The sequence below is a fragment of the Actinoplanes sp. NPDC051537 genome, from assembly GCF_055586105.1.
Genome location: NZ_JBVJIU010000001.1, coordinates 701,355 through 754,223, shown reverse-complemented (window position 1 = coordinate 754,223; position 52,869 = coordinate 701,355). Strand labels below are relative to the sequence as shown.

62 protein-coding genes (2 of these 62 running past the window's edge) are annotated in these 52,869 nt (G+C 72.6%); 34 read left to right on the top strand and 28 right to left on the bottom strand.

Going from position 1 to position 52,869, the window contains the following annotated elements; genetic code table 11:
• Together ACZ6TB_RS03620 and ACZ6TB_RS03615 are read right to left on the bottom strand one after the other, a co-directional pair.
• Positions 1 to 126: the start of a hypothetical protein gene (locus ACZ6TB_RS03620; protein ID WP_465550142.1), read on the bottom strand. 363 nt of this gene lie to the left of the window's left edge; 126 of the gene's 489 nt are visible here — the first part of the coding sequence; it begins with the start codon at positions 124 to 126; the stop codon falls past the left edge of the window.
• A 22-nt stretch (positions 127 to 148) separates the two neighbouring features.
• Positions 149 to 898 carry a methyltransferase domain-containing protein gene (locus ACZ6TB_RS03615; protein WP_465550140.1) on the bottom strand — a complete coding sequence of 250 codons (750 nt, stop codon included), beginning with the start codon at positions 896 to 898 and terminating at the stop codon, positions 149 to 151.
• A gap of 57 nt (positions 899 to 955) precedes the next feature.
• On the opposite strand from ACZ6TB_RS03615, the gene ACZ6TB_RS03610 reads away from it, so the two are divergent.
• The 7 genes from ACZ6TB_RS03610 (at position 956) to ACZ6TB_RS03580 (ending at position 5,390) form a co-directional block, all read left to right on the top strand.
• On the top strand, positions 956 to 1,372 hold the full coding sequence (locus tag ACZ6TB_RS03610) for a MerR family transcriptional regulator (RefSeq protein WP_465550138.1): 417 nt from the start codon (positions 956 to 958) through the stop codon (positions 1,370 to 1,372).
• Between the two features lie 9 nt (positions 1,373 to 1,381).
• Complete coding sequence (locus tag ACZ6TB_RS03605) at positions 1,382 to 1,729, top strand: hypothetical protein (RefSeq protein WP_465550136.1); 348 nt, start codon at positions 1,382 to 1,384, stop codon at positions 1,727 to 1,729.
• Between the two features lie 46 nt (positions 1,730 to 1,775).
• Positions 1,776 to 2,408 (top strand): hypothetical protein, encoded by a 633-nt coding sequence (locus tag ACZ6TB_RS03600; protein ID WP_465550134.1) that lies wholly within the window; start codon positions 1,776 to 1,778, stop codon positions 2,406 to 2,408.
• A 36-nt stretch (positions 2,409 to 2,444) separates the two neighbouring features.
• On the top strand, positions 2,445 to 3,290 hold the full coding sequence (locus ACZ6TB_RS03595; protein ID WP_465550298.1) for an alpha/beta fold hydrolase: 846 nt from the start codon (positions 2,445 to 2,447) through the stop codon (positions 3,288 to 3,290).
• Positions 3,291 to 3,367: 77 nt separating this feature from the next.
• Positions 3,368 to 4,558: a cytochrome P450 gene (locus ACZ6TB_RS03590; RefSeq protein WP_465550132.1), complete on the top strand. Its 1,191-nt coding sequence runs from the start codon at positions 3,368 to 3,370 to the stop codon at positions 4,556 to 4,558.
• Positions 4,552 to 5,193, top strand: coding sequence for a TetR/AcrR family transcriptional regulator (locus ACZ6TB_RS03585; protein ID WP_465550130.1), 642 nt, complete (start codon positions 4,552 to 4,554; stop codon positions 5,191 to 5,193). Before ACZ6TB_RS03590 ends, ACZ6TB_RS03585 begins: the two co-directional genes overlap by 7 nt.
• Before the next feature lie 2 nt (positions 5,194 to 5,195).
• Complete coding sequence (locus ACZ6TB_RS03580) at positions 5,196 to 5,390, top strand: ferredoxin (RefSeq protein ID WP_465550296.1); 195 nt, start codon at positions 5,196 to 5,198, stop codon at positions 5,388 to 5,390.
• On the opposite strand, the gene ACZ6TB_RS03575 is transcribed toward ACZ6TB_RS03580, so the two are convergent.
• The 4 genes from ACZ6TB_RS03575 to ACZ6TB_RS03560 form a co-directional block, all read right to left on the bottom strand.
• Positions 5,373 to 5,513 (bottom strand): EGFR-like transmembrane domain-containing protein, encoded by a 141-nt coding sequence (locus ACZ6TB_RS03575; RefSeq protein ID WP_465550128.1) that lies wholly within the window; start codon positions 5,511 to 5,513, stop codon positions 5,373 to 5,375. The two genes, ACZ6TB_RS03580 and ACZ6TB_RS03575, sit on opposite strands and share 18 nt — an antisense overlap.
• A gap of 130 nt (positions 5,514 to 5,643) precedes the next feature.
• Positions 5,644 to 6,387 carry an IclR family transcriptional regulator gene (locus ACZ6TB_RS03570; protein ID WP_465550127.1) on the bottom strand — a complete coding sequence of 248 codons (744 nt, stop codon included), beginning with the start codon at positions 6,385 to 6,387 and terminating at the stop codon, positions 5,644 to 5,646.
• A gap of 9 nt (positions 6,388 to 6,396) precedes the next feature.
• Complete coding sequence (locus ACZ6TB_RS03565) at positions 6,397 to 7,155, bottom strand: SAM-dependent methyltransferase (RefSeq protein ID WP_465550125.1); 759 nt, start codon at positions 7,153 to 7,155, stop codon at positions 6,397 to 6,399.
• A 33-nt stretch (positions 7,156 to 7,188) separates the two neighbouring features.
• Positions 7,189 to 7,551, bottom strand: coding sequence for a hypothetical protein (locus tag ACZ6TB_RS03560; protein ID WP_465550123.1), 363 nt, complete (start codon positions 7,549 to 7,551; stop codon positions 7,189 to 7,191).
• Between the two features lie 64 nt (positions 7,552 to 7,615).
• Here ACZ6TB_RS03560 and ACZ6TB_RS03555 point away from each other — a divergent pair, with 64 nt between their 5' ends.
• Positions 7,616 to 8,485, top strand: coding sequence for an intradiol ring-cleavage dioxygenase (locus tag ACZ6TB_RS03555; protein ID WP_465550121.1), 870 nt, complete (start codon positions 7,616 to 7,618; stop codon positions 8,483 to 8,485).
• On the top strand, positions 8,482 to 9,528 hold the full coding sequence (locus tag ACZ6TB_RS03550; RefSeq protein WP_465550119.1) for a maleylacetate reductase: 1,047 nt from the start codon (positions 8,482 to 8,484) through the stop codon (positions 9,526 to 9,528). Before ACZ6TB_RS03555 ends, ACZ6TB_RS03550 begins: the two co-directional genes overlap by 4 nt.
• A gap of 65 nt (positions 9,529 to 9,593) precedes the next feature.
• Here ACZ6TB_RS03550 and ACZ6TB_RS03545 read toward each other — a convergent pair whose 3' ends face one another.
• The 4 genes from ACZ6TB_RS03545 to ACZ6TB_RS03530 form a co-directional block, all read right to left on the bottom strand.
• A complete protein-coding gene (locus ACZ6TB_RS03545) occupies positions 9,594 to 10,229 on the bottom strand; it encodes a TetR/AcrR family transcriptional regulator (RefSeq protein ID WP_465550117.1) in 636 nt (211 codons plus the stop codon).
• Positions 10,230 to 10,321: 92 nt separating this feature from the next.
• Positions 10,322 to 11,983: a glycoside hydrolase family 43 protein gene (locus ACZ6TB_RS03540; protein ID WP_465550115.1), complete on the bottom strand. Its 1,662-nt coding sequence runs from the start codon at positions 11,981 to 11,983 to the stop codon at positions 10,322 to 10,324.
• Between the two features lie 41 nt (positions 11,984 to 12,024).
• Positions 12,025 to 12,816 (bottom strand): SGNH/GDSL hydrolase family protein, encoded by a 792-nt coding sequence (locus tag ACZ6TB_RS03535; RefSeq protein ID WP_465550113.1) that lies wholly within the window; start codon positions 12,814 to 12,816, stop codon positions 12,025 to 12,027.
• A 72-nt stretch (positions 12,817 to 12,888) separates the two neighbouring features.
• Positions 12,889 to 14,517 carry a sugar transferase gene (locus ACZ6TB_RS03530; RefSeq protein WP_465550111.1) on the bottom strand — a complete coding sequence of 543 codons (1,629 nt, stop codon included), beginning with the start codon at positions 14,515 to 14,517 and terminating at the stop codon, positions 12,889 to 12,891.
• Between the two features lie 291 nt (positions 14,518 to 14,808).
• Between ACZ6TB_RS03530 and ACZ6TB_RS03525 the strand changes: the two genes are divergently transcribed.
• Positions 14,809 to 15,900: an LCP family protein gene (locus ACZ6TB_RS03525; protein WP_465550110.1), complete on the top strand. Its 1,092-nt coding sequence runs from the start codon at positions 14,809 to 14,811 to the stop codon at positions 15,898 to 15,900.
• Between the two features lie 103 nt (positions 15,901 to 16,003).
• Complete coding sequence (locus ACZ6TB_RS03520) at positions 16,004 to 16,441, top strand: VOC family protein (protein WP_465550108.1); 438 nt, start codon at positions 16,004 to 16,006, stop codon at positions 16,439 to 16,441.
• Here ACZ6TB_RS03520 and ACZ6TB_RS03515 read toward each other — a convergent pair.
• The 6 genes from ACZ6TB_RS03515 to ACZ6TB_RS03490 all read right to left on the bottom strand — a co-directional run bounded on the left by ACZ6TB_RS03515 (position 16,438) and on the right by ACZ6TB_RS03490 (position 22,670).
• Entirely contained in the window at positions 16,438 to 16,824 is a 387-nt protein-coding gene (locus ACZ6TB_RS03515; protein ID WP_465550106.1) for a hypothetical protein, read from the bottom strand. The genes ACZ6TB_RS03520 and ACZ6TB_RS03515 overlap by 4 nt on opposite strands.
• Positions 16,825 to 16,938: 114 nt before the next feature.
• A complete protein-coding gene (locus tag ACZ6TB_RS03510) occupies positions 16,939 to 17,742 on the bottom strand; it encodes a maleylpyruvate isomerase family mycothiol-dependent enzyme (protein ID WP_465550104.1) in 804 nt (267 codons plus the stop codon).
• A 1,439-nt stretch (positions 17,743 to 19,181) separates the two neighbouring features.
• Positions 19,182 to 19,871, bottom strand: a complete 690-nt coding sequence (locus ACZ6TB_RS03505) for a hypothetical protein (RefSeq protein WP_465550102.1) — start codon at positions 19,869 to 19,871, stop codon at positions 19,182 to 19,184.
• Positions 19,872 to 20,240: 369 nt separating this feature from the next.
• On the bottom strand, positions 20,241 to 21,434 hold the full coding sequence (locus ACZ6TB_RS03500) for a serine hydrolase domain-containing protein (RefSeq protein WP_465550100.1): 1,194 nt from the start codon (positions 21,432 to 21,434) through the stop codon (positions 20,241 to 20,243).
• A gap of 2 nt (positions 21,435 to 21,436) precedes the next feature.
• Positions 21,437 to 22,324, bottom strand: a complete 888-nt coding sequence (locus tag ACZ6TB_RS03495) for a hypothetical protein (RefSeq protein ID WP_465550098.1) — start codon at positions 22,322 to 22,324, stop codon at positions 21,437 to 21,439.
• Between the two features lie 151 nt (positions 22,325 to 22,475).
• Positions 22,476 to 22,670, bottom strand: a complete 195-nt coding sequence (locus ACZ6TB_RS03490; RefSeq protein ID WP_465550096.1) for a hypothetical protein — start codon at positions 22,668 to 22,670, stop codon at positions 22,476 to 22,478.
• 86 nt (positions 22,671 to 22,756) lie between these two features.
• Here ACZ6TB_RS03490 and ACZ6TB_RS03485 point away from each other — a divergent pair, with 86 nt between their 5' ends.
• Positions 22,757 to 23,200, top strand: a complete 444-nt coding sequence (locus ACZ6TB_RS03485) for a MarR family winged helix-turn-helix transcriptional regulator (RefSeq protein WP_465550094.1) — start codon at positions 22,757 to 22,759, stop codon at positions 23,198 to 23,200.
• Between the two features lie 2 nt (positions 23,201 to 23,202).
• Positions 23,203 to 24,315 (top strand): endonuclease/exonuclease/phosphatase family protein, encoded by a 1,113-nt coding sequence (locus tag ACZ6TB_RS03480; RefSeq protein ID WP_465550093.1) that lies wholly within the window; start codon positions 23,203 to 23,205, stop codon positions 24,313 to 24,315.
• Positions 24,316 to 24,380: 65 nt separating this feature from the next.
• On the opposite strand, the gene ACZ6TB_RS03475 is transcribed toward ACZ6TB_RS03480, so the two are convergent.
• Positions 24,381 to 25,526, bottom strand: a complete 1,146-nt coding sequence (locus ACZ6TB_RS03475) for a glycoside hydrolase family 53 protein (RefSeq protein WP_465550091.1) — start codon at positions 25,524 to 25,526, stop codon at positions 24,381 to 24,383.
• Between the two features lie 77 nt (positions 25,527 to 25,603).
• On the opposite strand from ACZ6TB_RS03475, the gene ACZ6TB_RS03470 reads away from it, so the two are divergent.
• Positions 25,604 to 26,695, top strand: coding sequence for a LacI family DNA-binding transcriptional regulator (locus ACZ6TB_RS03470; protein WP_465550089.1), 1,092 nt, complete (start codon positions 25,604 to 25,606; stop codon positions 26,693 to 26,695).
• Positions 26,696 to 26,784: 89 nt separating this feature from the next.
• Entirely contained in the window at positions 26,785 to 27,111 is a 327-nt protein-coding gene (locus tag ACZ6TB_RS03465; RefSeq protein ID WP_465550087.1) for a hypothetical protein, read from the top strand.
• A gap of 7 nt (positions 27,112 to 27,118) precedes the next feature.
• Here the strand turns inward: ACZ6TB_RS03465 and ACZ6TB_RS03460 are convergent, their stop codons facing one another.
• Positions 27,119 to 27,829: a hypothetical protein gene (locus ACZ6TB_RS03460; protein WP_465550085.1), complete on the bottom strand. Its 711-nt coding sequence runs from the start codon at positions 27,827 to 27,829 to the stop codon at positions 27,119 to 27,121.
• A 67-nt stretch (positions 27,830 to 27,896) separates the two neighbouring features.
• On the opposite strand from ACZ6TB_RS03460, the gene ACZ6TB_RS03455 reads away from it, so the two are divergent.
• Positions 27,897 to 28,652, top strand: coding sequence for an HAD family hydrolase (locus tag ACZ6TB_RS03455; RefSeq protein WP_465550084.1), 756 nt, complete (start codon positions 27,897 to 27,899; stop codon positions 28,650 to 28,652).
• Here the strand turns inward: ACZ6TB_RS03455 and ACZ6TB_RS03450 are convergent.
• The gene (locus tag ACZ6TB_RS03450; protein WP_465550082.1) at positions 28,545 to 29,501 is read right to left on the bottom strand and encodes an Acg family FMN-binding oxidoreductase; all 957 of its coding nucleotides are present in this window, start codon (positions 29,499 to 29,501) and stop codon (positions 28,545 to 28,547) included. The two genes, ACZ6TB_RS03455 and ACZ6TB_RS03450, sit on opposite strands and share 108 nt — an antisense overlap.
• 2 nt (positions 29,502 to 29,503) lie before the next feature.
• Positions 29,504 to 30,463 (bottom strand): Acg family FMN-binding oxidoreductase, encoded by a 960-nt coding sequence (locus ACZ6TB_RS03445; protein ID WP_465550081.1) that lies wholly within the window; start codon positions 30,461 to 30,463, stop codon positions 29,504 to 29,506.
• Between the two features lie 137 nt (positions 30,464 to 30,600).
• On the opposite strand from ACZ6TB_RS03445, the gene ACZ6TB_RS03440 reads away from it, so the two are divergent.
• From ACZ6TB_RS03440 to ACZ6TB_RS03405, 8 genes are all read left to right on the top strand, one after another.
• Positions 30,601 to 31,248 carry a response regulator gene (locus ACZ6TB_RS03440; RefSeq protein ID WP_465550079.1) on the top strand — a complete coding sequence of 216 codons (648 nt, stop codon included), beginning with the start codon at positions 30,601 to 30,603 and terminating at the stop codon, positions 31,246 to 31,248.
• Between the two features lie 63 nt (positions 31,249 to 31,311).
• Positions 31,312 to 32,706, top strand: a complete 1,395-nt coding sequence (locus tag ACZ6TB_RS03435) for a cytochrome ubiquinol oxidase subunit I (RefSeq protein ID WP_465550077.1) — start codon at positions 31,312 to 31,314, stop codon at positions 32,704 to 32,706.
• A 32-nt stretch (positions 32,707 to 32,738) separates the two neighbouring features.
• Entirely contained in the window at positions 32,739 to 33,734 is a 996-nt protein-coding gene (cydB, locus tag ACZ6TB_RS03430; protein WP_465550075.1) for a cytochrome d ubiquinol oxidase subunit II, read from the top strand.
• On the top strand, positions 33,731 to 35,344 hold the full coding sequence (cydD, locus tag ACZ6TB_RS03425) for a thiol reductant ABC exporter subunit CydD (protein WP_465550073.1): 1,614 nt from the start codon (positions 33,731 to 33,733) through the stop codon (positions 35,342 to 35,344). Before cydB ends, cydD begins: the two co-directional genes overlap by 4 nt.
• A gap of 79 nt (positions 35,345 to 35,423) precedes the next feature.
• Positions 35,424 to 37,055 (top strand): thiol reductant ABC exporter subunit CydC, encoded by a 1,632-nt coding sequence (gene cydC, locus ACZ6TB_RS03420; protein ID WP_465550071.1) that lies wholly within the window; start codon positions 35,424 to 35,426, stop codon positions 37,053 to 37,055.
• A 71-nt stretch (positions 37,056 to 37,126) separates the two neighbouring features.
• Complete coding sequence (locus tag ACZ6TB_RS03415) at positions 37,127 to 37,489, top strand: DUF4267 domain-containing protein (protein WP_465550069.1); 363 nt, start codon at positions 37,127 to 37,129, stop codon at positions 37,487 to 37,489.
• 83 nt (positions 37,490 to 37,572) lie between these two features.
• Positions 37,573 to 38,346 (top strand): DUF3152 domain-containing protein, encoded by a 774-nt coding sequence (locus ACZ6TB_RS03410; protein WP_465550067.1) that lies wholly within the window; start codon positions 37,573 to 37,575, stop codon positions 38,344 to 38,346.
• Between the two features lie 17 nt (positions 38,347 to 38,363).
• Positions 38,364 to 39,236, top strand: coding sequence for an alpha/beta hydrolase fold domain-containing protein (locus ACZ6TB_RS03405; protein WP_465550065.1), 873 nt, complete (start codon positions 38,364 to 38,366; stop codon positions 39,234 to 39,236).
• Here the strand turns inward: ACZ6TB_RS03405 and ACZ6TB_RS03400 are convergent.
• Positions 39,222 to 39,998 (bottom strand): hypothetical protein, encoded by a 777-nt coding sequence (locus ACZ6TB_RS03400; RefSeq protein ID WP_465550063.1) that lies wholly within the window; start codon positions 39,996 to 39,998, stop codon positions 39,222 to 39,224. The two genes, ACZ6TB_RS03405 and ACZ6TB_RS03400, sit on opposite strands and share 15 nt — an antisense overlap.
• Between ACZ6TB_RS03400 and ACZ6TB_RS03395 the strand changes: the two genes are divergently transcribed.
• Both ACZ6TB_RS03395 and ACZ6TB_RS03390 read left to right on the top strand, forming a co-directional pair.
• Entirely contained in the window at positions 39,988 to 40,317 is a 330-nt protein-coding gene (locus tag ACZ6TB_RS03395; protein WP_465550061.1) for a hypothetical protein, read from the top strand. The two genes, ACZ6TB_RS03400 and ACZ6TB_RS03395, sit on opposite strands and share 11 nt — an antisense overlap.
• A gap of 143 nt (positions 40,318 to 40,460) precedes the next feature.
• A complete protein-coding gene (locus tag ACZ6TB_RS03390) occupies positions 40,461 to 41,300 on the top strand; it encodes an arylamine N-acetyltransferase family protein (protein ID WP_465550059.1) in 840 nt (279 codons plus the stop codon).
• A gap of 190 nt (positions 41,301 to 41,490) precedes the next feature.
• Here the strand turns inward: ACZ6TB_RS03390 and ACZ6TB_RS03385 are convergent, their stop codons facing one another.
• Together ACZ6TB_RS03385 and ACZ6TB_RS03380 are read right to left on the bottom strand one after the other, a co-directional pair.
• On the bottom strand, positions 41,491 to 42,945 hold the full coding sequence (locus tag ACZ6TB_RS03385; RefSeq protein WP_465550057.1) for an MFS transporter: 1,455 nt from the start codon (positions 42,943 to 42,945) through the stop codon (positions 41,491 to 41,493).
• 134 nt (positions 42,946 to 43,079) lie between these two features.
• Positions 43,080 to 43,205 carry a hypothetical protein gene (locus ACZ6TB_RS03380; protein WP_465550055.1) on the bottom strand — a complete coding sequence of 42 codons (126 nt, stop codon included), beginning with the start codon at positions 43,203 to 43,205 and terminating at the stop codon, positions 43,080 to 43,082.
• Between the two features lie 87 nt (positions 43,206 to 43,292).
• On the opposite strand from ACZ6TB_RS03380, the gene pdxR reads away from it, so the two are divergent.
• Entirely contained in the window at positions 43,293 to 44,684 is a 1,392-nt protein-coding gene (gene pdxR, locus ACZ6TB_RS03375; protein ID WP_465550053.1) for a MocR-like pyridoxine biosynthesis transcription factor PdxR, read from the top strand.
• On the opposite strand, the gene ACZ6TB_RS03370 is transcribed toward pdxR, so the two are convergent.
• Together ACZ6TB_RS03370 and ACZ6TB_RS03365 are read right to left on the bottom strand one after the other, a co-directional pair.
• On the bottom strand, positions 44,681 to 44,986 hold the full coding sequence (locus tag ACZ6TB_RS03370; RefSeq protein WP_465550052.1) for a hypothetical protein: 306 nt from the start codon (positions 44,984 to 44,986) through the stop codon (positions 44,681 to 44,683). The two genes, pdxR and ACZ6TB_RS03370, sit on opposite strands and share 4 nt — an antisense overlap.
• 9 nt (positions 44,987 to 44,995) lie before the next feature.
• Positions 44,996 to 45,526, bottom strand: a complete 531-nt coding sequence (locus tag ACZ6TB_RS03365) for a hypothetical protein (protein WP_465550050.1) — start codon at positions 45,524 to 45,526, stop codon at positions 44,996 to 44,998.
• A 71-nt stretch (positions 45,527 to 45,597) separates the two neighbouring features.
• Here ACZ6TB_RS03365 and ACZ6TB_RS03360 point away from each other — a divergent pair, with 71 nt between their 5' ends.
• On the top strand, positions 45,598 to 46,266 hold the full coding sequence (locus tag ACZ6TB_RS03360) for an NADPH-dependent F420 reductase (protein WP_465550048.1): 669 nt from the start codon (positions 45,598 to 45,600) through the stop codon (positions 46,264 to 46,266).
• A gap of 39 nt (positions 46,267 to 46,305) precedes the next feature.
• Positions 46,306 to 47,790, top strand: a complete 1,485-nt coding sequence (locus tag ACZ6TB_RS03355) for a GGDEF domain-containing protein (RefSeq protein WP_465550046.1) — start codon at positions 46,306 to 46,308, stop codon at positions 47,788 to 47,790.
• 3 nt (positions 47,791 to 47,793) lie between these two features.
• Here ACZ6TB_RS03355 and ACZ6TB_RS03350 read toward each other — a convergent pair whose 3' ends face one another.
• Complete coding sequence (locus tag ACZ6TB_RS03350; protein ID WP_465550294.1) at positions 47,794 to 48,273, bottom strand: GNAT family N-acetyltransferase; 480 nt, start codon at positions 48,271 to 48,273, stop codon at positions 47,794 to 47,796.
• Between the two features lie 86 nt (positions 48,274 to 48,359).
• On the opposite strand from ACZ6TB_RS03350, the gene ACZ6TB_RS03345 reads away from it, so the two are divergent.
• The 4 genes from ACZ6TB_RS03345 (at position 48,360) to ACZ6TB_RS03330 (ending at position 50,629) form a co-directional block, all read left to right on the top strand.
• Positions 48,360 to 48,812, top strand: coding sequence for a nuclear transport factor 2 family protein (locus ACZ6TB_RS03345; RefSeq protein WP_465550044.1), 453 nt, complete (start codon positions 48,360 to 48,362; stop codon positions 48,810 to 48,812).
• 102 nt (positions 48,813 to 48,914) lie between these two features.
• Positions 48,915 to 49,871: an NAD(P)/FAD-dependent oxidoreductase gene (locus tag ACZ6TB_RS03340; RefSeq protein WP_465550042.1), complete on the top strand. Its 957-nt coding sequence runs from the start codon at positions 48,915 to 48,917 to the stop codon at positions 49,869 to 49,871.
• 103 nt (positions 49,872 to 49,974) lie between these two features.
• Positions 49,975 to 50,202 (top strand): hypothetical protein, encoded by a 228-nt coding sequence (locus tag ACZ6TB_RS03335; protein ID WP_465550040.1) that lies wholly within the window; start codon positions 49,975 to 49,977, stop codon positions 50,200 to 50,202.
• A 22-nt stretch (positions 50,203 to 50,224) separates the two neighbouring features.
• Positions 50,225 to 50,629 (top strand): MmcQ/YjbR family DNA-binding protein, encoded by a 405-nt coding sequence (locus ACZ6TB_RS03330; RefSeq protein WP_465550039.1) that lies wholly within the window; start codon positions 50,225 to 50,227, stop codon positions 50,627 to 50,629.
• 9 nt (positions 50,630 to 50,638) lie between these two features.
• Here the strand turns inward: ACZ6TB_RS03330 and ACZ6TB_RS03325 are convergent, their stop codons facing one another.
• Positions 50,639 to 52,204 (bottom strand): PH domain-containing protein, encoded by a 1,566-nt coding sequence (locus ACZ6TB_RS03325; RefSeq protein WP_465550038.1) that lies wholly within the window; start codon positions 52,202 to 52,204, stop codon positions 50,639 to 50,641.
• On the bottom strand, positions 52,201 to 52,701 hold the full coding sequence (locus ACZ6TB_RS03320) for a PH domain-containing protein (RefSeq protein ID WP_465550292.1): 501 nt from the start codon (positions 52,699 to 52,701) through the stop codon (positions 52,201 to 52,203). The genes ACZ6TB_RS03325 and ACZ6TB_RS03320 overlap by 4 nt, the downstream gene beginning before the upstream one ends.
• Positions 52,702 to 52,858: 157 nt before the next feature.
• On the opposite strand from ACZ6TB_RS03320, the gene ACZ6TB_RS03315 reads away from it, so the two are divergent.
• Positions 52,859 to 52,869: the start of an HAD-IC family P-type ATPase gene (locus ACZ6TB_RS03315; protein ID WP_465550036.1), read on the top strand. Its footprint extends 2,467 nt past the window's final position; the window shows 11 of its 2,478 coding nt (coding positions 1–11); its start codon is at positions 52,859 to 52,861; its stop codon lies off the right edge, out of view.

Below are 52,869 nucleotides of genomic sequence, written 5' to 3'. Positions count from 1 at the left end.
CGGCGCCGCGGCGCTCGTGGGCGCCGGTGAAGGTCCGGGCGTGGCCGGAGCCGGCTCGCCGGTGCACCCGCCGGCCGCCGCGACGGCCAGCAGCGTGAGGACCAGCCCGGCCCGCGACGTCGACATGCGCCGATCATGCCAGGCGGTGTCAGACGCGGGTCCCGGCGGCCACGAAGATCGAGATGGCGACCGTCAGCCGCCCGGCGGCGGCGCGGCGGTCCTGGTCGGCGAGCCAGGTCTCGCCCTCGGCGGCGGTGACGGCGCCGGTGTCGCGGGCCGCGACCAGGTGACCGTGCAGCGCCGGCGAGATGGTGGCGGGCTCGGTGAAGATCGCGGTGTGCGCCTCGAGCGTGACGTCCTCGAAGCCGCCGTCCAGGAGCAGGTTGCGGTAGGCGCGGGCGATCCGGGGGTGGGGGATCGTGCCGGCCCGGGCGGCGACGATGCGGCGGGTCAGCTCCGGCTCCGACGAGTCGATGACGATGGTGTCCCAGTCCTGGCCGAGCAGCACGATCCGGCCGCCGGGGGCGAGCACCCGGCGGGCCTCGGCCAGCGCGGCGCCCGGGTCGGGCAGGATGTGGAAGACCTTGTCGGCGCGGTAGCCGAGGGCCTCGCCGTCGCGCAGTGGCAGGGCGGTCGCGTCGGCCTCGCGTACGTCCACGCCCGGGAATCTCCGGATCGCGGCCGCGAGCATGACCGGATCGAGATCCACCCCGATCGCGTGCTCGCCGAGCTCGGCCACCGCCCGCCCGGTGCCGCACCCCACGTCGATCACGGTCGACCCGTCCGGCCGGCGCAGCAGGTCGTAGCTCCGGGCGCGCAGCTCGCGGGCGCCCGGCAGCGACTCGGCCGCGTCGAGGGCGGCGATGAGCCGGTCGGAGTCGGTGTGAGCGGTATGCATGGAAGCGAGCATGCGACTTAAGGTCGACCTGAAGTCAACGGTACGGCGAGGTGACCCATGGAACTCACGATCGGCGAGCTGGCGGCCCGGTTCGGCCTGGCCACGCACGTGCTGCGGCACTGGGAGGAGCGGGGGCTGCTGTCGCCGGCGCGGCGGGTGGCCGGCCGACGCGCCTACGACATGACCCACGTGACCCGGGTCGCCGAGATCCAGCTCGGCAAGGAGGCCGGCTTCGGCCTCGACCAGCTGCGGGAGCTGTTCGCCGCGGAGGATCGCGACCAGCGCCGCAAGGTGCTGACCGTCCAGCTGGCCGAGGTCCGCGAGCGGCAGGCCCGGCTGGCGCTGTCGGCCAGGATGCTCGAGCACGGGCTGCGCTGCCGGCACGCCGACTACCAGCAGTGCCCCCGCTTCCGGGAGATGATCCTGTCCCGGCTGGACGGCGTCGAGATATCGGTGGCGATGGATCACGACTAGGATTCCGCCATGACGCGGTGGGGCCTGTTCCTGTTCGGCGCCGGCGCCGGGCTGATCATCGGCTTCGAGAGCGGCGAGCGGGTGGTCTGGGCCGGCGTGGTCGTCGGCACGGTGGGGCTGCTCCTGATGATTCTCGGCGCTCGCTCGGCCAAGGGCGACCTCGTCGGCGACGCCCTGGCGGCCCGCGCCGCGCCGAAGGGTGGGAAGCCCACGTTCGCGCATCTCGGCCCGCATGTCGAGCGCGTGCTGGCCCTCGCCGAGGAGCAGGCCGCCGACCACATCGCCGAGGCCAAGATCACCGCGGCCCGGATCGTGGCCGAGGCCCGCGCCGAGGCCGACCGACTCAAACGTGAGTAGGCGTGGCAGGTCGCCTGAACGGGCCGCGGACGATACAACGGGAGCTGTGACGCTCACCTTCTGTCCCGACCTGACGGCCGCCGACTGGATCGCGCGCAGCGATCTGCCCTGGCAGCGGCTGGTGACCTTCGGTCCCGGCGGGTTCGACGCCTACGCTCGGCTACGACTGCTGCCCGACCCGGAGCATCCCGGCCAGAGCGAGTTCGACGTCGAGGCCGAGGACTGGCGGGCCGAGCAGCTACCGCGTCTGTTCGCGGCCCTGTCCGCGTACACCACCGCCCCCGGCGACTGCTACTTCCTGGTCTGGGAGGGCTTCGGCCACGGCGGCGCCGAGCCCGGCCCGGCCGGGGCCGTCCCGCGCCCCGGCGCCGTGCCCGGCCTGGCTCCGGCCCCGCGCATGCCGTCGATGCCGAGGGTCGTCGTCCCGCACCGCGAGTACTGGCTGTTCCGCGGCCCGCTCGCCGAGGTCGGGGTCTGGGGCATGCCGGAGTCCCTGGCCGACGAGACCGCTCCCGCCTTCGTCTGGCCGGCCGACCACGCCTGGTGCGTGGCCCTGGACGTCGATCCGCACTGGGCCGGCATCGGCGGCCGCGAGCTGCTGGTCGACCGCCTGACCTCCGATCCCCGCCTCGACGTCGTCCGCGCCGACCCGGCCGGGCCGCAGCCGGCGTACCGGTGAGCGTGCCCGGCGGGCGCGTAGGGTCGGCCGGTGCGGATGGTGGCCGTCGACGACGGGGTGCGACTGCGGACGTGGACGGCCGGGACCGCGGGTGACTTCCCGCCGGTCGTCCTGCTGCACGGCGGCCCGGGCCTGTGGGACTACCTGGCGCCGGTCGCCGCGATGCTGGCGCCGCTGACCGTCGTTCACCGGTTCGACCAGCGCGGCTGCGGCGGCTCCGGCGCGTCCGCCGAGCAGAGCCTGGCCCGTTCGGTGGCCGACGTCGAGGCGCTGCGGCGGCACTGGGGGCACGAGCGCTGGGTGGTGGCCGGGCATTCGTTCGGGGCCACGCTCGCGCTCGCCTACGCCGTGCGCCATCCCGATCGGACGGCCGCGCTCGGCTACCTCGGCGGGGTCGGCGTCGGCGACTGGCGCGGCCCGCACCACGCCGAGCGCACCCGGCGCATGACGGCCGCCCAGGCCGACCGGCTCGCGGCGCTCGAGGACCGGAGCGAACGGACCCCGGACGAGGAGGTCGAGTTCCGGGCGCTGCACTGGTTCACCGACTTCGCCGACCCCGGGCGCGCCTGGCGATGGGCCCTCGAGGACGCGCGCACCGAGCACCCGATCAACTGGGCCGCCAACCGGGCGCTGATGGCCGACGCGCGGCGCTGGTCCGACGCCGACGTTCTCGCCCGGGCCGGGCAGCTCGACCGGCCGTGCTGGTTCCTGCACGGCGACCGGGACACCCGCCCGGCCGCGACCGTCGCCGCGCTGGCCGCCGCCGTTCCCGGCGCCCGGCTGCACCTGATCGCGGGCGGCGGTCACCAGCCCTGGCGGGAGCGCCCGGACGAGCTCGGCGAACTGCTGCGCGGCCTGCTGTCGGCCGCCCGTTCCGGATAACAGGCATTGATGTCGATCAGTCACCTGACTTAGATTGCATTGACGTCCGCTGATGTCCACGACACGGGGAGCGCACCATGGACTATCCGTTCGCCGCGCCCGCCGCCCTCGAGCCGCCCGCCGAGTGGGAGCGGCTGCGCGCCGAGTGCCCGGTCTCGCCCATCCGGATGGCCAGCGGGGACGAGGCGTTGCTGCTCACCCGCTACGACGACGTCCGCGGGCTGCTCGCCGACCCGCGGTTCACGCACAACCTCACCCAGCCCGGCGCGGCCCGGGTCGCCGACTCCGAGAGCGGCGGCGTCTTCAACGAGGGCGGCGCGACCGCGACGATGACCGCCGGCGAGGGCCACGCGCGCTGGCGGCGGATGATGAGCCGCTCGTTCACCGCCAAGCGGGTCAACGCGCTGCGCCCGCGGATCGAGGAGCTCGCGAACGGCCTGGTCGACGAGATGCTCACCACCGACCAGCACGACCTGATCCAGGGCCTCGGCTTCCCGCTGCCGGTCTTCGTGATCTGCGAGCTGCTCGGCGTGCCGGCCGAGCACCGGCACCGCTTCTCGTACTGGTCGGACGCCATGCTCAACCTGACCCGCTACCGGCAGGACGAGCTGGACGCGGCGGCGGCGGAATTCCAGAACTTCATGGCCGAGCACGTACGCGCGAAGCGCACCGACCCGGGCGAGGACCTGCTGAGCGAGCTGGCCGCCGTGGTCGACGCGCAGGACGGCCGGATGACCGAGCCCGAGCTGATCGCGACCGCGAAGGGCCTGCTCGTGGCCGGGCACGAGACCACCGCCAACATGATCGGCAAGATGGTCGCGATGCTGCTGGCCGACCGGTCGCGCTGGGAGCGGCTGCTCGCCGACCGCGCGCTGATCCCGACCGCGGTCGAGGAGTCGCTGCGCTTCGACGCGAACCCGGGCTTCGGCATCCCCCGTTACGTCAGCGAGCCGGTCGCCGTCGGGGAGGAGACGATCCCGGCCGGCTCCACGGTCGTCACCAGCATCGCCGCCGCCAACCGGGACACCTGCGCGTTCGCCGGCGCCGACGAGATGGTGCTCGACCGGCGGCCCAACCCGCACATCGCGTTCGGCGCCGGCCCGCACTCGTGCCTGGGGCAGGCGCTCGCCCGGGTCGAGCTGCAGACGGCGCTGTCGGTGCTGCTCGACCGGCTGCCCCGGCTCGAGCTGGCGCTGCCGGCCGGCGAGCTGCGCCGCCGGGAGGGCCTGGTCGTCGGCGGGCTCGAATCGCTGCCGGTCCGATGGTGACCGCGGCCTCGCGACGGCGGCCCCGCGCGGACGCGGCGGCCACCCAGGCGCTCCTGCTGCGTACGGCGGAACGGCTGTTCGCCGAGCGGGGGGTGCACGCGGTCTCCAACCGCCAGGTCGCCGAGGCCGCGGGCCAGGGCAGCAACTCGGCCGTCGGCTATCACATCGGCACGAAGGCCGACCTGGTCGCCGCCGTCATCCGCGCGCACGCCGTCCCGATGGACCGGATGCGCGCGGTGATGCTCGAACGCGACGACCCCGACCCGCGGGCCCGGATCGCGTGCCTGGTGCGGCCGGTCACCGGGCACCTCGCGGAGCTGGGCGTGCCGAGCTGGTACGCGCGGTTCGCCGCCCAGGTCAGCATCGATCCCGGCCTGCGCACGATCGCCATCCGGGAGGCGACCTCGACGCCGGTCATGCGCCGGGCCATGGACGCGGTGCTGGCCTGCGTGCCGGCCGACGCCGTGGCCCGGGCCGGCATGGTCCGGCACCTGATCATCCACACGTGCGCGGACCACGAGCAGCGGCTGGCCGACGGCAACGCGCCGGCCGGTGACACCTGGGCCCGCACCGGCGCGCACCTGATCGAGGCGGTCGCGGCGCTTCTCCGCGTACGGGAAGGGAATCGGCTTTGAGAGTGACCGTCGACCAGGAGAAGTGCTGCGGGGCCGGTCAGTGCGTGATGATCGCCCCCGAGGTGTTCGACCAGCGCGAGGAGGACGGCGTCGTGGTGCTGCTCGACCCCGCGCCGGAGGCCTCGTTGCGCGCCGACGTGGAGAACGCCGCCGCGGTGTGCCCGGCCGCCGCGATCGAGCTAGCCGGCGAAGGTTAGGTAGAGCAACGCCACCAGGGCGACCACCATCAGGACGATCAGCCCACCGACCACGATGGTCGCCGTCGTGCCGCCACCGTCCTTCTCGTACTCGATCTGGGTCTTGTCGGGCTCTTGGGGCATGGGGGACCTCCGCTCGCTGAACGCGCGGAGGCTAGCGGGCAAGATCCGTTCACCACGAGCCTCGGTTCCGCCCTGCGAAACGCGTGACCACCCGCGCTCGGCCGATGACCGCCCGTGGGGTGCGGCGGCCTCAGGGGCGGTGCTGGGCCAGGACGCTTCGGACGAGCCGGCCGGTGCGGTGGAGCTTGGGGCTCGGGTAGCGCAGCGCGGCGCCGAGCAGGGCCAGCGCGCCGACCACCCGGCCCGAGACGTGCACGGGGACGGCGGCGCCGGCCATGCCGACCAGGAACTCGCCGGACTGGATCGCGTAGCCGCGGTCCCGGGACGCCGCCACGTCGGCGGCCAGCCGGTCGTGGTCGACGATCGTCGCCGGCGTGCGGGGCGTCAGCCGCAGCCGGGGCACGACCGACGCGGCGCCCTCGGGCGGCAGGCCGGACAGGACCGCCTTGCCGATGCAGCCGCTGGTCAGCGGGTATCGCCGGCCGACCGGGGAGGTTGCGGCGGCGGGCGGCTGCACGGGGTGCCGCTTGCCGATGATGAGCAGGGAGAGCGACGACCAGTCGACCTCGGCGATCAGCACGGTCTCGCCGGTCATCCGGGCCAGCTCGTCGGCGGCGGCGCCGGCCCGGTGGGTGATGGCCGAGCTCTCCGACACCTGGCTGCCGAGCTCGAGCAGGCGCACGCCCAGCAGGTAGGCGCCGTCCGGGTCCTGCCGCAGGAAGCCGCGCTCGATCAGCGTCACGGCGATGCGCCGGACACTGGGCCGCGGCATCCCGACGGCCTCGGCCAGCTCCGACAACGTGAGCCGCGGATGGGCCGAGCTGAACGCGCTCAGGATGTCCAGCGCGCGGGCGACGGAGCGGACCTCGGTCATGCGCCAACCCTACTTACGGCCGACCGCCCCGTACGCGTCGATGTGCTCGATCTCCCCGTCGGCCCGCCAGGCGGTGATCGGGGTGAGCCCCGGCTCGACCAGCGTCAACCCGTCGAAGATGGATTCCAGCTGGGCCGGGCTGCGCAGGTGGTAGGGCACGCCGCCCATCTCGGCCAGTTTCGCGGCGCCGGCCACCACGGACGGCGTCGTGTTCGTCCCGTCCCAGAACACGAGGTAGCTGCCCGGCGCGGCCGCCGCCATCATCCGCCCGGTGATCGACTTGACCACGTCGAGGGACGGCTCGTAGCCCATCACGCCCATGAACATGACCGCCATCGGCTCGCCGAAGTCGAGCGTCTCGGCCGCCGCGGCCAGGATCTGGTCGGGCTCGTGGTAGTCGGCCAGCACGTAGGTCGTCGCGTCGGCCGTCAAGGTGCGCGCATGCGCCAGCACCATCGGGTCGTTGTCGACGTAGACGACGCGTGACTCGGGCGCGACCCGCTGCGCGACGGCGTGTGTGTTCTCCATCGTGGGCAGCCCCGTGCCGACGTCGAGGAACTGCCGGATGCCGGCCTCGGCCGCGAGGTGGCGCACGACCCGGATGAGGAACTGCCGCGAGAACCGCGCCATCAGCGCGATCTCCGGATAGATCTGCGCCACGGCGTCCCCGGTGGCCCGATCCGCCTCGAAGTTGTCGGTGCCGCCCATCCAGTAGTTCCACATGCGGGCGGCGTGCGGGATGCCGGGCTGAAGATCGGGCTCGCTCATGGCGCCCTTTCTATGCCACCGGCGAACCTTTGTCTATTGCGGACGGTCGGCGGCGTCGCGCCGCACGAGCAGGATGTACTCGACGACCAGGGTGACGACGGTCAGCGCCAGCGCGACGCCGAGCGCCAGGAGAGCGCTCGCGCCGAACCACGCGGTCGCCGCCGACGGGGAGTCGACGCTGCCGGCCCAGCGTTGCACGGCGCTGCCCGGGCAGGATCCCGAGCAGGGGTCGCCGGCCGAGGAGAAGGCCGCCACCAGGGCCAGGATGACGGCGCCCAGGCAGGCGGCCGGGGCCCACAGCGCGAACCACAGCCGGAACCGGCGGGTGCCGCGCCACCACGAGAGCGACCAGATCGTGACGAGCGCGAGCGGCAGGGGCCAGAGTCCGGGGTTCACCGGCGTCACGGTAACCCGCGGGATCTACGGTGAGGGGGAGCGCAACGTGGCCGGAGGTGTCGGGATGGGTACGGGTCTGCTGTTCACCGAGGAAGGGTCGGCGGAGGTGGTGGCGGCGAGCTTCGCCGGGACGCCGGACACGCGGCTCCGGACGGTGCTGACGAAACTGGTCGAGCACCTGCACGCGTTCGTCAAGGAGGTCGAGCTCACCGAGGACGAGTGGGCCGCCGCGATCGACTTCCTCACCCGCACCGGGCAGAAGAGCGACGCGGCGCGGCAGGAGTTCATCCTGCTCTCCGACGTGCTGGGCGTGTCGATGCTGGTCGAGACGATCAACCACCGAGCCGGGGGTACGGCGACCGAGTCGACCGTGCTCGGACCCTTCCACGTGGTCGAGTCGCCGCCGCGGGAGCTGGGCGACGACGTGGCGCTCGACGGCAAGGGGACGCCCTGCCTCGTCGAGGGCCGGGTGACCGGCGCCGGGGGCGAGCCGATCGCGGGCGCGCAGGTCGACATCTGGCAGGCGAACGAGGACGGCTTCTACGACGTGCAGCAGCCGGGCATCCAGCCGCCGCTCAACCTGCGCGGGCTGTTCACGACCGACGACGACGGGCGCTACTGGTTCCGGTCGGTCGTGCCGCGGTACTACCCGATCCCGGACGACGGGCCGGTCGGCCGGCTGCTCGCGGCGACGGGGCGGCACCCGTACCGGCCCGCGCATCTGCATTTCATCGTGTCGGCGCCCGGATATCGCCCGGTGACCACGCACGTCTTCGTCGCCGACAGTCCCTACCTCGACTCCGACGCGGTCTTCGGCGTCAAGGAGAGCCTGATCCGCGAGGTGCCCGAGGTGGATGATCCGGCGCGGGCCGCGCGGCTGGGCCTGCCGAATCCGTTCCGTACGCTGACCTTCGACCTGGTCCTGCGCCGGTGACCCGGGAGTTCGGGTACCAGGCGCTGCCGATGCGGGTGACGTTCGGCCCCGGCAACATCCAGAGGATTCCGGATGAGGTGGGTGCGCTGGGGCTCGGCCGGGTGCTCGTGTTGTGCGGGCCGCGCCAGGAGCACGTCGCCAAGCGGGTCGCCGCGGCGCTGGGCGCCCGCTGCGCCGGCATCCTGGCCGGGGCGACGATGCACGTCCCGGTCGAGGTCGCGCACGAGGCCCGGGACGTGGCGCGCGAGCTGGGCGCGGACGGGTGCGTGGCGGTCGGCGGCGGCTCGGCGATCGGGCTGGGCAAGGCGGTCGCCCTCGAGCACGGCCTGCCGGTCATCGCGGTGCCCACGACGTACGCCGGCTCCGAGATGACCCCGGTCTGGGGCCTGACCGAGAACGGCGTGAAGCGCACCGGCCGCGATCCCCGGGTGCTGCCGGTCAGCGTGGTCTACGACCCCGAGCTCACCCTGGCGCTGCCGGCCGGGCTTTCGGTGACGAGCGGCATCAACGCGATCGCCCATGCGGCGGAGGGCCTGTACGCCCCGGACCGCTCACCGATCATCGAGCTGATGGCGGAGGAGGGCGTACGCGCGATGGCCGCCGCCCTGCCCGCGGTGGTCGCCCACCCCGCCGGCGTCGAGGCGCGCGCCGAGGCCCAGTACGCGGCCTGGCTCTGCGGCGCGGTGCTCGGCGCCACCACGATGGGGTTGCACCACAAGCTGTGCCACGCCCTCGGCGGCGCCCTCAACCTGCCGCACGCCGAGACCCACACGGTGGTGTTGCCGCACGTGCTCGCCTACAACGCCCCGGCCGGGTCGGAGCGGCTCGCCCGGGCCCTGGAGACCGGGACGCCCGCCGTCGCCTTGCGCGATCTCGCGGCCGGGCTCGGCGCGCCCACCTCGTTGCGCGAGCTCGGCATGGCCGAGGGCGACATCGAGCGGGTGAGCGACCTCGTCACGGCGGTGACGTTCCCGAACCCTCGTCCCGTCACCCGGGAAGGGGTCACCACCCTGCTGCGCGCCGCGTGGGCGGGCGCGCTCTGAGCGGGTCGGGCCGGCGTCCGTCGGGCCGGCGTCCGTCGGGCCGGCGTCCGTCGGGCCGGCGTCCGTCAGGCCGGCGTCCGGCGGATGCCGTCGATGATGGCGGCGAACGCCCACCTCTGACGGTCCGGGCCGGAACCGGAGAACAGTTCCGCGCGGGCCCGGTCGACGTTCGGGAAGTCGGCCGCGCTCGCCTCCCGCACCGCCTCGCGCTGCTGGTGGTCGTCCTCGGCCTCGGCCGCGCCGTGCTCGGCGGCCGACGCGGTCGCGGCCTGGAGCAGCAGGTCGACGCCCCACGCGGCCTGCCGCAGCGGGACCCCGCTCTCGTGCAGCAGGCCGAGCAGCGTGTCGATCAGGCGCACGTAGTTCGGCCCCGCCGGCCGGAGCACCAGCACCGAGCGGGCGAGGCTGGGATAGTCGCGCAGCAGCAGCGTGTAGGCGCCGAGCAGCTCTATCGCATCATTTCCAGAAATGTCGGGTAAGAGCTCGTCGAGCAGCGCGCCGTGCAGCTCGGCCGTGTTCGCGACGTAGACGTAGAGCGACGCCGGGCCGGTGTCGAGCTCGGCCGCCACCCGCCGCATGGTGACCTTCTCGAGGCCCTCCTCGCGCATGATCCGCAGCGCCACGGCGACCACGCCCGCCCGGCTCAGCGGCGGTTTGGCCGGCCGGTCGCGGCGGCTGACGGGGTCGCGGCGAGGACTCATCGGGCGATCGTAACGAACGTGTTCGGCGACCGGTTCCAGGCCCGATTTAATGCCCGGGCCGGGCGCGCCCCGCCCAGCCCGGGCACCCCTCTTCACCCGGAGGTCTGATAGGTGGCGCGGTCGAACTCGGCGTAGCCGCCCTCGGCGCCGAGGTCCTGCACCCACAGCCCGACGAACGCGCCGGTGAAGCCCCATGCCTCGGGCTCGCCCGCCACCACCTTCGCAGCGTATTCGTCGGACAGCGTGGTCGCATCGAACGCGGGGCCGGCATCACGCCACTGGGGCGCGGCGGCGTCGGGCTCCGTCGTGTACGCGAAAGTCAGTGACTCCCCGTCAAGCCGCAACCGGAGGCCGATCCGATCGATTCCGGTCAGGTCGACCCGGACGCCGTCGACGATCCGCACCTTGCCGCTGTCGCAGGCGAGCAGGCCGAGCACCCGCGTGCCGTCGTCCTCGGCCGTCACGTTCAGGAAGTACCAGTTCTTGGTGTTGTAGTAAGCGGTGATTCCGGCGAGCTGCCGATAGTTGCGCGGGGCGAACTCCATCACCGTCTCGAAGTCGCAGCGGCGGGCCACCACGCGCCGCGCCACCAGGCTCGGCCGGTGCCGGCTCATCGGGGACTGGCCGCCGGTGATGCGCAGGAACGAGGGGCGGCTGGTCAGGTCGACCCAGTCGGGCGTCGCCGGGCGCCGCAGCGTGGACCAGTTGACGCCCAGCTCCGCGCCGTCGAAGTCGTCGGCCTCGCTCTCCTCGGAGGAGGCCGGGCGCACGTCGGGGACGGTCACGCCGAGCGGGGCCGGCACCGAGTCGGCCGGGATGCCGCCGGCGATCCGCGGCCAGCCGTCCTCGGTCCAGGTGACCTCCTGGATCGCCGACTCGCGGCCGAGCACGCAGCGGCCGAGCGTGGAGTAGGGCCGGCCGACGAGGTGCGCGAGGTACCACTGGCCGGCCGGGGTCTCGACCAGGCTGCCGTGGCCGGCCTTCTGCAGGGCGAGCTCGGGGTGGCCGTTCGAGGTCAGGAGCGGGCCGGCCGGATCCGCCTCGTACGGGCCGAGGATGTCCCGCGACCGGGCGACGGTGACCTGGTGCGCCCAGCTCGTGCCGCCCTCGGCGGTGACCAGGTAGTACCAGTCGTCCTTGCGGTACAGGTTGGGGGCCTCGGTGACCTCGGCCGCGGTGCCCTTGAAGATCATGTGCTCGCCGCCGGTCAGCCGCCGGGCCTCGCGGTCGTAGCGCTGGATCGAGATGCCGGCGAACCGGTTGTTGCCGGGCCGGGCGTCGGCGACCATCGAGAGCATCCAGGTCGAGCCGTCCTCGTCGTGGAACAGCGAGGCGTCGAAGCCGCGGCCGTGCAGCACCACCGGGTCGGACCAGGGGCCGGCCAGGCTCGGGGCGGTGACCACGTAGTTCTGCGGGTCCCAGTAACCGCCGGCGAACGTGGCGACGTCGGTGTAGAGCAGGTGGAACAGGCCGTGCGCGTAGGTCAGGCTGGGCGCCCAGACCCCGCCCGAGTCGGCGGCGCCGGTGAGGTCGAGCAGGCGCTTCTCGCCGAGCGCGCCGCCCAGCGGCTGCCAGTCGACCAGGTTGGTGGAGTGGTGCAGCCGCACGCCCGGGTACCACTCGAAGGTCGACGTGGCGATGTAGTAGTCCGAGCCCACGCGCAGGATCGACGGGTCGGGGTGGAAGCCGGCGAGCACCGGGTTCTGGATCGCGCGCCCGGTCAGGGTCGCGGTCGTGGCCTCGGTGCTTGTCATGCGTACCCCTAAAATTGTCCCGGAGCGTAAGTTCCGTGACTCTATCGCAAGTTCCGAATCTCCGGTGCGGCAATTTCCGGCGGCCGCCGGCGCAGCTCGTCGAGCACCATCCGGGCGAGCGTGGGGAAGAGGTCGGTCGAACGGCGCAGCAGCCATTTGTTGCCCTGGGTCGCCATCCACCACACCCGCTGGCCCGTCGTCGGCTCCGGGTACGTGGCCGCGAGCCCGGGCAGCGCCGCCACCGGGTGCCCCGCCTCGCGCAACGCGACCGCGAACCGGTACGCCAGCAGCCGGTGCCCGCGCTCGCTCGGGTGCAGCCGGTCGACGCTCCAGTTGTTCCGGTGATAGACGGTCGCGTCCTCGGGGACGCCGGCCAGGTTCACGTGGATCGTCCCGTACTCGGCGGCGATCCGGTCGAGCACCTCGTTGAGCGCCGCCATCCGCCGCCCGAGCGGGCGCGCGATCGCCCCGGGCAGGCCGAACATCCGGCCCGGGTCGGGCAGCCGGGCGGTCAGCACCGTGGCGCCGCTCCCGCGCAGCTGCGCCACCGTCGAGGTGAGCGTCCGGCCCAGCGCGTCGGCGTCGAAGTCGCCGCGCAGCGTGTCGTTCATGCCCACCACCACCGACGCGAGGGTGGGCCGCAGCTCGAGCGCGGCCGGCAGCTGCCGCTCGGCGACGTCGCCGATCCGGGCCCCGCTGACCGCCAGATTGTGGAAGGCGACCGGCTCGATGGCGTCGCTCAGGATGGCGGCCCAGCCGCGCCGGCCGCCGCCCGGCACGGGATCGCCGTACCCGCTGGTGACCGAGTCGCCCAGCGCCGCGAATCTGATCATGCCCCCACGGTGACGGGGGTAGATATGCGCCCGGTCACGGATCCGTGACCGGGCGGCGAAGAGCTAGGTAAATCAACGCCCTCCGGCTCGGAACACCTCTCCGACCGTACGGAGGATGACCTTGACGTCGAGCCAGAGCGACCAGTTCTCGATGTAGTAGTTGTCGAACCGGGCGCGGTCGGAGATCGGGGTGTCGCCGCGCAGGCCACTCACCTGGGCCAAACCGGTCAGGCCCACCGGCACGCGGTGACGCATCGCGTACTCCGGGTAGTCGACCGAGAAGCGGTCCACGAAGTACGGCCGCTCGGGGCGGGGGCCGACCACCGTCATGTCGCCGCGCAGGATGTTCCACAGCTGGGGCAGCTCGTCCAGCGACGTGCGCCGCATGAACTTGCCGAACGGGCCGACCCGCGGGTCGTGGCCGATGTTCCAGTTGGTCTGCGACTCGTTGTCGTTGGCCGGCCGCATCGAGCGGAACTTCAGCACGTTGAACGGCTTGCCGAACTGGCCGATCCGCTGCTGCTTGAAGATGATGCCCTTGCCGCCCTCGAGCCGCGTGCCGACCGCGCAGAACAGCAGGATCGGGCTGAGCAGCAGCAGGGCGATCGAGGAGAAGAGGACGTCGGCGGTGCGCTTGACCGCCCACTTCGGGCCGGAGAGCGTCGGCTGGCGCAGCGGCACGACCGGGATCGCGCCGATGTGGTCGGGGGAGCCGACCGAGCCGGGGAACTCGCGCAGCCGCGGGACCATCCAGAGGTCGGTCTTGACCATGCCGGGGGCGCGGACGGCGCGCAGCAGCCGGTTCTCCGGGCAGTCGATGTCGGCGATGATGACGACGTCGCACTCGGTGTAGCGGACCAGCTCCTCCAGCTGCTCGAGCTCGCCCACGTACGGCTGGCTCTCGCGCTTGTCGTGCGCCGTCGAGGGCACGTCGACGAAGCCGGCGAAGCGCAGGCCGTACTGCGGGTAGCGGCGCAGCAGCCGGGCCAGCTCGATGGCGATCGGGCCGCCGCCCACGATGATCGCGCTGTGTTCGACGATCCGCCGCCGGCGGGCCATCAGCACCGCCGCCCGGCTGATCGCGCGGGCCGGGAGCAGCAGCAGCGCCGAGATGGCGGCCAGCTGCAGGAAGCCGCTGACGTAGTTGACCGAGTCGTGCCGGCCGGCCACCACGATCGCGATGATCGCGGTCGCCGCCAGGAACCGGAAGTAGATGGTCGGCAGCTCGTCGAGCACGCTCAGGTGCCGCCGGGCCCGGTAGAGGCCGCCGATCGCGAACGCGCCCACCGTCAGCAGGGCCAGCGTGACGCTGCCCTTCCAGTACTGCTGGCTCCACGCGATCGGCGCCAGCAGTGCGGCCAGGTCGATCGGCAGCGCCAGCATCCAGGCCCGCAACGGGCGGGTGCGCTTGGCCTTCTCCGACGGGATGTACGGCAGCACCACCGTCGAGCGTGCCGTGCCGTCGATGATCAGCCGCTCGGTCGGCGGCTCGTCCTTGCGCGCGGCGTTCTCGGGCTTGCGCGGCCGCGGGATGATCGTCTCGGCCGGCGGGTCGATCGGGTCCTCACCGGCCGGTTGCCACCAGTCGAACACCTCATACTGCACGTCGTCGCGGCCGTTCGGCCCGCCGTTGACGGACCGCAGGCCACCGATCGACATCTCCGGGGAATGCCCCGGGAGCGCCGGACCTGTCTGCACCATCAGCTTCCCCCGTGTACGAAAGCGGTTCATGTACCGCGATCGAGCGGGAATGTTAAAGGTTGCTGTGGATCCGCACCACCCGGTGAGTGACGATCGATGCGATAGTGGTCGATGTTGGCTTTGTCCCGATTCCCGCGCCTTGCGGTATTGGTACTGCGGCCAATCGGCGTCAATCCCGACTAATCGGTGCGACGCCCGATGCCAATGTAATTGGTCACATCTTCACGTTCTGCGACTTCGTGGCCGTTCATGGGACCGTGCGGACTTGCGCCCGTCAGTACGATCTCTCGCATGCCGACCCGACAGCCGATGTACAACAGCGACGCCACCGAAGTGATCGGCCTCGGCGACGACCAGTACCCCCCGGCCGAACAGCCGAAACGCAAGCGGAACAAGAAAAAGATCATCCTGATCTGCGTGCTCGTCCCGCTGATCCTGGTGGGTGTCGGTCTCATCGCCGGTGGCCTCTACCTGCGCAACGTCGAGGGCAAGGTCCAGCGCGTCGACGCGTTCTCGGAGGTGCCCGAGGCCAGCCGCCCGCAGAAGGACGCGGCCGCCGGTGGCGCGATCAACTTCCTGCTGTTGGGCAGCGACACCCGCGACCCGGAGAACCTGGGCGGGTCCCGCAGCGACACGATCATCGTGATGCACCTGGACAAGAAGCAGCAGTCCGCGCAGCTGATCTCGATTCCCCGGGACACCTGGGTCTACATCCCCAAGTCGGCCAACGGCCAGCACGGCGACACCAAATCGAAGATCAACGCGGCGTACGCGTGGGGTGGCCCCGCCCTCATGGTCCAGACGGTGGAGAAGTACACCGGCGTCCGCATCGACCACGTGGCGCTCGTCGACTTCGCCGGCTTCAAGGAGATCGTCGACGCGCTCGGTGGCGTGACCGTCAACGTCGAGGCGACGTTCACCTCGACCCACTCGCTGAACCCGGACGGCAAGCGGCACTTCGAGAAGGGCCCGCAGGTCCTGGACGGCCCCGCCGCCCTCGACTACGCCCGCGAGCGCTACTCGTTCAAGGACGGCGACTTCGCCCGCATCCGCCACCAGCAGGACGTGATCAAGGCGATCCTCGACAAGGCCGCGTCGGGCGGCACCCTGTCGAGCCCCAGCAAGATCAACGCGTTCCTCAACGCCACGACCAACACGGTGAGCGTCGACAAGGACCTCAACATGCTGTCGATGGCGACCCAGCTGCGGCACCTGCGCTCGGGCAACCTGAACTTCTACACCAGCCCCAGCAAGGGCACCGGCATGATCGGCAACCAGAGCGTGGTCCTGCCGGACGAGACCAAGGCCAAGGCCCTGTTCGACGCGGTGCGCACCGACAACACCGCGGAGATCGAGCAGCTCGGCGCCGCCAGCAAGAAGTAACGCCACTCGCTGCCGTCGGCCAGGGTCCCCCGGACCCTGGCCGACGTCGTTCCCAGGGACGATCCCTGGGGCGGTGACCCGGCGCATGCGCGACCGTGGACCCATGACCGTCATGCAGCTCGAAGTTGTCATCATCCCGGTGTCGGACGTCGACCGGGCCACCGAGTTCTACCTCCGCGTCGGCTGGCGTCAGGACAAGACGCCGCCCGGGATCGTCCAGTTCACCCCGCAGGGCTCGGCCTGTTCCGTCCAGTTCGGCCCCGCCCTCAGCACCGGCCGCCCCGGCACCGCGCGCCAGTACCTGGTGGTACGCGACATCGAAGCCACCCGCAACGAGCTGGTCGGCGCCGGCATCGACGTCGAGGAGATCTACCACCGCACGCTCGACGGCCCGGTCAAGGGCGTCGACCCGGAGCGGCGCAGCTACGTCTCGCGGGCCACCTTCGCCGACCCCGACGGCAACCAGTGGCTGCTCCAGGAGGTCACCACCCGGCTGCCCGGGCGCGTCGACCCCGGTCAGGACTCGCAGCTGCCGGCCTAGGCCGGTTCCACTCTCACCCGTACGGTCACCACGCGCGAGGTCCGGTCGGTGACCAGGGTGAGCGTCGCCGACCGGGCCGATCCCGCCGGCGTGTGCCGCCCCACCAGCAGGCGGTCCTCGCCGGCGGCCGGGGCCTCGCCCAGCGGCCCGCACAGCGACTCCCAGGCCGTCGGCGGCATCGTGCCCGGCTCGGTCAGGTCGAGCAACGCGATGCCCGTGCCCTCATCGGCCGGCCACCAGTCGAAACCGGCCAGCCACCCGAACACCGTCGGGTGCACGTGCGCCGGATCGATCTCCTTGTCACCGACGGTCCCGATCCGGGCCGGGTCGTCGGCGCACAACGCGGCGATCAGCTCGGCCCATTCGTCGTCCCAGCTCGTCACGGCGTCCTCCCCGCCACCTAGTGGGTCAGCTCGTCGAGGCGCCGCTCGGCCCGGCGCATGCACTTGGCACACGCTATCCCGGCCGCTCGACCTGGGTCGATGTCGGAAATCAGCTCACAGCCACCGGGGGAGTACCGGTTGCGCTTTCAGCGTGGTCTCTCTACCGGCCAGGTACGCCGCCAGCTCGCCCAGCGGCCCCACCAGCTCGGTGGTCTCGGCCCCCGGAATCTCCCACCGCCCCGGGTGGTCCTCGGCCACGATCACGAGGCCCAGCTTCTCGCCCGCCCGCTTGGCCACGATGTCGTCGATCAGCGATGCCAGGAAGTCCGCCGGCAGATCGGCGAACCCGACCCCCGTGCCCAGGTCGACCGCGTGCACCATCACCTCGCGGGTCCGCATCCAGGGGATCTCCTCCCCGGTCACGGCGCGGCCCTGAGCCGTACGCACCGGATTGCCCCACTGCTCGCCGGTGAGCCCCGCGAGCGTCGCATCGAGCGCCACGGCCGTCTCCACCACCCGGTCCCGCAGCTCGCCCGCCGCCAGCCGCGAGCCGGCCTCGATGTCGGAGTCCCGCTGCCCGGCCGACGAGTACATCGGCGTCTCGACCCCCGTACGGGCCCAGTTGGCCAGGTTCATGAGAGCCTCGGCATTGAGCGCAAGGTGCGCGACAAGATGCTTGCCGGTCCAGTCGGGCAGCGCGCAGGGCCCGTCCAGCTGGTGGTCGGAGGCCATCTCCAGAGCGCCGAGCAGAAGGGTGGTGCCCTCGGCCATCCACCGCAGACTGTCGGCCCGGCTGCGACTCGACCGCCACTCCGGCGCCGGCCGGGTTTCGCTCCCGGCCGTCTGGCTCCCGGCCGTCTGGCTCCCGGCCGTCTGGCTCCCGGCCGTCTCGCTCCCGGCCGTCTCGTTCTCGCTCACGACTCACCGCCTCGCGTCGGCTCCGATGCGTCCGCCCTGCCGGCACGCTACCGCGCGGCCCACGCCGTTTTCCACAACGGCGGGTTTTCCACAGGCGTGGCGCCTCTTCAGCGCAGCCGCCCGACTTTCCACCACAATGTTCAGCGGGGCCTCCCAAGGGCCGGAGCAAAGTCGTTTGACCTTGTGCTTGTGCCGACCGGTGCCGACGCTTCCCGGCCGGCGCCACCGGTTTCCCCGCCGCCGCCCAGATGTTCCTGATCCGCCGCGAGGTCCACGACCCGCATGGCCGCCGGATCGACCCGCGCATCGCGCCCGGCCTCACCAGCCTGAGCAGCGCCACAGCCCCGATTCACCGGCTCCGTCCGTATCCGCTGGAATGCGGCCGGTGCCATTTCGAGCCGCCACATAAGCCCCACCCCGCCGAATCCAGGCCGCTGCTCATTCCTGGCCGCTTCTCATTTCTGGTAGCCCCACAATTGACAGCCACACAATTGACAGCCCCACCATTGCGGACGCGTATTATCCTGGCACGCACCGAGCATCGCCGAATTTTGCCCGTACCCGCGGAAGCCCAGGACCAGTTCCGATCAGCCACGAGGTCTTTGACGACCGCCGAGCAGGCCGCCACCTGACTTCGCCCCATTTCGACGATGCCCGCCACCGCCCGCTGCCCGACACGACGCCGCCCGAGCGCAGGCGGCACCGCCCACTGTTCGGCACGACGCCGCTCGCCCTGGCACTCCCCGGCCTGACGCCCGACCGGCAGCTGCTCGGTCGGGCGCTGCTCGGTCGGGCGCCGCTCAACCGGGTGCTCGCCTTCCGACCGGCCGGCCGGACACGGCCCGACCCGTGGCCGCGCACGAACCAGCCGCTCGGCATGCCGCCTAACCAACCCCCAAGCACGACGCCGCTCGTGCACCCGCCGAAACTCGTCAGCCTCCGGTGAATAGCGCCGAGACGCATTACGGTCACGCATTCCAGCTAATTGCGCTGCCGTGAACAACTGCATCTGCCGCATACCCACATTGTCCCGGAAAACATGCCGGCCACATCAGTACTCGATCATGCCAAATTCACCGGAATGCACAGCCGCCGCCGGCCCGCCCGGCCAAATACACATTCCCCGCCCGCATGGTGGTGACCGGTCGTGCCCGAGACCGGAGGGCGTTTCGCCGGGCCGGGCCGGGCCGCGGCGGCGGCGGGAACGGCGGCGTGCGGCGACAGGGCCGGAGTCGACGGTGGTCTGCCCGACCCCTTCGGCCGCACCTCGGGCGATCAGCCGGCCTTCGGGTCGGCCCGCCCGGATCGGCTCACCGGGTCGGGGACACGATCGGCTGGACAACCCGGCTGCGGCCGGTGGGCCCGGTCGACGAGGGCTGGGCGCACTCCGGCAACCGGGTCGCACCTCGGTCACCGCTGCGGGGCGGCCTGGCGGGCGGTCAGAGGGATCGGTCGAGCTTGCGGATGGCGGCGGTGGTGATGGCGTTGAGGTCGCGCTGGTCCCGGGGGCCTGAGTTGATCAGGATGATGGTTACCGCTACGCCGCGGCGGGCTACCGAGATCAGGCGGCCCTGGATCACCAGGTTGGTGGCGGCGGGGCGGACCGCGAAGCGGATGCCCGAGGAGGCGTCGCCGATGTGGGGGACTCGCATCGGGTACAGCTTCAGCTGCGACTGCATGGCGGTGCCGGCGCCGTCGTTGAAGGAGCGGCACAGGTGCGGGGCGGCGGCGATGCCGGCGACGATGGCCCGGGCGGTTCGCGGGCCGGTGGCGGAGAGGGTCTCGAAGAGCATCGGGCCGGGGATGCCGCGGAGGAACACGGCCTGGGCGGTGGGCGTGTGGCGCTGGGAGCTGACCTTGTGGTCGCAGATGTTGGTGTCGCTGCTCAGATCCGAGACCGCGGACATGTAGCCGCTGTTCGACGGGGCGTAGCCGCGCGGCAGGTCGGCCGAGCCGAGCAGGGCGTCGCGGAGCTGCTCGGGGCCGGGGGCCGGCGCGGCCAGCAGGGCGGCGGGCGCGCCGGGGGCGACGGGAACGAGGGCGGCGTTCGCGCGCGCGGGGGCGATCAGGGAGATCCCGGCCATCAGCGCGGCGGCGGAGACGACCGTTTTATTCCGAAACCTCAGCATTTGGTCACGTTAACCCGGGGGCGCGCGCGAATTGTGGAGATCACGTTCGTGGGCACGCCCGGGTGAACGCCAAAGCGTCAAAGCGGGTGCGGCCCAGGTGACCGCACCCGCAATCCGGCCGCAAGCCGGAAGATCGAGGGAGCGGCGGCCTCCGGTCCACGACAAATCGGAGGCCGCCGCTCGTACCATCGCCGCCCTCCCCGAGGTGGCGACGGCATCCCACGCGGGGGGTCGTCGCGTGGGATACCGTCGGCCGGTGATCGTGGGGATGGGCTGCTCCGCCGGAGCGATGCGCCGCCTTTTCTCCCTTCCTCGGGCGGGTGTCAGGCATGGTGGAACCCCGGCGGACAACTGTGGAGGTGTGCTGACTCAGCGGGTGCAGGCGAAATGGTCGGCGATCCGGCGCAGCGCGGTGATGGTCTCGCGGTCGCGGCTCTCGTCGTCCTGAGTGGGCCAGGCGCTGCACTTGACGATCACGATGTCGGCCGACGGGTCGACGTAGAGGTACTGCCCGTGGACGCCGAGCGCGGTGAAGGCGTCGAAGCACGCGCTGCCGAGCGTCCACCACTGGTTGCTGTAGCCGTAGTGCCCGTAGCCGCTGGGGCCGAGCGCACCGACCGCGAGCTGGGGCATCTCACTGCCGCGGCTGCGGCGTACCCACTCCCGGGGAACCACCTGCCGGCCGCCGGCGACGCCGTCGTTGATCATCAGCAGGCCGATGCGGGCGACGTCACGCGGGGTGGCGTTGAGCGAGCCGCCGCCGATCGCGGTGCGCGGGCGGCCGCGGGTGAGCCAGTAGTAGGCGTCGCGCTCGGCGCCAAGGTGGCGCCACAGGCGGTCCGACAGGTACGACGCGATGCTCATCTCGGTGGCGGCCTCGAGCACCCATCCGAGTACCTGCGTGTCGAAGGTGGAGTAGTTGAACCGCTCGCCGCCCGGCGCAGTACGCGGGGCCTGACGCACGACCTCGAGGACACTTCCGCCTCCCATGGTGGCCTGCTCGAACCGCTTGATGCCGCTGTCCGGCACGTCCCACACCTCGAGGTCGCCGACCCCGCTGGTCATGGTGAGCAACTCGGCGACGGTCGTGTCCTCGTACGCCGTGCCGACGAAGTCCTTCCGGTAGTCGACCACGCGGTCGTAGATGTCGCCGATCGCGCCCTCGGCCAGCGCGATGCCGACGAGCAGCGAGGTCACCGACTTCGAGACGGAGAAGAGCTGCATCCTCGTACGCGGTCCGGAGAACACGCCCGGGTAGTACTCGTGGATGATCCGGCCGCGGTGCAGCACCAGGAACGCCGTCGTGTTCGTGCTGCGGTGCAGCTGGTCCAGCGTGCGGTCGCGGCCCTCGAAGCGGTACGTCAGGTCGAGGTGGTGCGGGTCGTAGGGGAGTGGCTCGCGCCGGCCGTGCCGGGCGACCCGCTCGGTCGGCATCAGCCAGTTCATGTGGGTGAAGGTCCACTCGTTGAACGGCCGCCGCATGAGCAGGTCACCCTGGCGTTCCCACCAGGAGGGGGGTTTGGCCGCGCGGGGAAACGCGGGCCTCTCAGTGGTGCTGGTCATTGTTACTCCCCGTGCTCGGTCGGTGGCGTTGTGCTCTCGAACAGTTCACGAAGAGGCGGGCCTTCCGGTTCATCGGCCCGTTCGAGGTAGCTGTTCATCATGCCGAGAATCGCCATGCCGACCAGGTTCTCGCTGTCGCCGTCACCCAGGATGCCGGCGGCCGGATCGCCCATGTGGCGGATCGTGAAGCCCTCGATGATCGCGGCCAGGATGTTGGTGAACTGCTCCAGGGTGATGCCCTTGCGCAAGCGGAGCCCGCGGGAGGCGATCGTCTGCTCGTAGACCTTGGCCCACGGCTCGAGCGCGCCGGCGTAGTTGCTCGCGATCGTCTCGTGGATGCCGTCGTTGCGGTCGGCCGTCGCGCAGACGATCAGCTGGAGCCGGAACAGCGGCATCCGGCACACCGCGAGGATCTCGTGGTACGCGGCCCGGTCCACGGCGCCGACGAAGTTCTCGTCGGTCGCCAGCCAGTCGCCCCGGGTCTCCAGCTCGGCACCGTACTGGGGGTCGTAGTTCATGGCGTGGAACAGGAACGAGAGCAGATCGTTCAGGTAGTCGTCGTGGCTGGCCCAGGTCGAGCGGTAGGGGCCGGTGCCGCGCTGGCGCAGGAACGGCGGCTCGAGGTCGGCCACCTCGCGGGATAGTGCACGCTCCGACAAGAAGTGCAAACCCGACCAGTACTCTTTCCGGCCGTCGCTGCGCGGGGTGCTCGCGGCGGGCGCGCCGAGGTGCCGCTCGACGAGATTTGCTCCCGCTTTGAGGTACGAAGCGACTTTCAACGAGTTCACCAAGGCGGCGCGGGTCGACTCCCGCACACCCTTGACCCGGGTGACGATGCCGGAAAAGTCCTGGCTGTAGGGGTAAGGCAGGTCTTTCTTGCCGTACGTCATGACCTGATTGTTGTCCGAATCCCGGACAACTCAAGTGCGCACGTGCGTAGTACTCGGAGGCTAGTCCTCTGCAATATCCAAATGGCGTCAGTGACTATTCGTGACGGACTAATTGCTCTCCGAAATCATCGTACCCCTGGCCAGGCACTTCTCAGTGATTCTGAGGGCGGCGGAGCTCGCGCTGCTCCCGGGTGAAGCGCTTGCGGTTGGCGATGTCGCGCTTCCACTGCTCGCGGGAGCTCTGGTCGCAGCCCTGCACGGCGCCCTTGGTCTGGGCGGGGCCGATCAGCGAGCGGAAGAACCAGTCGTCGAAGTTCCGGTGCCACCACTGCTTGAAGCCGTCCATCGCTGCCTCCCGATCATCACCTTGTACACCAACTGTTGGTGTACAAACTATCGGTAGGATGGGGTTGATCTGAAGGGAGGCGGCCGATGAGTGACGCGCTCGACATCGCGGATCCGCTCGCGCTCGAGGAGCAGGTCTGCTTCGCGCTGTCGGTGGCCGCGCGCGGGGTGGTGGCCGTCTATCGCCCGCTGCTCGAGCCGATGGGCCTGACCCATCCGCAGTACCTGGTGATGCTCGCCCTCTGGCAGCACGCGCCGCTGTCCGTGCGCCGGCTCAGCGAGCTGCTCCAGCTCGACCCGGGCACGCTGTCGCCGCTGCTCAAGCGGCTCGAGGCGATCGGCTACCTGCGGCGCGAGCGCAAGCCCGGCGACGAGCGGAGCCTGGCGATCACGCTGACCGCCCCGGGGCGGGCGCTGCGGGCCGAGGCCGAGAAGATCCCGCCGGCCGTGGTGCAGCGGCTGGGCATGCCGATCGAGGAGCTGCGGCAGCTGCACGCGGCGCTCACCCGCGTGATCGCCGCGGCCCGCTGAGGATGCGGATCGCCGCGTTCAACGTCGAGAACCTCTTCAACCGCGCCCGGGCGCTCGATCAGCGGAGCTGGTCGCTGGGGCGGCCGGTGCTCGAGGCGTACCAGCGGATCTGCTCCTTGCTGGAAGAGCCGTTGTATTCCGACCCGGTCAAGCGGGAGATCCTGCGCGAGCTGGGGCGGCTCGGGCTGCGCAACGGCGACACCGCCAAGTTCGCCCGGCTGCGGCAGAACCGCGGACGGCTGCTGCGGCGCTCGCGGGACGGGCAGGTGCGGGTGATCGCCGAGGGGCGCGCGGACTGGATCGGCTGGGTCGAGCTGACCACCGACCGCTGCGACGAGCTCGCCCTCGAGCACACCGCCCGGGTGCTGCGCGACGTCGGCGCGGACATCGTCGGGGTGATCGAGGCGGAGAGCCGGTTCGCGCTCAAGCGGTTCGCCGACGCGGGCGTGGTCGTCGAGGGGAGACCGCTCTACCCGTACGTGATGGTGGTCGACGGCAACGACGAACGCGGGATCGACGTGGGCGTGCTGGCCGCGACCGGTTTCCCGCTGGTCGGCCAGCGCACCCACGTCGACGACGCCGACCACGTGGGACGCGTCTTCAGCCGGGACTGCGCCGAGTACCACTTCCGCACTCCCGCCGGCGCCCGGGTCGCGGTGCTGGTCAACCACTTCAAGAGCAAGGGGTACGGCGGGAAGGTCGCCTCCGACGCGATCCGCCGCCGCCAGGCCGAGCGGGTGGCGTCGATCTACCGGGGGCTGGTCGACGAGGGTGTCGCGCACGTGGCGGTGGTCGGCGACCTGAACGACACCCCCGACAGCGAGCCGCTCGAGCCGCTGCTCACCGGAACCGACCTGCGCGACATCTCGGCGCATCCGGCCTTCGAGGACAACGGACGACCCGGGACGTACGGCTATTGCACCGCCCGCAACAAGCTGGATTACGTGTTGCTGTCGCCCGCGATGTTCGCCGCCGCCCGCGGTGGCGGCATCTTCCGGCAGGGCGTGTGGGGCGGCAGGCGGGGCACGCTGTGGCCGATCTACCCGACCATGACGGCGGCCGTGCACGCCGGCTCCGACCATGCCGCCATCTACGCCGACATCGACCTTCCTTAGCCTTTCGTTTCTGGAGACGGTCCGCCTGGGCGAAGCCAGGCGAACTCCCTGGCCGGCGGGCCGGGTCACGGCCTTCGGTAAGCCCGTATCGATGGCAGCGCGCGGCCGGTGAAGTCGAACTGGGTCAGGTTGTCGTTCGACGCCTCGGCGCCCGGCTGCCAGCCGACCCCGGGCACCCACTCCGGCTCCCAGGCCATGAAGCCGAGTCCCCGTCCGTCCGGCACCCGCGACAGCACACCCCGGACGCCCTCGTAGAAGGCAGCCTGACCGGCCGGCGTCGCCGGATATTGCGCGACGTCCGGCAGGTACGCGTCGGGGCCGACGATGTTGCCGCGACCGTCACCGTCCTCGAAGGTCCACGGGTACGCCACCTCCGCCAGCAGCACGGGCTTGTCGTAACGGGCCACCGAGTCGACCAGGTTGGCCTCGAGCTCGGCGATCGAGCCGTGCCACATCGGGTAGTAGGACTGGCCGATGATGTCGTACGGGACGCCGTAGCTCGTGATGTTGTCGAAGAACCAGCGGGTGTCGCCCATCTTCCCGCCCTTGTCGATGTGCAGCATCGTCTTGAGGCGGTGGCTGCCGCAGCCCTCGAGCGCGCCCTCGGTGCCGGCCTTGAGCAGGTCGGTGAAGGCCTGCCACTGCTGCGTCCCGTCGGGGAGGTAGAGCTGCCCGGCCGGCCACAGGATCCCGTTGGTGACCTCGTTGCCGATCTGGATGATGTCCACCGGCGTGCCCTGGGCGGCGAAGTCGCGTACCAGGGAATGGGTGTAGCTCTTGATCTTCTTGAGCAGGCTCGGCAGGTCGGTGGGCCAGCTCGCCGGGATCGGCTGCTTGCCGGGGTCGGCCCAGAAGTCGCTGTAGTGCGGGTCGAGCAGGATCTTCAGGCCGGCCCGATGGGCCCGTCGCGCGAGGGCGAGGGCGCGCGCCTTGTCGCTGTAGCCGGGCGGCGGGTCGATCCAGACGCGCAGGCGCAGGTGGGTGGCGCCTTCCCGAGCCAGGATCTGCTCGGCCGGGCGGACCTTGCCGGCCAGGTCGCGGAAGCGGACGCCGGCCTCCTCGAGCTGGGGGAGGAACGACATGTCGGCGCCGCGGACGCTGAGCGTCGTGCTGGTTCTCGGGGCCGCTGTCGCCGCCGTGGGGACGACGGTGGACAGGGCTATTCCGCCGGCCCCGGCGAGCAGGCCGCGGCGGCTGATGGTGGGTGGCATCGAAGTCCTCCGGTGGGTCGGAGCTTGTGAGCGCTCACGGTTCTCTGCCGTAGGGTGAATGTCAAGGGAGGGCTATCGTGCACAGGCTCCCGATCCGGAAGGACACCGATGTGACGGCGGACGACGCGCCGGTCCACCCCAAGTCGCGCGGCGCGGCCCGCCGGGCGCAGCGGCGCGGGCCGACCATGGAGGACGTGGCCGAGCTGGCCGGCGTCTCCCGGGGCACGGTGTCGCGCGTGCTCAACGGGGCGAACCACGTGAGCCCGGCGGCGCTCGAGGCGGTCCGGCGGGCGATGGAACACACCGGGTACGTGGTGAACCAGAGCGCCCGGAGCCTGGTGACCCGCAGCTCCGGGGCCATCGCGTTCGTGCTGTCCGAGCCGCCGGACCGGCTGTTCGAGGACCCGGTGCTGGGGTCGCTGCTGCGCTCGTGCACTTCACTGCTGGGCGAGCAGGGCCGCAGCCTGATGCTCATGCTCGCGGGCACGCCGGCCGAGCGCGAGCGGGTGCTGGTCTTCGCCCGCGCCGGCCACGTCGACGGGGTGCTGCTCGTGTCGATGCACGGCGGCGACCCGCTGGCGGCCGAGCTGCTCGGCACCGGGGTGCCGGTCGTCGTGTGCGGGCGGCCGCCGTCCGACGGACCGTCCATGCCGTACGTGGCCGCCGACGACCGCGGGGGAGCGCGCCTGATGACGCAGTACCTGCTGGACCGCGGCGCCCGCCGGCTCGCCACCGTGGCCGGGCCGCCCGACACACCCGGCGGCGCCGAGCGTCTGGCCGGCTTCCGCGACGTGCTGGGCCGGCGCGCGTCCGGCCGGGTGGTGGCCCGCGCGAGCGAGTACACGATCGCCGCCGGCCGCTCGGCGATGGAGCAGCTGCTGGCCGCGTACCCCGAGCTGGACGCCGTCTTCGTGGCGTCCGACCTGCTGGCCGCGGGCGCGCTGCAGGCGCTGGCCGCGGCCGGCCGCCGCGTCCCCGCCGACGTGCTGGTCGGCGGCTTCGACGACTCGGCGATCGCGGCCGCGACCACGCCGCCGCTGACCACCGTGCGCCAGCCGCTCGGCCAGGTCGCCGCCGAGCTGGTCGAGGTGCTGCTCCACCTCGCGGCCGGGCGCGCCGCCTCGTCCCGCGTCCTGCCGACCACGCTGGTCCGCCGCGACTCGGCCTGAGGCGGTCCCGTCGTCCTGCCCGCACGCCCGCTGTGAGCGCTCACGGCCAGGTCCTTGAGCTCGCGATCCCGGCGAGTAGGGTGCAGATCATGAGCGACGACACCAGCACCACCACGGAGGAGTCAGGCGACGCCGTCCTCGCCCGCGTCACTCCGGGCATGGCCGTTCTCGACGTCGACGGCGAGCAGGCCGGCACGGTCGGCGGCGTCCAGTTCGCGGGCACCGAGGTCCTGCCCGAGGCGCCCCTCGGCATCGCGGAGGACCTGGTCAGCACCGGCTACGTGCTCATCGACGGCGCCGGGCACCTGGCCAACGACGCCTACGCCGGCGGCGACCAGATCGAGGACGTGTCCGACGTGGTCACCCTGAACGTGCGCCGCCTGGACCTGGTGCGGGTCGAGTCCACGACGGCCTGATCCGGGTTCAGCCCAGCTGGTCGGCGACGGTGCGAAGCAACTGCCAGAACAGGGCGCCGAGGGTGGCGGTGGCGATCGTCGCGGCGAGCAGGATCGGCCAGGCTCGCCCGAGGCCCCGGTTCGTGGCCAGCCACGCGAGGACGGCGAGCGGGAGAAGGACCTCGACCAGTTCCGCGGCGATGAACCCGTTGAAATGGCCGAGGTCCGGGCGGCCGATCGCCGCGATCTCCTGCCAGCCCTGACCGGACAACAGACCGCACGCGGCGCCGGCGGCCGGCGCCGCGTCGCGCGCCGGCCGGGTCCTGGCCACGTGACCGAGCAGACCCAGAACCGGGCCGGCGACCATCGATATCAGCAGCCAGGCCGCGGTCGTGACGGCCAGCGAGCGCAGCGCGTACCCGTCCGCCGACGACCCGTCCTGCAGGGTGCCGCCGCTCCACCGCCGGCTGACCACGAGGATCAGCAGGTAGTAGACGAGGGTGGCGGCCACCAGCAGCACGGTCGCGCCGATCACCGCGCCGCGGCGACCGGGAGCCGTCCAGCCGGCCAGCAGCGCCGCCAGTCCCCAGGCGAGGCCGCTGCTGACCACGGCCACCATGATCTGCCCGGCCGCGCCACCGACGGCGTCGGCCAGGAAAGCCAGCACCCCGAGCACGACCGCGGCCGACACCACCGTCACGCGCCGCACTCCGACGCGGGTCGCGCCAGCCGTCTCCATCGCGCCAAGGTACCGGCGGGCGCGGGGGCCGCGACCGCCGGTGGTGCGCTACCGGATACTGCTCGCTGTGGCGATCAAGGCGCTGATCTTCGACTTCGACGGTCTGCTCATGGACACGGAGAGCACGCTGCTGGAGAGCTGGCGCTGGGAGTGGCGGCGGCACGGTCTCGAGCTCGACCCGGCCGGCTTCTTCGCCGACCACGGCGGCGATGCGAACGAGCCGCGATACGTGGCGCTGGCGGCCGCGGTGGGACCGGCCTACGACCGCGGCTCCAGCCACACGCTACGGATGGCGTACCGGGCGGAGCTGAACGCGGCGCTGGACCCGGCGCCGGGCATCGTCGACTGGCTGGACCGGGCCGCGGAGCGGGGGCTTCGGCTGGCGGTGTCGAGCAGTTCCGCGATCTCGCACGTGGGCGGGTTGCTGGATCGGGTCGGGCTGCGCTCGCGGTTCGAGGTGCTGGCGACCGGGGACGAAGTGGCCGCGCACAAGCCGGATCCGGCGGTCTACCGGCTGGCGCTGGACCGGCTCGGCCTACCGGCGCGGGACGCGGTCGCGTTCGAGGACGCCGCGCACGGCGTGACCGCGGCGCACCGGGCCGGCCTGCGCTGCGTGGCCGTGCCGAACCCGCACGCCGATCACGCCCGCTTCGCGGCCGCCGACCTTCACCTGGCCAGCGCCGCCGACCTGTCCCTGGACGAGGTCCTGACCGCGCTAGATGACCTCGGTGACCGGCCGGCGCGGGGCCGGGTGGCCGGGTGTGCCGTAGCCGAAGCGGATCACGAGCTGGGGGTAGCCGGAGCGGCCGAGGGCTCGGCGTAGCTGGTCGCGGGCGGGCGGCACCTCGATCGGCTGGGTGATCATCGAGGTGTCCAGGCCGCAGACCACGGCGGTCAGCAGGACCTTCTCGAGGCCCTGGCCGGCGGTGGTCTGGTCGGCCGGCAGGTCGCCGGGCACGCCGAGGATGCCGATCAGCGGCTCGGGCTCGTAGTCGCGGCCGGGGGCGCGGCGGTGCTCGTTGAACAGCCGTTGCGGCAGCAGGTCCTGGGGCTCGGCGGGCGGCGCGCCGGCGCTCGCCGGCACGGCCTCCCGCCAGGTGGCCAGGGCCTGCTGGTAGGCCGGATCCCGGCGCAGCACGCGGTCGGCGCTCCGGGCGATCTCGGCGAAGCCGTTCACGGCGGTGGTGCCGACCAGCAGGTCGAGCCAGCAGCCCTCGTCGCGCGCGGCCGAGATCAGGCGCACGCGCACCTCGGCGGGGACGGGGTCGGGCCAGAAGGGTGCCCGGTTGCTGTGGCGGCGCGGGATGGCCTCGTGCAACTCCTGCTCGGCATAGGTGGGCGGGCGCGGCACGGCGGGGGTCAGGCGGGCGATCACGTCCGGCGACGGATGCAGCCGTACGGACGCCGGCCGCCCGGTGGCGGCGAGGGCGAGCCGGGCGTTGTACGTGGCGGCGCCGCACGCGATGCGCATGGCCCACCCGCGCGGGTCCGCGGCGGACAGCCGGCGCTCGGGATCGGCGAGGATCTCCACCGCGCCATCGCGCAGCCGGAACAGCCACGGCTGGCTGTTGTGCAGCGACGGCGCCCGGATGCCGGCCGCGGCCGCCCGCTCGAGATCCGCCGCCTGATAGCCGGAGTCGCCGGGCGGCTCCGCGGCCGGATGGGTGGACATGACTACTCGACGATCGTGATGACGTCGCGCGGGTCGCGGCGTGGGGTGGGGGGCGGGGGCGGGGCGTCCGGCAGGTAGCCGAGGCGCACCACCACGTAGGGCTCGCCGATGCCGGCGATCAGGCCGCGGATCAAGTGCCGGGGCCACTCCACCTCGATGGCGTCGCTGATCAGCGAGCTGGACAGGCCGTCGGCGGTGGCCCGCAACAGCAGCGCGGACATCGCCTCGCCGCCGCGCAGCAGGTCGGCCGGCTCCTCGGTGCGACCGAAGAGCACGACATAGGCGGTGCCGGCGTCGTGCGCCTCGCCGATCGGCTGGCCCTGCTCGCCGGACGGGTCGAAGTCGCGGATCGGCACCCGGCGCAGTCCGGAGGAGACGGCCGACGCGGGTGGGACGCCGTCGCCGGCGAAGTCGGGCCGGTTCGTCCAGCGCTCGAGCTCCTTCTGATAGGCCGGGTCGTCCCGCTCGGCGATGCCCGCCCGCTCGGCACTGATCGCGAGGTCGACGACCTGCTCCGGGCGTACGACATGAAGGTAGGCCCCGGTCTCCTCGACCAGCTTGCGCAGGACCGTCAGCTCCTCCTCCGGCACCGGCTTGTCGCCGAACGCCCGCCGGTCGGTGCGCCGGCGGCTGATCGCCGAGAAAAGCGACTTGTCGGAATCGTGCGAGGGAGCCGGCCCGGCGAGGCGCACGGTCGCGAGCAACGACGGCCGCGCGGGATCGGGGAGCAGGGCGACCGAGGCGGCATGGCCCGAGGCGGCGAGCGCGACCCGGGCGTGGTGCAGGGCGGCGCCGCAGCTCAGGTACAGCAGCCGCCCCTCCTTGTCGACCGTGTCGAGGCGGCGCGACGAGTCCGCGAACAGCGACATGCTGTCGCCGGTGATCCGCCACGACCACGGCTGGGTGTTGAAGACCGAGGGTGCGTGCTGGGCCGCCCGGGCGGCTTCTTCGAGCGCAGTCATGAGACCACCATGACCGGCGGACGGCCCTCGGGTTCAGGGCCGAAGGTCCCGAAGCGGCGGCCGCCATGTCACCGGGTGTGTGCGACACGGGACTTTGGTCCCTTGGTGACGGGCGCGGGTGACGGAAGGATGGCCCGATGATCCGTGTATTCCTGCTCGACGACCACGAGGTCGTCCGTCGTGGCCTGGTCGACCTTCTCCAGGCCGCCGGCGACATCGAGGTCGTGGGGGAGTCGGGCTCGGCCCAGGAGGCGGCCCGGCGCATCCCGGCGCTGCGCCCCGACGTGGCGGTCCTCGACGCCCGGCTGCCCGACGGCAACGGCATCGACGTCTGCCGGGACGTGCGGGCCATCGACTCGACGATCAAGGGCCTCATCCTCACCTCGTACGAGGACGACGAGGCCCTGTTCGCGGCGATCATGGCGGGGGCCTCGGGGTACGTGTTGAAGCAGATCCGTGGCACCGACCTGGTGGACGCGGTCCGGCGGGTCGCCGAGGGGCAGTCGCTGCTCGACCCGGCGGTCACCCAGCGGGTGCTCGAGCGCATCCGCAACGGCGTCGAGCAGCCGCGGGAGCTGGCCGGGTTGACCGATCAGGAGCGCCGCATCCTCGAGCTGATCGCGGAGGGGCTGACCAACCGGGAGATCGCCGGGCGGATGTTCCTGGCCGAGAAGACGGTGAAGAACTACGTCTCGAGCCTGCTGGCCAAGCTCGGCCTCGAGCGCCGCACCCAGGCCGCGATCCTGGCGACCCGTCTGCTCGGGGAGAAGAAGCCGGGACTTTAGGCCCTGCCCCCGGACCGGGCGTGATCGAAAGATGGGCGGGAACCGGCCGAAAGGACCCCGCCCGTGGACACGCTCGACCTTGCCCGGTGGCAGTTCGGGATCACCACCGTCTACCACTTCTTCTTCGTGCCGATCACGATCGGCATGTCGGCCCTGGTCGCCGGCCTGCAGACGGCCTGGGTCCGGACCGGCAAGGAGCACTACCTGCGGGCGACGAAGTTCTGGGGCAAGCTGTTCCTGATCAACTTCGCGATGGGCGTGGTCACCGGCCTCGTCCAGGAGTTCCAGTTCGGCATGAACTGGAGCGACTACTCCCGCTTCGTCGGCGACGTCTTCGGCGCCCCGCTCGCGATCGAGGGCCTGCTCGCGTTCTTCCTGGAGTCCACGTTCCTCGGACTGTGGATCTTCGGCTGGGACCGGCTGCCGCGGCGCGTCCACCTGGCCACGATCTGGATCGCGTCGATCGGGACGATGCTGTCGGCGTACTTCATCCTCGCCGCCAACTCGTGGATGCAGCACCCGGTCGGCTACCAGCTCAACCCGGCGTCGGGCCGGGCCGAGCTGAAGAGCATCGGCGCCGTCTTCACCAACCCGACGACGCTGGTGACCTTCCCGCACACGATCACCGCCTGCTTCCTCACCGCCGGGGCGGTGCTGATCGCGGTGAGCGCCTGGCACCTCAAGCGCGGCCACCAGACCGACGTCTTCCGCCCCGCCCTCAAGCTCGGCGCCTGGGTGGTGCTCGTCTCGTTCGTCGGCGTCTTCCTCTCCGGCGACGCGCAGGCCCGGGTCATGACCGAGCAGCAGCCGATGAAGATGGCCGCGGCCGAGGCGCTCTGGCGGGACTCGAAGCCGGCCAGCTTCTCGATCTTCACGATCGGGTCGCTCGACGGGGACGCGGAGGTCTTCTCGATCCGGATCCCCACCGTGCTCTCCCTGCTGGCGACGGCGTCCTTCGACGGCGAGGTCGAGGGGATCGACAACATTCAGAGTTCGTACGAGCGGACGTACGGCCCCGGTGACTACAAGCCCAACATCCCGGTCACGTACTGGTCGTTCCGGCTCATGATGGGCTTCGGCGGGTTGGCCGCTCTGGTCGCGCTCACGGCCCTGTGGTTCACGCGCGGCGGTCGCACGCCTCGGCAGCGCTGGCTGTGGGCGGCCGCGATCGCGTCGATCGGCATGCCGCTGGCCGCCAACTCGTTCGGCTGGATCTTCACCGAGATGGGCCGCCAGCCGTGGACCGTGTTCGGCGTGCTCAAGACCGCGAACAGCGTCTCGCCGTCGGTCGGCACCGCCAACGCGGCCACGTCGCTCATCGTGCTCACCGTCCTCTACGGAATCCTCGCGGTCGTCGAGGTCGGCCTCTTCGTCCGGTACGCGCGGCAGGGCGCCCCGGAGATACCACCCGACTCCGACGACTCGTCCGGGGACCGCCCGCTCGCCTTCGCGTACTGAGCCTTCCCGTCTCCGCTTTCCGGGAGTTGACCATGGAACTGACCACCGTCTGGTTCGCGCTCATCGCGCTGCTGTGGGCCGGCTACTTCCTGCTCGAGGGCTTCGACTTCGGCGTCGGCATCCTGCTGCCGGTGCTCGGCCGGGACAACCGCGAGCGCCGCCTGCTGATCAACACGATCGGACCGGTCTGGGACGGCAACGAGGTGTGGCTGATCGTCGCCGGCGGGGCGACCTTCGCCGCGTTCCCCGAGTGGTACGCGACGCTGTTCTCCGGCTTCTACCTGCCGCTGCTGATCATCCTGGTCGCGCTGATCGTCCGGGGCGTCGCCTTCGAGTACCGCGGCAAGCGCGACGACGACCGCTGGCGGCGCCGCTGGGACTGGTGCATCATCGTCGGCTCGCTGCTGCCGGCGGTGCTCTGGGGCGTGGCTTTCGGCAACATCGTCCGCGGGGTACGCCTGGACGCGCGCCACGAGTACGTGGGCTCGTTCGGCGACCTGCTCAACCCGTACGCCCTCGTCGGTGGCCTGACCACCCTCGTGCTGTTCGTGTTGCACGGCGCCGTGTTCCTCGCGCTCAAGACCGACGGCGAGATGCGGCAGCGCGCGGGCGCCCTCGCGGCCCGGCTCGCCCCGGCGGCGGTGGTCGTGGCCGGCGCGTTCCTGCTGTGGACCGGCCTCGCCCACCGCGACGCGATCGGCGCCGTGCTGTTCGTGGTCGCGGCGCTGTGCCTGCTCGGCGCGGTGGTGGCGACCCGCCTGCGGCGCGAGGGCTGGGCGTTCCTGGCGACCGGCGCCACCCTGGTGATCGCCGTGTTCGGGTTGTTCGTGACCCTGTTCCCGGACGTGATGCCGTCCACGATCGCCGACGCGAACAGCCTGACCGTGCACAACGCGTCCTCCACGCCGTACACGCTCACGGTGATGACGTGGGTGGCGGTGTTCTTCACGCCGATCGTGGTCCTCTACCAGGGCTGGACGTACTGGGTGTTCCGCAAGCGCCTCTCCGTCGACAAGATCCCGGCATGAGGCCGCTCGACCCGCGGCTGCTGCGCTACGCGCGAGCGAGCCGGTGGCATCTCGCGGCGACGGTGGGGCTGGGGGTGCTTTCCGCCGGGCTCATCGTCGGGCAGGCGACCCTTCTCGCGTACGGGATCAGCCGGGTCTTCCTGGACCATGCGCCGGTCACCTCGACGCTGGTGTGGCTGGCCGTGGTGGTCGCCGGCCGGGCCGCCGTCGCCTGGGCGCAGGAGGTGGTCTCGGCCCGCTCGGCGGCGGCCGTGAAGCAGGAGCTGCGCGGCCAGATCTTCGCCCGCGTCGCCGGGCTCGGCCCCGCCGGTGGCGTCGCGACCGGCGAGGTCACCGCGCTGGCGACCAAGGGTTTGGACGACCTCGACGCCTACTTCTCGAAGTACCTGCCGCAACTCGTGCTCGCCGCCATCGTGCCCGTCGTCGTGCTCGCGCGGCTGCTTCCCGCCGACCTCGTCGCCACCCTGACGATCGCGCTCACCCTGCCGCTCATCCCGGTCTTCATGGCGCTCGTGGGCATGCACACGAGCGCGGCCAACGCCCGGCAGTTCAAGCTGCTGGCCCGCCTCCACCACCACTTCCTCGACGTGGTCGCCGGCCTGTCCACGCTGAAGATCTTCGGCCGGGCCGGCGCCCAGGTCGCCAACATCCGCCAGGTCAGCGTCGCCCAGCGGCGCGTCACCATGCGTACGCTGCGGATCGCCTTCCTCTCGTCGCTCGTGCTCGAACTGCTCGCCACGCTGTCGGTGGCCCTGGTCGCGGTCGGGATCGGGCTGCGGCTCGTCTCGGGGCATCTGTCCCTGCCGACCGCCCTGCTCGTGCTGATCCTCGCGCCCGAGGCGTACCTGCCGCTGCGGCAGCTCGGCGTGCACTTCCACGCGTCGGCCGCCGGGGTGGCCGCCGCCTCGGCCGCGTTCGAGATCCTCGACGTGGCGCCGCCGGTGGCCGGGTCCGCGGCCCCGCCGTTCGGCGCCCGCAAGATCGTCTTTGATGGCGTGGTCGTCCGCTACCCCGCCCGCGACCCGGTGCCGCTGTCCTTCTCGGTCGCGCCCGGGGCGTTCGTCGCTCTCACCGGGCCGAGCGGGTGCGGCAAGTCGACGGCGCTGAACCTCCTGCTCGGGTTCGCGCGCTCTGCCGGCGGCCGGGTGACCGTCGGTGGCGCCGATCTGTCCACCATCGACCCCGCGTCATGGCGGTCGCAGATCGCCTGGGTGCCGCAACGGCCTTATCTGTTCGCCGGTTCCCTCCGCGCCAACATCGCGCTGGGCGCGCCGGACTCGTCCCTCGCCGACGTCGAGCGCGCCGCACGCCGGGCCGGGTGCGACTTCATCACCGACTTCGACGCACGGGTCGGCGACGACGGCGCCGGGCTCTCGGCCGGGCAGCGGCAGCGGATCGCGCTCGCCCGGGCCTTCCTGCGGGACGCGCCGCTCGTGCTGCTCGACGAGCCGACCGCCAACCTCGACGCCGCGACCGCGGCGCCGGTCATGGACGCGATCCGCCGCCTCGCCGGCGGCCGCACGGTCATCATGGCCGCGCACCGGCCCGAGCTGATCGCGCTGGCCGGGACCGTCGTCGACCTCACGCCCAGTCCGGCCGGCGCCCGATGAGGCCCCGCGCCATGGTGCCCGGCGGGTGCGCGATGAGATGCGGCGCCGCTGTGCCGGCGACCCCGAGGGCAGGTGCGCGATGAGATCCCGCTTCCTTCTTGCCGTCGTGGCGGGGGCCGGCGCCGCGGGGTGTGCGGTCGGGCTGATGGCCGTCTCGGCCTGGCTCATCTCGCGGGCCGCCCTGCATCCGCCGGTGCTGCACCTGATGGTGGCGATCGTGGCGGTGCGCGCGATCGGCATCGGGCGGGGCGTGTTCCGCTACGCCGAGCGGCTGGCCGGCCACGACGCCGCGCTGCGGGCCCTCGGGCGTACCCGGGAAAAGGTCTTCGCCCATCTCGCCGAGATCGCCCCCGCCGGCCTCGCCCGTTTCCGCCGGGCCGACCTCGCCACCCGCCTGGCCGCCGACGTGGACGCCGTGCTCGACCTGCTCACCCGCGTGGTGCTGCCCTACGCGGTGGCGCTGATCGTGGGCGGGGCCTCGGTGCTGCTGGTCTTCGCGCTGTCGCCGGCCGCCGGGCTGACCCTGCTGGGCGGGCTGCTGCTGGTCGGCGCCGGCGTGCCGCTGCTGCAACTACGGGCGGCGCGCGACGCCGACGGCCGGCTCGCCCCGCTGCGCGGCGCCCTCGCGACCTCGGCCACCGACCTGATGCACGGGCTGCCGGACCTGATCGCGTACGGCGCCGTGCCGTCCCGCCTCGCGTCGCTGGCCGAGACCGGCGCCGCCCTGCGCCGCGCCGAGCGCAGGTCCAGCCGGATGGCCGGTCTCGCGGCCGCGACCACGGCCGTCGCCACCGGCATGTGCCTGATCGTGGGCCTCGCCGCCGGTGGTGTCGCGGTGCGCTCGGGCGCCCTGTCCGGCGAGCTGCTGGCCGTGATCGTCCTGACCCCGCTCGCCGTCTTCGAGGTCGCCGCCGGCCTGCCCGCCGCCGCCCAGCGTCTCGCCGCGGGCCGCGCCTCGGTCCGCCGCCTGCGGGCCGTTCTCGCGGCGCCGTCGCCGGTCGCCGTGCCCGCGTCGCCGGGGTCGCTGCCGCCCGGCCCGCACACGCTCCGCCTCACCGGGGTCGGCGCGGCCTGGGTCCCCGGCCCGCCGGTGGTCAGCGACGTGTCGTTCACGCTGCGGCCCGGCGACCGCGCCGCGCTGGTCGGCCCGAGCGGCTCCGGCAAGAGCACCCTGGCGGCGCTGATGGTCCGCTTCCTCGACCCGGTCGCCGGTCGCATCACCCTGGACGGCATCGACCTGCGCACGCTGGCGCCGGACCGGGTGCGCGAGATCGTCGGCTACCTGCCCGAGGACGCGTACCTCTTCGACACCACGATCGCCGCCAACCTGCGGATCGCCGCCCCCGCCGCGACCGATGACGCGTTGCTGGCCGCCCTGGCCTCGGCCCGCCTGCTCGACTGGGTGACCGCCCTGCCGGACGGCCTCGAAACCCTGGTGGGGGAGCACGGCATGGCCCTGTCCGGCGGCCAGCGACGGCGGCTGGCCCTGGCCCGCGCCCTGCTCGCCGGCTTCCAGATCCTGATCCTCGACGAGCCCACCGAGCACCTCGACGACGAGACGGCGGCCGCCCTGACCCGGGACCTGCTGGCCGCGGCCGGCGACCGCACCGTCCTGCTGATCACCCACCGGCCCGGCATCGCCGCCGCGGTCGACCAGGTGATCACTCTCGGCCACGCGCCCGCCCTCGAGTCCATCCGACAGGGATCCTAGCGCCACTAGATGTCCTGCCGACGCCATGTTAGTGTTGCTTGAAAATCTAGCGGCGCTAGCAAGGAGTGGTCATGCTCGGCTTCATCGCCTACGGGCTCGCGATCGTGCTCAACCTCTTCATCGTCTTCATCGGCGTCCGGTTCCTGCTGACGCCGCGTGCGGCCGCGGCGGGTTACGGCGTGCCCGCCGGCCCCGGCGCCTACCTGGCGGTCAAGGGTGTCCGCGACCTCACGTACGGCCTGGTCGGCCTGGCCCTGCTGGCCTTCGTCGGCGCGCCGGCGGAGGCCTGGTTCATGCTCGTCGTCGCCCTGGCGCCGCTGGGCGACACGGTGATCGTGCTGCGCCACGGCGGCACCAGGGCCACCGCCTTCGGCATCCACTTCGCCACCGCGGTGACCGTCCTGATCAGCGCCGGCCTGTTGTTCGCGGTGTGAGATCGCAGTGATCCAGTTCTCGTGAGCCAACCTCGCGTGCTGCCCATCCGTCATGGGCTCAGGAACGTGAGGAGGTGTCACCGATGGCCGACCGGCTCAAGCGGAGTGTCGCCGCACTGGTTCTGTGCCTGGGCGTGGCGGCCTGCAACACCGCGCCGACGTCCGCGGCGGCCGGGGGTGACGCCGGGCCGCCGCCACCCGGGCGCACGCCGGCCGCCCGGGCGACCACCAAGCCGCGGCCGCCGGCGGTGCGGATCACCTATCCGGCGCACGGGCAGGAGAACTGGGCCGTCGCGCCGGGCGGGCGCACCGCCGGGGACGAGGGGAAGCTGCTGAGCTACCGGGTGGCGGTCGAGAAGGACATCAAGGGGATCAACCCGGCCGCGTTCGCGGAGGTGGTGTCGGCCACGCTCGGCGATCCGCACGGCTGGACCGCCGGCGGCACGTGGAGCTTCCGCCGGGTGGGGCCGGGCGAGCACGCCGACTTCACCGTCTACCTGGCCACGCCGGGCACCCGGGACACGCTCTGCGGCGAGGGGCGGGACGGCTACACGTCGTGCCGCAACGGGGGCAACGTCGTGCTCAACGTCGCGCGGTGGGTCAAGGGGGTGCCGAAGTACGCGCTCGCCACCTACCGGGAGTACATGGTGAACCACGAGGTGGGCCACAAGCTCGGCAACGGCCACCAGCTCTGCCCGGGCCCGGGCCGGCCGGCCCCGGTCATGCAGCAGCAGACGCTCGGCCTGCACGGCTGCCGCCCCAACCCGTGGCCCTACCCGAACGGCCACCGGCTTTATGCCGGCCGCTCCGGCGTCTACGACGACCCCCTCCCGCACGCGGACGCCGGCAACCCCTAGACCGGTACGGTGCCCGCATGGCCCTGGAGCGCTACTTCGCCGAGCAGTTCGCCGCGCCGGAACGTCGGGAGCCGGTCGCCGTCGTGCCGGCCGGGGTGGTGATCGGCGACGCGGAGATTCCCGGCCCGCACGGGCCGATCCCGGTGCGCACCTACCGGCCCGGGCGGCAGCCGGCGGCACGGGCGCTGCTGTGGTGTCACGGCGGCGGCTTCCGGTACGGCGACCTCGACATGCCCGAGGCCCACACGCTGAGTGCCGAGCTTTCGGTACGCGCGGCCGCGCTCGTGGTGTCGGTCGGCTACCGGCTCGCTGACGGCAAGGATCTGCTGCACCCGGTTCCGGTCGACGACGTCTACGCGGCCTGGTCGTGGCTGCGCGGCACCGTGCCGGCGGGGGAGCGGGCGGCGATCGGCGGGGCGAGCGCCGGGGCCGCCCTGGCGCTGGCCGCGACCATGCGGGCCCGCGACACGGGCACCCCGATGCCCGATGCGCTGCTGCTCGCGTACCCCTTCGCGCATTTCCCGAACCCGGCGCCCGATCCCGCCACCGCGGCCGTCCTCGCGGAGTTGCCGGACGCGGCGCGGTTCACCGCGGAGGCGATCGAGGACATGGTCCGCAACTACGTCGGCCGGATCGACGACCTGCCGGCCGACGCGCTGCCCGGCGCCGGGAATCTGGGCGGGCTGCCGCCGGTGCATCTCGTGCACGCCGAGTACGACGATCTGCGCCCCTCGGGCGAGCTGCTCGCGCGGCAGCTGCGCGCGCGGGGCGTGCCGGTGGACGGCTTCCTCGCGCGGGGCGTGCCGCACGGGCATCTCAACCACGTGGTCGATCTGGCCGCGATCGAGGGCTCCCACGCGTACCTGGGCCGGGTCTTAGCTGATCTTTGAATTGGTGATCCTCGGGTCGCCGGAGCCCAGGTAGAAGACGCCGGGGAAGGTCGAGAACTTGTCGCCCTTGTTGCTGCGCAGGGTGGAGTTGCGGATGACCAGCGTGCCGGTGCGGTCGTTGCTCACGAAGAAGACGGCGCTGCCGCCCTCGTTGGCGTGGTTCTTCTCGATCAGCGTGCCGTCGAGAGTCAGCGTGAACTTGTCGCCGTCGAGGTAGATCGCGCCGCCGCTGCCGCCGCCGGGGGTGCCCGAGCGGGCCGGGTTCGCGCCGTTGCCGATCGCCGAGTTGCCGGAGAAGAGGCTGTTCAGCACCGTCCACGAGACGCCGATGCTGCTCAGCGCCGACCCGTTGGAGCAGACCCCGCCGGTGAAGGTGCTGCCCACGACGTAGACCGGGCTGTCGCTGCCCTGGTCGAGCACCCGGACCGCGGCGCCGCCGAGGTCGGGACCGGTGCCGTCGCACCGGTTGCCGGTGAACCGCGAGTTGACGATCTTGAGGTGGCCGCCGCGCTGGAAGATCGCGCCGCCACCGCCGCCCTCGGTCGTGTCGCCGGTGCTGTTGCCCTTCGTGAACACCAGGTTCTGCACCGTCACCTTCGGTGTCTCCTGGTCGTTGCAGTGCGAGGTGGTCCAGCCCAGCGCCTGGTCGCAGGCGTTCACGTAGAGGATGCGGCGCTTGCCGCCGCCGCTGAGGGTGACCCGGCCGCCGCCGTCGAGCACCACCGGCGAGTGCGCGTTCTTGACCTTGGCCGTGGCCGTCATCGTGATGGTGACCGGGGCGGGACCGCAGTCGAACGTGATGATGCCGCCGGCCGCCACCGCCTTGACCACCGCCGCCGAGGTGCAGCTCGCGGGCGTGCCGGTCCCGACCGTACGGCTGGGCTTGCTCGTGTCCACCGCCTTGGCCGCGGCCGGAATCGACGCGTGCCCACCCGGATTGCCGGGTTTCGGCAGGGTCTGGGGTTTGACGGTGGCCGATGCCGACGGCTTCGCCGACGTGGACGCCGACGCTGAGGGGGTCGCCGCCGAACTCGATGGGGGCAAAACGGACACGGCGGGCGATGCCGGGTCGATCAGCTGAGGGCCGGCGTCCGAACTGCCCGAATCGTTCGAAGAGCCGGAGTGGCACGCGCTGAGCAGGGTCAACGTGGCAATGGCAAGGGCCGCTCGAATCCGCACCGGGCGATGGTACTGACCCGCGCGCCGAATTCCGATAATGGCTTCATGATCGACGTTACCGGTTATCTGCGGCGCCTGCGGCTGGCCTCCCTCGAAGGCGCGGCGCCCAGCGTCGAAGGACTGTTCGCGCTGCATCGGGCGCACACGGAAATCGTGCCGTACGAGAATCTGGAGATCTGGCTCGGGCGTCGCACGACGGTGTCCCCGGCCGAGTCGGTGGCGCGGATCGTGCGCGGGCGCGGCGGCTACTGTTTCCACCTCAACGGCGCGTTCTCGGCGTTGCTGGTCGCGCTCGGTTACCGGGTGACGCGGCACGTGGGCGGGGTGCAGAGCCGCGGGGAAGCGGCGGCGGTGACCGGGAACCACCTGGTGCTGACCGTTTCCGGGCTCGGGGACTCGAGGCGGTGGCTCGTCGATCTCGGGATGGGTGACGGCATCCACGAACCCACGCCGCTCACGGTGGGTGAGTTTCGGCAGGGACCCTTCTCGTACGCGCTGAGAGCGTCCGACGTCGCGCCCGGTGGGTGGCGGTTCGAGCACGATTCGCGGGGCGGGTTCGAGGGGTTCGACTTCCGTGGTTCCGCGACCGACATGGCGGCGTTTTCCGAAATGCACAACCATTTGGAAACGTCGCCCGACTCCGGATTTGTTCGGACTTGTACGGCATTTCGCCGCGATGCGGGCGGGGTGGACATGGTGCGTGGGTTGACGCTGACCCGGTTGACGTCGTCCAGCTCGGCGCGTGTGCTGGAATCGCCAGCCGACTATTTCACGGCCTTGGCCGATATTTACGGATTAGTGCTGGCGGATGTCACCGCCGCCGAGCGCGACGACCTGTGGCGGCGGCTGGTGAGCGCTCACGAGGCATGGGCGGCCGCCCGATGACGGCGCGGGCGGATCGGGATCTCGCGGCCCTGATTGGGATGCTCGCGCTGCTCGATGGTGATCCTCGTCGGCGACCTTCCGCGTCTCGTCGAGCGGCTCGGGGCGCGGCTCGCCGATGAGAGCCTGCTGGGGCGCGGCGCGGCGAGCGGGAGTCGCGGCACCCAGGCGGCTCCGGCCTGCGCTGGGGGAGTCAGAAGCGCCTTGACGTGCGCCGCACCGCGAGCGCCGTGCCCAGCCCGGCCGCGGCGACCAGGAGGAACGCCGCACTGGCCCCGCCCTTCGGCAGCGCCAGGACGGCGAGCAGGGCGGCCACGCCGAGGGCATTCCCGAGCTGAGCGGCGGTGTTGAGCAGGCCGACCGCGGCGCTGTCCCCGCCGGCGTTTTCCCCGCCGGCGCTGTCCGCATGGCCGCCGGCGGCGTTGGCGCGGCCGGTGCCCGGGGCGTTGGCGCGGCCGGTGCCCGGGGCATTGGCGCGGCCGCCGCCTGTGGCCGGCCTGGAGGTGCCGAGTGAGGTCGCGCCGACCGAGGCGAGGCCCAGGCCCAGGCCGGCGATCGAGATGGCGACCACGATGGCGGGCACCTGGTTGTGCCGGATCGCCAGGATCAGGCCGCCGGCGGCGATGGCGAGCAGGCCCAGCACCGTGGGCCGAATCGAGCCGGTGGCCAGCGCGGGCAGGCGGGAGGCCAGCGATCCGATGACCACCGCCGCGCTGAACGGCATCATCACGACGGCGGCGGTGGCGGGGGAGAGGCCCATGTCGTTCTGCAGGAGCAGGACGACCACGATCGCGATGCCGCTGGTGGTTGCCGTGTTCACGAAGGACGCGCCGACGCCGGCGCGCAGGCGGGGGTCGCCGCGGCTCGTCCGGGCGATTAGCGGATCGGCCGCGCGCTGCTGCTGCACGGCGAACAACCCGGCCAGGACGGCCCCGACGATCAGCCCCGCCGCGCCCCAGGGGACGAGGCCGCCGTCCTGCAGAACGGCGGCGGCGCCCACGACGGCCATGACCGCGGCGGTCAGCAGCGCCGCGCCCGCTACGTCCAGGCGTACGGCGCCGTCGGGCGCGTCGGCCGGCACCAGCAGCACGGCGCCGCAGATCAGGGCGATGGTGATCGGCACGTTGACCCAGAACACCCACTGCCAGCTCAGCAGCTGGGTCAGCCCGCCGCCGACCACGTAGCCGAGGACGCCGGCCGCGGCGCCGGCCGCGCTCCACCCGGCCAGGGCCGTCCGGCGGCGGCCGGGCTCCGGGTTCAGGCGCAGCAGCGCCCACATGGCGGCCGGCACGCACAGCGCGGCGGCGGCGCCCTGCCCGATCCGGGCGGCGACGAGCTGGCCGATGGAGTGCGCCGTGCCGCCGGTCACCGCGGCGAGACCGAAGAGGACCAGGCCCGCCTCGAGCATCCGGCGATGTCCGAATCGGTCACCGAGCCGTGCGCTCAGCAGGAGCAGCCCGGCGAAGGCCATCGCCGCCGCCGCGGCCAGGAGGGTGGCCGCGCCCGGGGGCGCGTCGGTGGCGGCCAGCATCGCCGGAATCGCCGGGATGACGCTGGTGACCACGAGAACGTCCACCAGCTGGACGCCCCACAGCACCACGAGCTGCACCACCCAGCGCGCGTTGCTCGTCCCGATCTCGGCCGACACCGCGTCATCGTAGGGTCGCTCGCGCCCGCCCGCAGCGGGCCGGAGCCCGGCCGCCCGCAGCGGGCCGGAGCCCGCCCGCCCGTAGCCGGCCGGAGCTCGCGCCCGCCCGCAGCGGGCCGAAGCTCGCGGCCGGGTCAGCGCCGCCGGGGTCGCCACCGGAGGTGGCGGGTGCGGCGTTCCGGCTTGCCGGTCCACAGCGCGGGCGGGATGCCGGGCCGTGCCGCGGTCCCGGCGAGGAGGGCGAAGAGGTCGCTGTTCATGCCCTCGACGCTAGGGGCGGGAAGCGGCCCGGCCCGGACCGATCGCGCGTCGCCGGAGCAGACCGATTCACGGCCTACGATCGGTGCGTGGGCCACCTCGATCTCGCCTGGGAGACGTTGCTCGACCTGCCGGCGCGATCCGGCGGGCCGTTGCATCTGCGCCTGGCCGCGTCGATCCGGGAGGCGATCAAAAGCGGCCTTCTGCCGTACGGTGCGGCGCTGCCCCCGAGCCGCACGCTGGCGGCCGGCCTGCGGGTGTCGCGGTGGACGGTGACCCGCGCCTACGCCCAGCTCATCACCGAGGGCTACCTCGCCGGCCGCACCGGCTCGGCGACCCGGGTCAGCTGGAAGGCGCCGTCCGTCGCCGATGAACCGGCGGTCGCCGAGAAACCGGCCCGCTTCGATCTGCGCCCGGGCCAGCCCGACCTGCGCGCGTTCCCCCGGCGGGCATGGGTGCGCGCCGTTCGCGAGGCGGCCGAGACCACGCCGTACGACCAGCTCAATCATTCCGGCTCGGGCGGCCACCCGCGGTTGCGCACCGTCCTGGCCGACCACCTGAATCGCAGCCGCGGCGCCGTCGCCAAGCCGTCCGACGTCTCCGTCTACGCGGGCGCCGGCCAGTCGCTGCTGCAGGTCTGCCGCGCGCTGGCGGCCGGGGGCCACACCGCGATCGGCGTCGAGGACCCCGGTTCACCGCGGCATCATCAGGCCGTACGCGGCGCCGGTCTCGAGGTGGCCCCGGTGCCGGTCGACGCGGACGGCCTGATCGTCGCGGCGTTGCCGGACGTGCGCGCGGTCTGCGTCAGCGCCGCCCACCACCCGGTGACCGGCTGCGTCCTGTCCCCGCGCCGCCGGGCCGAGCTGCTGGACTGGGCCCGCCGTACCGACGCCCTGATCGTCGAGGACGACTACGACGCCGAGTTCGCGTACGACCGTGCCGCCCCCGCCGTCCTGCAGGGCGCCGACCCCGCCCGCGTCGCCCTGCTCGGCTCGATGAGCAAGTCCCTGGGCCCGGCCGTCGGCATCGGCTGGGTGGTCGCCCCCGGACGCTGGGTGCCGGCCGTGCGCTCGGCCCAGGAGATCGAGCTGCACCCGCCGATGCTGAATCAGGTCGCGCTGGCCACCCTGATGGAGTCCGGCGGATACGACCGTCACCTGCGCGCGTCCCGGCCCCGCTTCCGCGCGCGCCGGAACGCGTTGGTGGCCGCCCTGCACGCGGCCATGCCGCAGTTCCCGGTGCTGGGCGCCGAGGCCGGCCTGCATGTGTTGCTGGAGTTGCCGCCGGGCAGCGACACGGCCGCGGTCGTCGCCGAGGCTCACCGCCACGACCTCGACCTGTGCGACACCACCGCCATGACCATCGACCCGGCCAACCTCACGCCGGCGCTGATGCTCGGCTACGGGAACGTCAGCGACTCGCTGATCGGGGAGGCCGTCGCCGCCCTGGCCGAGGCCGTCGGTCGAGCCGGAGTGAGCTAGCGGCGGGCGTGGCGGTCGGACGCCGCGTAGGACGCCGCCGCCGTCAACGCGGACACCGCCAGCACCGACGGCCAGGAACCGATGCGCTTGGCCAGCGGATGCGACAGGCCGAACGCCCCGACGTAGGTCGCGACCAGCGCGCCGGTGACCGCGGGGCTGGTGGTGCGGGCCCACTCGCGGCCGGCCAGCACGCCGCCGGCGGCCAGCACCACGCCGCCCAGCGGGCGGATGCCCGTGCGCCGGGCCAGCTGCCAGCCGCCGATGAGAGAGCCCGCCGTGATCGCCGCCGTGGGAAGACGCATCAGCCGAACCTACACCGCGGCCCGGGGCTCACGCCGGGGGCGCGCGGGGCCGGCCGCCGCCAGCGACATCCCGGTGAGGATCATGCCGGTCAGGCCGATCCAGAAGCCGAGGCCGGCCGCGGAGACGCCCGGCACCATCACCGGGTGATCGCGCCGCATCAGCGACGCCGCCAGCCCGTCGGCCACCTCGGCGGGGACACCGACGGCGCCGGCCCGGCTGTCGGCGGCGGTGGGGGAGCGGGCCGCGTCGCGCTGGTCGAGGGTGAGGAAGACGGACAGCACCACGGCCGCCAGGGACGTCAGCCACAGCGCCCCGGAGACCCAGCCGCGCATCAGCCGGGACGCCAGCCAGAGGGCGACCGCGAGGACGACCAGGACCAGGGCGCCGGTCCAGCGGGAGGACATGCTCCACGCCGTACCGGCATAGCTCTGCGGGTGAAGGCCGGCCCCACCGGCCACCGTGAGGCGCACCACCCACCACGGCAGGGCGCCGCTGACCAGCACCACCAGCCCGGAAATCGTGACCGCCCGCGACCCCACCCGAGGACCATAGGCCGTTCGTCACACCCGGAACCGGGAAACGCGGGCGGGTCAGCCGTGTTGGGAGCGACATGACGACTGTGGGATTCATCGGGAGCGGGATGATCGGCGGCACCGTGGCGCGGCTGGCGGTGGCGGCCGGCTACGACGTGGTGGTGAGCAACTCGCGCGGGCCGGAGACGCTCGCGGGGCTGGTCGCGGAGCTCGGCGGCAACGCCCGGGCGGCGACGGCCGAGCAGGCGGCGGCGGCCGGCGACATCGTGGTGGTGAGCGTCCCGTTCCACGCCCACGCCCAGCTGCCGGCCGGCGCGCTGGCCGGCAAGGTCGTGCTGGACACCGACAACTACTACGCGGCCCGCGACGGGCACGTGGCCGAGCTCGACGAGGGCCTGCTCACCAGCGCCGAGCTGGAGCAGCGGCACCTGGGCACGGCCAAGGTCGTGAAGGTCTTCAACAACATCTACTACCGGCACCTCGGCTCGCTCGCCCGGCCGGTGGGCGCATCCGACCGTACGGCGCTGACGATCGCCGGCGACGACAGCGAGGCGAAGAAGGCGGCGACCGCGTTCCTCGACGCGATCGGCTACGACACGGTCGACGTGGGCACGCTCGCCGACAGCTGGCGCGTCGAGCCCGGCCAGCCCGCGTACGGCCCGCCCTACGGCAGCTTCGAGGACCCGGCCGGCGTCCCGGCGAGCGCCGAGAAGGTCCGGGCCGCCGTCGCCGAGGCCAAGCGCTAGCCCCTCAGGTCGCGCGCGTGACCGCCGATCAGTGCGGTCATGCGCCTGCGGACCGCCCGAGTGCCCGTCGCGCACCTGCTGCTCGGCCTGCTCTACGCCGTGCTGCTGGTGCTCGCGACCGGTTCGCTGCGCCCGGACGTGGCCGAGCTCGCGCGCGTGCTGTTCGGGCTGATCGGCCTGGTGGCCGCCGTCCGGGCCGCGCGCGGGCCGGGGCTCACCGTCCGCGCGCACCGGGCCTGGCTGCTCGTCGCGCTCAGCTTCGCCGTCCTGGTGGCCGCGCCGCTGCTGCGCTTCGGCCTGCACCGGGTCGGCATCGAGGCCGCCGACGACGTCACCCACCTGGCGTTCGTGCTGGCCCTGCTGGGGGCGTTGCAGATGTTCCCGCTCGCCCGCACCACCCGGCGCGAACGCTGGAAGTCGGCGATCGACGCCCTGACGGTGCTGGTCGGCGGCTCCATGGTGCTCTGGTACACGTCCTTCGGCCCGTACGTCGAACGGCATGGTTTCTCGGTCACCGTGGTGGTCTCGGCCGGTCTGTACCCGATGTGCGACCTGGCGTTGCTGTTCAGCGTGGCCCGGGTGCTGCTGCGGGGCGCCGACGACTCGGCCCAGCGGCCGCTGCGCTGGCTGGCGGCGGGCTCGATGGTGCTGTTCGCGGGCGACGCCGTGCACGGCTACCTCGACGGGCACGGCCAGATCCAGCTGCACTCGCCGTGGCAGTTCATCTGCTGGATCACGGCCGACGCCCTGCTCGCGGCCGGGGCGCTCGAGCAGTGCCGGCGCACCGTGCGGTTCACCCGTGAGGTGCGGCGGGGTCTGCGTTCGGCACGCTATCTCCCGTACGCCGCGGTGGCCGTCGCCCACCTGTTGATGCTGGGCGCCGCGGTCTCCGAGGGAACGTTCTTCCCGTGGGGCGGCCTGGCCGCCGGCGGGGCGCTGCTCAGCGCGCTGGTGCTGTGGCGGCAGACGCTCGTGCAGCGGGAGAGCGACGACCAGGCCGTCACCGACCACCTCACCGGGCTCGCCAACCGCAGCCGGTTCCGCGCCACCGACACCCGCTCGCTGGCCCGCGCCGCCCGCACCGGCCGGCACAGCGCCGTCCTGGTGATCGACATGAACGGCTTCAAGGAGGTCAACGACACGCTCGGCCACAAGTCCGGCGACCTCGTGCTGGTCGAGTTCGCGGAGCTGCTGCGCCGCTGTGTGCCCGGGCCCGGGTTGCCGTGCCGGCTGGGCGGGGACGAGTTCGCGGTGGTCCTGCCCGACCTCGACAAGCCCGAGCGGGCGTACGAGGTGGCCGGCCGGATCGCCGCCGAGCTGGCGCCGGTGATCATCGACGGCAAGCTGATCGAGATGGCGGCGAGCATCGGGGTGGCCGTGTCCGGGCCCGGCGAGCTCACCCACGACGAGATCGTGCACCGCGCCGACCTGGCGATGTACCGCGCCAAGAAGCAGGCGCCGCGCACCCGCTGGGCGGCCTGGCAGGAGTCCCTCGAGCAGGTCGTGGAGTTGCGGGCGGCCTGACGCCTAGGCTCGTGGCCCGGTCGTCCGCAGCATGGTGTCCGAGTCGCCGCTGCGCCCGACCACTTCGAACCCGGCCCGCTCGTAGAGCCGCCGGGCCGCGTTCCCGTCCTCCACGCTGAGGCTGAGCCCCCGGAACCCGCGTTCCGCGGCGAGCCGCACGATCTCGTCGAGCAGCGCCGACGCCACGCCCCGGCCCCGCGCCGCCGCCAGCACGCCGATCGTCAGCTCCGGGATGTCGCCGGCGACGAACCCGTAGCCCGCCCGCTCGGCCGGCAGCGCCCGCCCCCAGACCGCGCCGACCGGCTCGTCGCCGTCCAGCGCGATCACCCCGAGGTCGCCCGCGCCCGGGAACCCCGCCAGGTAGCGCTGGGCGGCCGGGTCGGTCCGGACCCAGTCGAGCGTGAACCGCGGCTCCGACCAGTTGAAGGCCTCCAGCAGGACCCGCTCCAGGAACGGCAGATCCGCCGCGGTCGCCACTCGCATCAGCACCGCACGAGGGTACGCGCCTCACGATCCACGGGGCCATCTCGTCGTACCAGTAAAGATCGTTGTTTCGGAATGGGGAGATCATGACCGACTTGCAGGTCATCGCCGACCGGGTGGAGATCGAGGCGCTGCGGGGCGAGTACTCCGACGCCGTGTGGATGCGCGACTACGACCGCATCGCGTCGCTGTTCACCGACGACGGCGCGCTGCGCATGCCGAACATCCCGGTGGAGCTGTCGGGTCCCGGGCAGATCCGGGAGTGGGGCGCGCGGGTCCCCGGCTTCGTGGAGTTCCTGCTGCAGACCACCCACCCCGGCGTCATCACGCTCGACGGCGACACCGCCACCGGGCGCGCCTACATGCACGAGATCGGCCGCCTGCGCGACGGCCGCGGGGAGCAGAACTACGCCGTCTACCACGACCGCTACCGCCGGACCGCGGACGGCTGGCGCTTCGCCGAGCGCGTCTACGAGGTCCGCTACCACGACGAGAGCCCGCTGGCCGGCGAGCCGTCAGCGGCCCGGGAAGCCGGTTGAGCGGCGCACGTGCGCCCACGGTGGCCTGATGTTGCCATTCCGGCAAAGGAGCTTGTCGGTTCGCGGCGCGCCGGGGCATGGTCGTGGCCGGAGGTGGACACGATGTCTGAACAGGTGAAAGACGCATACGAGGTAGTGGTCGTCGGCGGGGGAGCGGCCGGCCTCAACGGCGCCCTCATGCTGGCCCGCTCGCGCCGCGGCGTGCTGGTGATCGATGCGGGCGAGCCGCGCAACGCGCCCGCCGACGGTGTGCACGGCCTGCTGGCCCGCGAGGGCATGCCGCCGCTGGAGCTGGTGGAGAGGGGCCGGGCGGAGGTACGCGGATACGGCGGCCAGGTGATCAAGGCCGAGGTGGTCAGGGCTCTGCGGAACGAGTCCGATTTCGACGTGGAGCTGGCCGACGGCCGCCACATCCGCGCCAAGCGCCTCCTGATCACCACCGGCCTCGTCGACGAGCTCCCCGACGTGCCCGGCCTGCGCTCGCGCTGGGGCCGCGACGTCGTGCACTGCCCGTACTGCCACGGCTGGGAGGTGCGCGACGAGCCGATCGGCGTGCTCGCGACCGGCCCCGCCTCGATCCACCACGCGCTGCTGTTCCGCCAGCTCACCGACGACCTGATGTTCTTCCAGGACCGCCAGCCCGACCTCCCCGAGGAGCAGGCGGAGCAGCTGGCCGCCCGGGGCATCACCCTGGTGACCGGCGCCGTGGAGGGCCTGGAGATCAAGGACGACAAAATTGCGGCCGTACGCCTGAAGTCCGGCGCCGTGATCCCGCGGGCGGTCGTGGCGGTGGCCACCCGGATGGTCGCCCGGGCCGGTTTCCTGTCCGATCTGGGCCTGAAGGCGGTCCCGCACGTCTCGGGCATGGGTGAGCACATCCCGGCCGACCCGACCGGCCGCACCGATGTCCCCGGCGTGTGGGTCGCGGGGAACGTCACCGATCTGTCCGCCCAGGTCGGCGCCGCGGCGGCGGCGGGGGCTCTGGCCGGCGCGCACATCAATGCGGACCTGGTTGCCGAGGACACGCGGGTGGCGGTGGAGGCCTGGAAGGTTTCCTGAGGCGGACGGGCCGGGTGGCGGCCCGGGGCGGGCGTCTCGCGCACGGGTCGGCAAGCGGCGTAAATCGGTGGCGTCCGGCGCGGCGTCCCGGGAAGCTACCGCCATGTCCGGTGTGCCTGAGGGGTTCAGCTATCGCGTCCGCAAGAACGGGGACGTGGAAGTGCTGCATCATGACCGGGCGGCGGTCGTGCTGCGCGGGGCCGCGGCCGCTCGGTTTCTCATCGACGTGGAGGGCGGCGACCCGCAGGAGCTGATGGCGCGCGTCACCGGCAACTACAAGCACGGCAACGAGCGGGCGGGCAAGAACCACCCGCGCAACCGGCGTCGTTAGGGCCAGGGGTTATTGTCGGTCCATGTCCGGCCCTGGAGACGTGCCACCGGAGATTCTCGATCGGCTGCGACCGATCTGCCGGCGGTTGCCCGACACGTACGAGGAACCCGCCTGGATCGGCGTCCGCTGGCGGATCCGCGCCCGGACCGTCGCGCACGTCTACACGCCCGACCCGGAACGGTTGCCGGTCTACGCCGCGCATGTCGTCGCCGGGGAGCCGCCGACCGTGATGACGTTCCGGGTGCCCCTCGACGACCTGGCCGGCCTGACCGCCGGGGGCTTCCCGTTCTTCCGCGCGCCGTGGGGCAGCAACGTCGCCGCCGCCGTTCTCGGGGACCACACCGACTGGACCGAGATCGCCGAGCTGGTCATCGACAGCTACCGCGAGATGGCCCCGAAGTTCCTGGCCGCCCAGATCGACGCCTGACCGGACGCCTCAGCCGGCCAGGAACTGCTCCAGCAGGCCGGGTACGGCGGTGCGGGCCACGCGCAGCGCCTCGGCGTCGGGGACGTCGGGGATGGCGTAGTGCTGCCGGCCGCCGGCCGTGGTGGCGACCAGCGTGGTCAAGCCGGCGCGGCGCTGGAACAGGGACGTGGTCATGTTCCAGCCGATCACGGCGTCGGCCCGCAGCACGTACCGGCGCCGGATCAGGCTGCCGTGCCGGGTGACCAGCCAGTCGCCGGTGAGGGCGTGGCCGAGGGACGCGGCCCGGTCGACGGCCAGCAGCGCGCCGATCGGGAGCAGCGCCAGCGCCATCCAGAACGCCGACCAGGGTGCCCCGGCCCACCGCACGAGACCCAGCACGATCAGGATCACGATCGTGCTGACCGTGGCGGCCCGGGTGAACCGGCGGCGGCGGGCCCGGGGGCCGTGCGGGGTCAGGGCCACGGTCAGCGGCTCCGGGTCGCCGATGACGGTGCCGGCCACGTCGGCCGCGACGGCCCGGGGCGCGGGCGGCAGCAGGACCGAGCCGCCGCGGTCGCTGCCCCGGCCGACCCGCAGGCCGGTGGCGATGGCCAGGACCCGGGCGCCGCGCACCGACCGCAAGAGCAAGGGCTCGCTCAGCTCCACGCCACGCAGCCGGCGTTCCTCGATGGTGGTGTTGCGGGTGGTGAGCAGGCCGCGCCGCACGTGCAGGGTGCCGCTGGGGTGCCGGCTCAGCCGGAAGTTCCAGAACGTCAGGACGTACCCGATGGTCGACGCGATCGTCGTGAACACCATCACCGCGGCCGCCACCAGCAGGATGGCCAGGGGCAGCGGCCGGTCCCGCACGTAGCCGATCGAGTCGTGCACCGGGCCGATCTTGGTGAGGTCGACATGGCTCTCGTTCACCAGCCGGGAGCCGATGCCGAACAGCACGCCGATCGCGACCAGGCCGGAGAGGGTGAACGGGCCGTACCGGACCCAGGCCGGGTCGAGGGCGGCGAGCACGGTCTCCGGCGGCGCGGTGTCGGCGGCGGTGTCGGTGCCGGTGGCGGTGTTGGTGGCGGTGTTGGTGGCGGCGATCGGGGTGGCGACCGGGCGGTGCAGCAGCTCGCGATGCAGGTTCTCGGCGGCGGCGGCGCTCAGCCCGTCCAGCTTCACGCCGTCGTTCTTCTTGTCGGTCTGGCCGGTGCCGACCGTGACCCGGGCCAGGCCGAAGATGCGGTGCAGGACGTTCGACGTGACGTCGACCGTGCGGATGCGGTCCCGGGGCACGGTCAGCGTCCGGCGGCGGAGCAGTCCCCGGCGTACCTGCACGTGGGTCGGGGTGATCCGGAACGAGGTGGTGAAGTAGCGCAGGAAACCGATCACGATGCCGATGGCGCCGATGCCCAGGGCCCACCAGCCGCCCTCGCCGCCATTGCCGTTGCGCACCCCGATCAGCACCGCGACCAGCGGGAAGATGAGCCGCCGCAGCTCCATCACGGGGTGCACGGCGAGCATCCGGGGGCTCAGCCGCCGCCAGGACTCCCCGGCATCGCGCACCACGTCCTCGGCGGGGTCGACCGCGGTGGTCATGTCGCGTCCCCGGTGGTCTCGCCGACCCGGGCGGTCAGATCGGCGACCAGCTGGTCGGCGACCTTCGCGGCCAATCCGTCGATCTTGATAGGACCGGCCGCCGACGCGGTCGTCACGGTCACGTTCGCCAGCTTGAAGATCTGCTCGATCGGGCCGCGCTCGCTGTCGACGGTCTGCACCCGGGAGATCGGCGCGATCCGCCGCTCCTGGCTGAGCCAGCCGGTCTGGGTGTAGACCGCGGTGCCGGTGGCCTCCCAGCGGTGCACCCGGTAGCGCCACTGCGGCATCACCACCAGGTGCACGGCCGCCAGCACCAGCCACGCCGCGCCCACGAGCAGGTGCGGGACCCGCGAGCCGTCGCCGTCGGCGAACCACCAGATCACCTGCGGCACGAGCAGCACGATCCACAGCACCGCCGCCTTCGCCGCCCAGTACCACAGGGCACGGGGGCTGACCCGGTGCATCGGTGGGCGCAGCCGCACCACATCTACCGTCATCGTCACGCCCTTCACGTTCGCATCCGTACGCCAGCAATCATCGGCCCGTTCGTCGTGCGCGCGCCCGGACATATGTCATGGGTCGGCCGGCGCGTCGCGGCGAGGTCCGCGAGGAAAACGCCGAAAACGTCACTCATCGGGATGTAAGGTGCTGACAGTGCAGACCGC

Coding starts and splice junctions, on each gene's coding strand:
- ACZ6TB_RS03615 (WP_465550140.1), bottom strand. CDS start 898: ATGCATACCGCTCACACCGACTCCGACCGGCTCATCGCCGCCCTCGAC.
- ACZ6TB_RS03610 (WP_465550138.1), top strand. CDS start 956: ATGGAACTCACGATCGGCGAGCTGGCGGCCCGGTTCGGCCTGGCCACG.
- ACZ6TB_RS03605 (WP_465550136.1), top strand. CDS start 1,382: ATGACGCGGTGGGGCCTGTTCCTGTTCGGCGCCGGCGCCGGGCTGATC.
- ACZ6TB_RS03595 (WP_465550298.1), top strand. CDS start 2,445: ATGGTGGCCGTCGACGACGGGGTGCGACTGCGGACGTGGACGGCCGGG.
- ACZ6TB_RS03590 (WP_465550132.1), top strand. CDS start 3,368: ATGGACTATCCGTTCGCCGCGCCCGCCGCCCTCGAGCCGCCCGCCGAG.
- ACZ6TB_RS03585 (WP_465550130.1), top strand. CDS start 4,552: ATGGTGACCGCGGCCTCGCGACGGCGGCCCCGCGCGGACGCGGCGGCC.
- ACZ6TB_RS03575 (WP_465550128.1), bottom strand. CDS start 5,513: ATGCCCCAAGAGCCCGACAAGACCCAGATCGAGTACGAGAAGGACGGT.
- ACZ6TB_RS03570 (WP_465550127.1), bottom strand. CDS start 6,387: ATGACCGAGGTCCGCTCCGTCGCCCGCGCGCTGGACATCCTGAGCGCG.
- ACZ6TB_RS03565 (WP_465550125.1), bottom strand. CDS start 7,155: ATGAGCGAGCCCGATCTTCAGCCCGGCATCCCGCACGCCGCCCGCATG.
- ACZ6TB_RS03555 (WP_465550121.1), top strand. CDS start 7,616: ATGGGTACGGGTCTGCTGTTCACCGAGGAAGGGTCGGCGGAGGTGGTG.
- ACZ6TB_RS03545 (WP_465550117.1), bottom strand. CDS start 10,229: ATGAGTCCTCGCCGCGACCCCGTCAGCCGCCGCGACCGGCCGGCCAAA.
- ACZ6TB_RS03540 (WP_465550115.1), bottom strand. CDS start 11,983: ATGACAAGCACCGAGGCCACGACCGCGACCCTGACCGGGCGCGCGATC.
- ACZ6TB_RS03535 (WP_465550113.1), bottom strand. CDS start 12,816: ATGATCAGATTCGCGGCGCTGGGCGACTCGGTCACCAGCGGGTACGGC.
- ACZ6TB_RS03530 (WP_465550111.1), bottom strand. CDS start 14,517: ATGGTGCAGACAGGTCCGGCGCTCCCGGGGCATTCCCCGGAGATGTCG.
- ACZ6TB_RS03525 (WP_465550110.1), top strand. CDS start 14,809: ATGCCGACCCGACAGCCGATGTACAACAGCGACGCCACCGAAGTGATC.
- ACZ6TB_RS03520 (WP_465550108.1), top strand. CDS start 16,004: ATGACCGTCATGCAGCTCGAAGTTGTCATCATCCCGGTGTCGGACGTC.
- ACZ6TB_RS03505 (WP_465550102.1), bottom strand. CDS start 19,871: ATGCTGAGGTTTCGGAATAAAACGGTCGTCTCCGCCGCCGCGCTGATG.
- ACZ6TB_RS03500 (WP_465550100.1), bottom strand. CDS start 21,434: ATGACCAGCACCACTGAGAGGCCCGCGTTTCCCCGCGCGGCCAAACCC.
- ACZ6TB_RS03495 (WP_465550098.1), bottom strand. CDS start 22,324: ATGACGTACGGCAAGAAAGACCTGCCTTACCCCTACAGCCAGGACTTT.
- ACZ6TB_RS03490 (WP_465550096.1), bottom strand. CDS start 22,670: ATGGACGGCTTCAAGCAGTGGTGGCACCGGAACTTCGACGACTGGTTC.
- ACZ6TB_RS03485 (WP_465550094.1), top strand. CDS start 22,757: ATGAGTGACGCGCTCGACATCGCGGATCCGCTCGCGCTCGAGGAGCAG.
- ACZ6TB_RS03480 (WP_465550093.1), top strand. CDS start 23,203: ATGCGGATCGCCGCGTTCAACGTCGAGAACCTCTTCAACCGCGCCCGG.
- ACZ6TB_RS03475 (WP_465550091.1), bottom strand. CDS start 25,526: ATGCCACCCACCATCAGCCGCCGCGGCCTGCTCGCCGGGGCCGGCGGA.
- ACZ6TB_RS03465 (WP_465550087.1), top strand. CDS start 26,785: ATGAGCGACGACACCAGCACCACCACGGAGGAGTCAGGCGACGCCGTC.
- ACZ6TB_RS03460 (WP_465550085.1), bottom strand. CDS start 27,829: ATGGAGACGGCTGGCGCGACCCGCGTCGGAGTGCGGCGCGTGACGGTG.
- ACZ6TB_RS03450 (WP_465550082.1), bottom strand. CDS start 29,501: ATGTCCACCCATCCGGCCGCGGAGCCGCCCGGCGACTCCGGCTATCAG.
- ACZ6TB_RS03445 (WP_465550081.1), bottom strand. CDS start 30,463: ATGACTGCGCTCGAAGAAGCCGCCCGGGCGGCCCAGCACGCACCCTCG.
- ACZ6TB_RS03440 (WP_465550079.1), top strand. CDS start 30,601: ATGATCCGTGTATTCCTGCTCGACGACCACGAGGTCGTCCGTCGTGGC.
- cydB (WP_465550075.1), top strand. CDS start 32,739: ATGGAACTGACCACCGTCTGGTTCGCGCTCATCGCGCTGCTGTGGGCC.
- cydD (WP_465550073.1), top strand. CDS start 33,731: ATGAGGCCGCTCGACCCGCGGCTGCTGCGCTACGCGCGAGCGAGCCGG.
- cydC (WP_465550071.1), top strand. CDS start 35,424: ATGAGATCCCGCTTCCTTCTTGCCGTCGTGGCGGGGGCCGGCGCCGCG.
- ACZ6TB_RS03415 (WP_465550069.1), top strand. CDS start 37,127: ATGCTCGGCTTCATCGCCTACGGGCTCGCGATCGTGCTCAACCTCTTC.
- ACZ6TB_RS03410 (WP_465550067.1), top strand. CDS start 37,573: ATGGCCGACCGGCTCAAGCGGAGTGTCGCCGCACTGGTTCTGTGCCTG.
- ACZ6TB_RS03405 (WP_465550065.1), top strand. CDS start 38,364: ATGGCCCTGGAGCGCTACTTCGCCGAGCAGTTCGCCGCGCCGGAACGT.
- ACZ6TB_RS03400 (WP_465550063.1), bottom strand. CDS start 39,998: ATGACGGCCACGGCCAAGGTCAAGAACGCGCACTCGCCGGTGGTGCTC.
- ACZ6TB_RS03390 (WP_465550059.1), top strand. CDS start 40,461: ATGATCGACGTTACCGGTTATCTGCGGCGCCTGCGGCTGGCCTCCCTC.
- ACZ6TB_RS03380 (WP_465550055.1), bottom strand. CDS start 43,205: ATGAACAGCGACCTCTTCGCCCTCCTCGCCGGGACCGCGGCACGGCCC.
- ACZ6TB_RS03370 (WP_465550052.1), bottom strand. CDS start 44,986: ATGCGTCTTCCCACGGCGGCGATCACGGCGGGCTCTCTCATCGGCGGC.
- ACZ6TB_RS03360 (WP_465550048.1), top strand. CDS start 45,598: ATGACGACTGTGGGATTCATCGGGAGCGGGATGATCGGCGGCACCGTG.
- ACZ6TB_RS03355 (WP_465550046.1), top strand. CDS start 46,306: ATGCGCCTGCGGACCGCCCGAGTGCCCGTCGCGCACCTGCTGCTCGGC.
- ACZ6TB_RS03350 (WP_465550294.1), bottom strand. CDS start 48,273: ATGCGAGTGGCGACCGCGGCGGATCTGCCGTTCCTGGAGCGGGTCCTG.
- ACZ6TB_RS03345 (WP_465550044.1), top strand. CDS start 48,360: ATGACCGACTTGCAGGTCATCGCCGACCGGGTGGAGATCGAGGCGCTG.
- ACZ6TB_RS03340 (WP_465550042.1), top strand. CDS start 48,915: ATGTCTGAACAGGTGAAAGACGCATACGAGGTAGTGGTCGTCGGCGGG.
- ACZ6TB_RS03335 (WP_465550040.1), top strand. CDS start 49,975: ATGTCCGGTGTGCCTGAGGGGTTCAGCTATCGCGTCCGCAAGAACGGG.
- ACZ6TB_RS03330 (WP_465550039.1), top strand. CDS start 50,225: ATGTCCGGCCCTGGAGACGTGCCACCGGAGATTCTCGATCGGCTGCGA.
- ACZ6TB_RS03325 (WP_465550038.1), bottom strand. CDS start 52,204: ATGACCACCGCGGTCGACCCCGCCGAGGACGTGGTGCGCGATGCCGGG.
- ACZ6TB_RS03320 (WP_465550292.1), bottom strand. CDS start 52,701: ATGACGGTAGATGTGGTGCGGCTGCGCCCACCGATGCACCGGGTCAGC.